The sequence below is a fragment of the Synechococcus sp. H55.8 genome, assembly GCF_047462375.1.
Taxonomy (GTDB): domain Bacteria; phylum Cyanobacteriota; class Cyanobacteriia; order Thermostichales; family Thermostichaceae; genus Thermostichus.
In genome coordinates this window covers 1-56,434 of the sequence record NZ_JANSJC010000003.1, presented here as the reverse complement: position 1 = coordinate 56,434, position 56,434 = coordinate 1, and the positions used below count along the sequence as shown (strand labels likewise).

Here is a 56,434-nt window from a genome sequence, read left to right as displayed (position 1 = left end):
GCTTTTGGCTTGCATAGCGGCGAGAGCACCGAAAAACCCAAACGGCTGTCTAGGGGCTGTTTGCGCAGTGTTGCCCGGCAACAGCGGCTCCGCCGGGACGGGGAATATGTCAAAATTCGGCAAGAACCCTCGAGTGGTCGCGATGATCCCACCGGATGGATCCCCTCTTTCTTCGGTTTCTGCCTGGCATAGCCTCCCCCTTGCCGCCGCCATCCAGAAGTTGCACACCGATCCCGATCGTGGCCTCACCGCTCAGCAAGTGATCCAGAGGCAGCGGGAATTCGGCCCCAACGAGCTGATCTCCACCTCTGGCCGCAGCGCCTGGCAGCTCTTTCTCGACCAATTCCGCAACGTTATGCTGCTGATGCTGATCGCCGTGGCGGCGATCTCAGCGACTCTGGACTTGCAGGAAGGCGAGTTCCCCAAAGATGCTCTGGCCATTCTGTTGATCGTCGGCCTCAATGGTCTGCTGGGCTACTTGCAAGAAAGCCGGGCGGAAAAAGCGCTGGCGGCCCTAAAAAAGCTGGCCTCCCCCAGCGTGCGGGTGCAGCGGGACGGGCTGTGGCAGGAGATCCCCGCCAGCCAGTTGGTGCCAGGGGATCGGGTGCTGCTGGAAGCGGGGGTGCAGATCCCAGCCGATGGGCGCTTGGCGGAAGCGGTGAACCTACAGGTGCGAGAGGCGGCCCTGACCGGAGAGGCGGTACCGGTCACCAAGCAGGCTGATTGTGTCCTCCCCGAAGACACAGAGCTGGGCGAGCGGCGCAACATGGCCTTCATGGGCACCGAGGTGCTGCAGGGGCGAGGGATCCTCTTGGTTACTGCCACCGGCATGAACACGGAGCTGGGCAAGGTGGCCAGGCTGCTGCAGACGGTAGAAAACGAGCCCACTCCCCTGCAGCGGCGCATGAGCCAGTTGGGCAATGTGCTGGTGTCGGGATCCCTGGCCTTGGTGGCGCTGGTGGTGATCGTGGGGCTGCTCCAGGCCGGGAGCATGGCGCCTTTCACCGCGCTGCTGGAAACTTCCCTCAGCATGGCCGTGGCGGTGGTGCCGGAGGGGCTGCCGGCTGTAATCACGGTTACCTTGGCCATCGGCACCCAGCGCATGGTGCGCCGCAACGCCTTGATCCGCCGCCTGCCGGCCGTAGAGACCCTGGGATCCGTCACCACCATCTGCTCCGACAAGACCGGCACCCTCACCGAAAACAAAATGGTGGTCACCGACATCCTCACCCCCGAGCGCCACTACCAGGTCAGCGGCAGCGGTTACATTCCCAAGGGATCCTTCTACTGCGGCGGCCAGCCCATCGATCCCCAGAGTGCCCCCGATTTGCAGGCCTTTCTCAGGGCGGTGGTCTTCTGCAACGATGCCCTGTTGCAAGCCAATCTCTCAGCCCAGCGCGGCGCTGCCCCCACCTGGTCGATCCTGGGGGATCCCACCGAGGCCGCCCTGCTGGTGGCTGCCGCCAAGGCCAACCTGCAGAAAGCCTCTTTGCAAGAGCAGCACCCGCGGGTGCAGGAGATCCCTTTTAGCTCGGAACGCAAGCGCATGAGCGTGGTGGTGCAAGAGGAGGGCAGCTACCGCGTCTACGTTAAGGGATCCGCCGAGCTGGTGCTGGAGCAGTGCACCTATATCCAGAAAAGCGGAACTTGGCAGATGCTCTCAGAAGCCGATCGCCAGGCCATTTTGGGCGCCAACAACCGCCTCGCCGGCCAGGGCATCCGGGTTTTGGGGGTGGCCACTCAGCAGTTGCAGCGGATCCCGGAGAACCTGGAGGAGATCGAGCGCAACCTGGTGTGGCTGGGCCTAGTGGGCATGTACGATCCCCCTCGGCCCGAAGCGCGGGAAGCGGTAGCCCGCTGCCAGCAGGCCGGGATCCGCACCCTGATGATTACCGGCGATCACCAACTCACCGCCATCGCTATTGCCCGCGAGCTGGGCATCCTCGACTCCGAGAACCAGGCCATTGATGGGCGCACCCTCTCCCGGCTGAGCTTTGAGGAGCTGATGGAGACGGTGCAGAGGGTCAACGTCTACGCCCGCGTGGCTCCCGAACACAAGCTGCGCATCGTGCAGGCCCTGCAAAAGCAAAACCAGTTTGTGGCCATGACCGGCGATGGCGTCAACGACGCCCCTGCCCTGCGCCAAGCGGATATCGGCATTGCCATGGGCATCACCGGCACCGATGTCAGCAAAGAGGCCAGCGACATGGTGCTGCTGGACGACAACTTTGCCACCATCGTGGCGGCCATTGAAGAAGGGCGGGTGGTCTACAGCAACATCCGCCGCTTCGTGAAATACATCCTGGGTAGCAACATCGGCGAGGTGTTGACCGTGGCTGCTGCACCCCTTCTGGGCCTAGAGGACGTGCCGCTGACGCCCCTACAGATCCTGTGGATGAACTTGGTAACCGACGGCTTGCCTGCTCTGGCTTTGGCAATGGAGCCGGCGGAGCCAGGGGTGATGCAGCGTCCCCCCTTCAACCCCAAAGAAAGCATCTTTGCCCAAGGGCTCGGCGCCTACATGGTGCGCATTGGCGTCGTCTTTGGCTTGGCGACGATCCTCATGATGGGGATTGTGGAAGCCTACATCGTTCACTGGCGCACGATGGTCTTCACCACCCTGTGTATTGCCCAGATGGGCCATGCGCTGGCGGTTCGCTCCAACGACAAGCTGACCATCGAGCTCAACCCCTTTTCCAACCCCTACCTGCTGGGGGCGGTGCTGACCACTTTGCTGCTGCAGTTGGCCCTGCTCTATGTGCCCTTCCTGCGCGACTTTTTCGGGACAGAAGAACTGACCCTCACTGAGCTGCTCATTTGCGTCGGCTTTAGCACAGTAGTGATGGTCTGGGTAGATCTGGAAAAACTCTACTGCCGCTGGCGCCCCCGTTAAGGCTAGCTTCCATGGTTTCCTCCTTTGCCAAAAGCTTTTTCCCAGGGCAGGGTAGGGCAGCTTTTTTCCGCAACTTAACTGAGCGATTCTGCGGAAGCCAGAAGATAAGCTGGAAGCAGCCGCCACCAGAAAAGAGCTGGGGATAGAGATAATGCTGCCGGGCTGGGCCAGCTTTATGCTTGGGGGGATTGTTTTGGTTCTCGGAGCGCTTCTAGGGCTTGGCTGGCTCCGGCGGCGGATCCCTCTCTTCAAGAGAGTTTTCAAGCTCATTTTCAAGGGATCGCTGCCAACTTCCAGCCCAGAGGCCCGTTTCCGCGCAGCGCTGGAAGCCAGCTTAGATGCCATCTATCTCTTGGAGGCGGTGCGGGATCCTTTTACCGGCGAGATTGCGGATTTTGTCTTTGTGGATGTCAACGCCAAGGGGGAGGAGCTGATTTCCCGCCGCCGGGAGGAGATCCTCGGCCAAAGGCTGTGCGAGCTGTTGCCCATCAACCGCACGGCTGGCTTTTTTGAAAAATACAAGCGGGTGGTGGAAACCCGCATCCCCCTGGAAGAGGAGTTTCCCATCTCCGGCCAGCCAGGCTTGCAGGCCAGTTGGATCCACCACCAGGTGGTGCCGGTGGGGGACGGGATCCTCATCACCAGCCGCAACATCACAGAGCAGGTCGATCGGGAGCAGGCACTGCGGGAAAGCGAGTCCCGCTACCGCGCCCTCTACGAGGCAATCCCGGATATGGTTTTGGAGATCGCTGCCGACGGTCGCATCCTCGACTGCAAGCCGCCCCGCTACTTCGCCACTCTGCGCCCCCCCGAGGACTACATTGGCCGTCGGCTCCAGGAGATTTTGCCTGCTGCGTTGAGGGAGCAATGCGAGGTTCTGGGAAGGCGGGCTCTGGCCAACCAGAGCGTCGAATACCTGGAGTACGAGATCGAGCTGCCAGGCGGGGTGCGGCAGTATCGCAGGGCCTGTATCGTTGCCCACGGCAGCGAGAAGCTCTACGTCTTGGTGCGGGACATCACAGAGCGCAAGCAGGCCGAGCTGGAGCTCAAAGCTGCCGAGGAAAGGCAAAGAGCTATTTTGGCGGCCATCCCGGATCTCATCTTTCACCTCGATAGCCAGGGCGTTTGCCTGGGAGTGAGCTGTGGGGGGGAGGTGCGGCCCTACGGCTTGCCAGAAACTTACCTGGGGCGCTCACCCCACGAACTCCTGCCCCCAGACCTGGCGGAGCGGCGGCTTGCCTATATTCGCCAAGCCCTGGCCACCCAAACCCTGCAGCGCTACGAGCAAAGCCTGGAAATCGATGGCGAGGTGCGCCACGAGGAGGTGCGCATTGCCCCTCTGAATGCGCAGGAAGTGGTGCTCATCATTCGCGACATCACGGAGCGGGTGCAGGCACAGCAAGCCCTGCAAGAGAGCGAGCAGAAGTTCCGCGCCCTGTTTGAAAATGCTGCCGTGGCCATCCTCATTCGCCATGCCGAAACGGGCGAGATCTTGGAGGCTAATCCGCGCGCCCTTGCCGCCTATGGATTTTCTAGCCTGGAGGAGCTGCGGGCCTTCGACGTTTTGGAGCAGTCCCCCTATCGCCAGGCCCTGCAGGGAAGGGGGTTCTCGCTGCAGCCTCACCTGGAGCAGGCCCGCCAGCAGGGATCTGCCCGCTTTGAGTGGCACTGGCAACGGCGGGATGGCCGGGAGTTTTGGGAAGACGTCTTCGTCCAGCCGCTGGTGCTGCGCGGGATCCCTTGCTGGGTGTTTACCGCCGTCGATATCACCGCCCGCAAGCAGGCCGAAGCAGAGCTGGAGCAATTCTTCTCGGTAGCTTTGGACTTGCTCTGCATTGCCGACGAGCAGGGGTATTTTCGCCGCCTCAACCCTGCTTGGGAGACTGTTCTGGGCCGTTCCCTCGAGGAGCTGCAGCAGCACCCCTTTTGGGAATGGGTGCACCCGGAAGATCTGCTGGCCACGCAGAAGGCGATGCAAAAGCTGCTGCAAGAAGGACGCCTGGATGGCTTAGTCAACCGCTACCGCACCCAAGACGGCAGCTACCGCTTTATCGAATGGCGCGCCTCTCTGGCGGGATCCCTGGCCTACGCCGCCGGGCGGGACATCACCCTGGCCAAGCAGACGGAAGAGCAGATGAAGGCGGCTATGGAAGCTGCCGAGGCGGCCAACCGCGCCAAGAGCGAATTCTTGGCCACCATGAGCCACGAGATCCGCACGCCCATCAACGCCATCATGGGCATGGCCAGCCTGTTGCTGGATACCCCCCTGGATCCGCAGCAGCGGGATTGGGTGCAGACCATCCGCTACGGCAGCGAGGTGCTGCTCAGCCTCATCAACGACATTTTGGATTTCTCCAAGATCGAGTCTCAGAAATTGGAGCTGGAGGAAACGCCCTTTTCCCTGCCCCAGCTCATGGAGGAGCTCTTGGATCTCATGGCCGCCCAAGCCCAGAGCAAAGATCTGGAGCTGGTGGCCTGGGTGGATCCCAGCTTGCCAGCCAGCCTGGTGGGGGATCCCAACCGCCTGCGCCAGATCCTGGCCAATCTCCTCAGCAACGCCATCAAGTTCACCCCGCAGGGAGAAGTGGTGGTAAGCGTCGAGGCCCAGGAGCAGTGGGTGAGCTTCCAGGTGCAAGACACCGGCATCGGCATCCCGCCGGAAAAGCAGGATCGCCTCTTCAAGCCTTTCAGCCAGGTGGACAGCTCCATCAGCCGCCGCTACGGCGGCACGGGCTTGGGCTTGGCCATCAGCCAGCGCCTCTGTCAACTGATGGGCGGAGAGATCTGGGTGCAAAGCCAGCCGGGCCAGGGATCCACCTTTGGTTTCCGTGTCCCGCTGCGTGTTCCGGATCCGGCCCTCTTGGCAGCCCCAGCCCTCGATGCTGCTCTAGCCGGCAAGCGGGTTTTGTTGGTGGAAGACAACGCCAGCCAACGGCAGCTCCTGGCTCGCCTGCTCCAGGCCTGGGGGATGCAGGTAACGGCCTGCAGCTCTGCAGCAGAAGCCCAAGCTCTGGCCAAGGCCCAGACTTTTGAGCTGGCCCTGGTGGATACCAGCCTGCCTGATGGCGATGGACTGGCCCTGGCCAAGGCTCTGCAGCAGGAGCAGCCCCCCCTGAGGCCTTTGCTGCTGGTGGCCCGCAGCGCGGCTTTGGCAAGTTCTGGCTCTTTTCCTGCCCTGAGCAAGCCGGTCAAGGCCTCGCAACTGCGGGCTCTGCTTTGCCAGGAAAAAGTGCCTGCCGCTACTTCCCCCTTGGAGCCCCCGCTGCCTTTGGCCAGCCGCTGCCCGTTGCACATCTTGGTAGCCGAGGACAACCCCGTCAACCAAAAAGTCATCCGCCTAATGCTGGAGCGGCTGGGCTATCAGCCGGACATCGTGGCCAACGGCCTGGAAGCTCTGCAGGCGCTGCAACTGCGCGCCTACGACCTGGTCTTGATGGATCTGCACATGCCGGAGCTGGACGGCCTGGCCGCCACCCGCCGCATCCGCAGCGAACTTCCCCCAGATCGCCAGCCACGCATCCTTGCCCTCACCGCCGATGCTTTCCTGGAAAGCCGTGCTGCTGCCGAGGCCGCCGGCGTCGACGGCTACCTGACCAAGCCCCTGCAGCCGGCTGTGCTGGAGCGCGCTTTGCAGGAAATCTCTTCTTCTTGCACGGAAGAAAAACCGGAGCCAGCCTTGGATCCCGACACCCTGGCCAGCCTACGCAGCATGCTGGGATCCCCCGAAGACTGGCAGGAGATGGTGCAAACCTACCAGCAAGACAGCCAGGCCCTGCTGGGATCCCTGCGCCAGGCTCTGGAGCGGCAAGATGCCCAAACCGTGGCCCAACTGGCCCACCGCTTCAAGGGCAGCAGCAGCACCCTGGGGGCCAAGTCGCTAGCTCAGATGTGTCAGGAGCTGGAGAACCTCTCTCGCCACCCCTCTCCCGCTTTTGTAAACTGGGATACCCTGAAGCAGGCCTTGCAACGGTTGGAAGCCGAGTACCAGCGAGTTACCCTGGAGTTATCGGCTGCCGCGTCTGGGCCTTCTCCTGTTGCCAGTACCCATGCAGAAGCTTAATGCCAAGCCTATGTCAGATTGGCGGGGAGGGAGCTTCTCTGGAGCCGAGGAAAAGCCGCTGCTGCTGATTGCCGACGATGATCCCAGCCAGCGACTTTTGGCTCGCTATGCCCTGGAGCGGGAAGGCTACCAAGTTGTAGAAGCGGACAGCGGCTTGGCTTGTCTAGAAGTCGTAAGCCGCCATCAGCCGGACATGGTGCTCCTGGATGCGGTGATGCCGGATCTGGATGGGTTTGAGTGCTGCCGCCGCCTCCACGCCCAAAACCCCGACATGCCAATTTTAATCGTCACCGCTTTAGAAGACGAAGCCTTTGTCAGTGAGGCCTTTGCCGCCGGTGCCAGCGACTACATCCCCAAGCCCATCCACTGGTCGGTTTTGAAGCGGCGGCTGCGCCACTTGCTGCAAGCCAACCAGGCCCAGCGCCGTCTGCAGCAGCTTAACCAGGAACTGGAAGCCAAGGTGCAGGAGCGCACCGCCCAACTGGCCTGCCAGGTGGCAGATCTGGAGCAGCTCAACCGCCTCAAAGACCACTTTCTGGCCACGGTCTCCCACGAGCTGCGCACGCCTTTGACCAAGATCAAGCTAGCCCTGGAACTCCTGGGCCGCACCCCCCTCAACGAGAAGCAGCGGCAATACCGGGACATTGCCCTGCAGGAGTGCGAGGCCGAAATCCAGCTCATCAACCGCCTATTGGATCTGCAGGGCCTGGAAGGGAAAGACCTGGGCTCTGCCGTTGCAGCTATTGACCTGCCCCACCTCTGGCACAGCTTGATCGAGTCGGCGCAGCAATGCACCCAGGCCCGCTCCCTCACGCTGCAGGTGGGGGATCTGCCCCCCTCCCCCTGGCGGTTTTACAGCCATCCGCAGCTCCTGACCCAGATCCTCAAAGAACTGCTGGACAATGCCTGCAAGTTTACCCAGCCAGGTGGCACGATCCGTCTAGAGGTTCAGCCAATCCCTGAAGGGGTTGAGTTTAAGATCGGCAACAGCGCTCAGATCGAGCCGGAACATCTGCCCCGCCTCTTCGAGCGCTTCTACCGCGTGCCCACTGCGGATCCCTGGGCCCAGCCAGGTAGCGGCCTGGGGTTGGCTTTGGTGAAGCAGTGGGTGGAGCATCTCAAGGGCCACGTTCGAGTCAGCAGCGAGGACGGGTGGACGTGTTTTGTACTCCGCCTACCCAGCCTAGAGTCGTCCGGCAGGATGTGATCAATGGCCGACGGCAGCGGCAGTTTCGGCGGTGGCAAAGGAAGTGCCGCAGCCACAGCTAGCCACCGCGTTGGGGTTCTTGAATTTGAAACCGCCCCCCAACAGATCCTCGGAAAAGTCGACGGTAAGGCCCTGGATCAAAGTCATGCTCAAGGGATCCACTGCCACCCGAATATCGCCAAAGTCAAAGGTATGGTCGTCAGGGTTGGCCTGGGGCTCGAAGTTCATCACGTAAGAGAGGCCAGAGCAGCCGCTGGGCTTGACCCCCAGCCGCAGGATGGGCTGGGATCCCTCCTTCTCGTACTTGCTGCGCAGGCGTTTTAGCTCTTGGATGGCGCTCTCGGTCAAGGTGATCATGGCGGGAAAGCTGACACTTACTTTTCATCCTAACAAGGGTTTTGGGCCGCCTTTTCCCTGCGCGCGGCAGGAACAGTTGATAAGCTAGGGATCCCATTCCTTCAACTTTACCGTTCTGCCCTTGTGACGGATCCCAACGCCATTCGTGTTACCTTCTTGGGCACCAGCTCCGGCATGCCCACCCGCCAGCGCAATGTCTCTGGCGTGGCGGTGCAGTTTCCGCAGCGGTCGGAATGGTGGCTGTTTGATTGTGGCGAGGGCACCCAACACCAACTGTTGCGGCTGGACGAGCTGCGCCCCAGCCAGTTGCGCCGCATTTTCATCACCCACATGCACGGGGATCACATCTACGGCCTGCCGGGGCTGTTGGCCTCCTGTGGCCTGGGCAGTACCCCCCAACACATCGACATCTACGGCCCCCCCGGCCTGGAAGAGTACCTGAAGGCGGTGCTGCGCTACAGCGAGACGCGGATCCCCTATTCCTTCCGGGTTCACACCGTAGAAACAGGTCTCATTCTTCAGGATCCAGAATATTGGGTTTTTTGCGCGCCCCTGGATCACCGGGTGCCCGCCTTCGGCTACCGCGTGGTGGAACAGGATCGGCCAGGCACTTTCGACGTGGCCAAGGCTCAGGCCGACGGGATCCCGCCCGGCCCCCTCTACGGCCAGCTCAAGGCCGGGCAATCCATCTTCTGGCAGGGCCGCCACTTCCACGGGCGAGATTATGTGGGGGATCCCATCCCAGGGCGCAAGCTCTCCTACTGCACCGACACCATCTTCTGCCGCAACGCCGTCGATCTCTCCCGTGCTGCTGACCTGGTCATCCACGAGGCCACCTACGCCGAAGCGGATCGCGAACTGGCCCAGCGCGCCAAGCACTCCACTGCCGCCATGGCCGCGCGGGTGGCCGCCGAAGCCAAGGCCCAGACCCTCATCCTCACCCACTTCAGTCCCCGCTACACCCCCGAAGCTCCCATCACCCTAGAAGACTTGCTGGCGGAAGCTCAAGCGATTTTTCCCAACACAATCCTGGCCCGGGATCGGATGACCTACGCGATCCCGCGCCGCAGCCCTGCTCCCCTGCCGGTGGGGGTCTAGACCCGCCTTGCTAGCTAGAATGATAGGACTGACAGCCTCAACCTGCGATGACGGATCCCAGACCCTATCCTGAACGGCCTCCATTTCCAGAGCGGCCCAAAACCGAGCAACTGGATCAAAACGCCAGCGAGTGGCAAGCTTTCAGCGCCTTGCCCCCGGCAACCTCCCTGCCTCCTGTACAAGCAGAGCGACCGGCTTCCCAAGCAGCCAGCTCGCCCCAGGCCGAGGAAAACCTGCCCAAACTGGCCCCCTGGGGCAAACGGATCGGGGCCTTTGCCCTGGATTTTGGGCTGGGGCTGGGGGTCTCCTACCTGGCGCAGGGCTTGGCTTCTCTGGTGGGAGCCGATGCGGGCGCCGTGGACATGACCGGCTACATCGCCTTCTTCGCCACCTGGCTGGTGAACCGCGGCTACTTCCAATCCCGCCCCGCTGGCCAAAGCCTTGGCAAATGGCTGCTGAACCTCAAAACCTTGGATCCCGAAACCGAGGCACCGCCCCACCTGGTTCGCTCCCTGGCCCGCGAGGGGGTGCTCTCCCTGTTTGTGCTCACGGAAGCCCTGCTGGTGCCCCTGGCTGCCGATGGGCTGTTTGCCCTCTTCGACAAGGAAAAACGCCAGAGCATCCACGACCGGGCCGGGCGCACCCTGGTGGTGGAATCGGAGCAGGGCTACCACCTGGATGAAAAAGCCCTGCGGTTGCTGCAGGACATCCTGGAGGGGGACGCCGCCGAGGACGTCAAGTCCGCCGCTCGCGAGCTGTTGCGCCAAGCCCAACGCAATGAGGCAGTGCGCGATCTTTCCCAGCAGATGCAGCGCCTGAGCAAGGACGTGGATCGGAACACCCGCAGCCTAAGACAACAAACCGGCAAGCAAGTCAAAAACTGGGTTGATTCCGTCAAAGAAAAGTTGGATAATTGGTGATCGCGCTTACGAGGTGAACCCATCTCCAGCCTCAACCCCTGGGGTTGGGGGTTCCCAAGTGCTTTTACTTCCTCCACCTTGGGATCCGTCATGGCCAAAGCAAAGGGTGCTCGCATCATCATTACCCTGGAGTGTACGGAGTGCCGCACCAACGTCAATAAGCGTTCTCCAGGGGTGAACCGCTACACCACCACCAAAAATCGCCGTAACACCACGGCCCGCTTGGAGCTGAAGAAATTCTGCCCCAAGTGCAACCGCCACACCGTCCATAAAGAGATCAAGTAGTTCAAGCCGCTTTACCGTTCCCCTGACCTATGGTTTACGCTCGTCGCCGCCTGTCTCCCATCAAGCCGGGAGAGCCGATCAAATACACCGATGTTGAGCTGCTCAAGAAATTTGTAACCGAGCGAGGCAAGATCCTGCCCCGCCGCATCACCGGCCTGACCGCCAAGCAGCAGCGGGAGCTGTCCGCCGCCATCAAACGGGCGCGCATCATGGGCCTACTTTACTTTGTCAATAAAGAAGGATAAGTTGCTGGTTGCTTTCTCCGGATCCCGATGAGCCTGCAGCTTTCGCCGCAATTGCAAGCTCGAATGGCCCAACCCCTTGAGATTGGCGGGGTGAAGATTTTTAGTCGCGTCTTTCAGGCGCCCCTGTCGGGAGTGACAGACAAAGTGTTTCGGGGGCTGGTACGCCGCTTTGCCCCGCAAAGCCTGGTCTACACCGAAATGGTGAACGCGACCGGCTTGCACTATGCCCGCGAGCTACCCCGCATTATGGAAGTGGGGGAGGGGGAGCAGCCCATCGGCATTCAGTTGTTCGACTGCCGACCCCACTTTTTGGCGGAAGCAGCCCGTATGGCGGTGGATGAGGGGGCGACCTTGGTAGATATCAACATGGGCTGCCCTGTGAACAAGATCACCAAAAACGGCGGCGGCTCTGCCCTGCTGCGGGAGCCGGACACGGCAGCCCGGATTGTGGAAGCGGTGGCCAAAGCCGTGCCCGTACCTGTTACAGTGAAAACTCGCCTGGGTTGGTCGGATCAGGAGATCAACATTCTGGATTTTGCCCACCGGCTGCAGGAGGCCGGAGCGCAATTGCTGACTTTGCATGGCCGGACACGGGCTCAGGGGTTCAACGGCAAAGCCCGTTGGGATTGGATTCGCCGTGTCAAAGAGCATCTGCGCATTCCGGTAATTGCCAACGGGGATATTTTCTCACCAGCGGCGGCGGTAAAGTGTCTGGAGGAAACTGGCGCCGATGGGGTGATGTGCTCCCGCGGCACCATGGGCTATCCCTTCCTGGTGGGGGAAATCGATTACTTCCTGAAAACCGGCCAAGAAAGACCAGCTCCTACCCCCCTGGAGCGGATTCAAATGGCTTTAGAACACTTGCGGGGCCTCTGGGAGTGTAAGGGGGAACGTGGCATCCGACAGGCCCGCAAGCACATGACTTGGTACATCAAAGATTTTGTGGGGGCTTCTCAATTCCGCGCCCTTCTCTGTCGCATCGAAACCTTGCAAGAAGGGGAAACCCTGCTTTTGCAAGCTATGGAGCGCTGCCAAGAAACAACCTCTCGACCGGAAGAGGCGCTTGAAACGACTGAGGGGATCGACCTTCTTCCTGAGGCGGGTTAGGCGTAGCTCCCCTCTCCTTTTGGGGGAGGGGGTAAAGCATCTCAATCTTGCTTGCAAGGCTACGACGCCTGCTGCTGGGACAGAGCTGCCACCAGTTTGTCTCCCATTTCCCGGCAACCCACTAAGGTTGTTCCCTCGGAATAGATATCTGGGGTGCGGTAACCCTGTGCCAAAACGGCCTCTACCGCCTGTTCGATGCGGTCGGCAGCTTGCGGCTGTTCCAGGGAGTAACGCAGCAGCAGAGCGCCGGAGAGCACCTGGGCAATGGGGTTGGCTTTGTCTTGTCCGGCAATATCGGGAGCCGACCCGTGTACCGGCTCGTACACCCCAGGGCCGGAGGATCCCAAGGAGGCCGAGGGCAGCATACCAATAGAGCCGGTCAGCATTGCCGCCTCGTCGGACAGGATATCGCCGAAGAGATTGCCGGTGAGGATGACGTCGAACTGCTTGGGCCAGCGCACCAACTGCATAGCAGCATTGTCGATGTAGAGGTGGGAAAGTTCCACGTCGGGGTACTCAGCCGCCATGGCATTGACCCGCTCCCGCCACAGTTGCGATACCTCCAGGACATTGGCCTTGTCCACCGAGCAGAGCTTGCGCCGCCGCTTGCGCGCCAGTTCGAAGGCCACACGAGCGATGCGATCGACCTCGGCCTCGCTGTAGACCATGGTGTTCACGCCGCGCCGGGATCCCTTGGCATCTGTGAAGATCCCTTTGGGTTGACCAAAGTAGATGCCCCCTGTTAGCTCGCGTACCACCACCAGGTCGATCCCCGCGATAACCTCCGGCTTCAGGGAAGAGGCCGCCACCAGTTGGGGGAAGACTTTCACCGGGCGCAAGTTGGCAAAGAGCCCCAGGCCGGCCCGCAAGCCCAACAAAGCCCGTTCTGGGCGTTTCTCAGGAGGCAGGGTGTCGTACTTAAAGTCGCCAACCGCTGCCAGATAGACGGCGTCGCTCTCCTGGGCCATTTTCAGGGTTTCTGGCGGCAAGGGATCCCCCGTTTCCTCATAGGCCGCCCCGCCGATCAGACCCTCCTGCCACTGAATGGAAAACCCCATCTGGGCAGCAACCGCATCCAAGACAGCCCGCCCCACCCGCATGATTTCTGGGCCAATCCCATCGCCGGCTAGGGCCGTGATCCGATAGGTTCGAGCAGTTGCGGCGCTCATGAGCAGTCAAGCTGAAGACAATGGCGTAGAAATACTACCATTTCGGCGGGCTCAGCCATCCCTTGGCACACAGGTTTGTGGAGAACTCCCCCAAAAAGCTCTCTCCAGGGATGATATAAGGTGCAGCCTGGCCACTGACCTGCTGCACCCTATAACAATAATGATGAGCAAACCCTCAAGCTAAAGCTCTAGAACAAGCCCAAGGTGACCCACTTATCCAAGGGCAAAGTGGCACCGATACCCAGGTAGAGGGTAACCAAGGTGCCGATCAAAAACACCGTCGTCGCCACCGGGCGGCGCAGCGGATTTTGGAACTTGTTGACGTTTTCGATGAAGGGCACAAACAAAAGACCGACAGGAATAGCAGACATCAGAGCAATCCCCAACAACTTGTTGGGAGCAATACGCAAAATGTGAAAAGCGGGGTAGAGATACCATTCCGGCAGAATTTCCAGCGGTGTGGCAAAGGGATCCGCCGGCTCGCCCACCCCTGCGGGATCCATGACCGCCAGGCCGACGATTAGACCGATGGTACCCAGGATCACCACCGGAAACATAAAAAGCAAATCGTTGGGCCAAGCAGGCTCACCATAGGTCATATGGCCCATGTTTTTCTTCAGCTTGGCTACAACCTTGGGGTTGTCTAGGTCAACTTTGCGGGTAATGGCCTCAGTCGCTATGACCTGCTTTGAGATAGCCATGAGAGTTCTCCTTGCAAAAATCCTGAACCAGAAGCTAAAGGGTCACCGTTTGCGGAGCCAAGAGACAAACTTTGCTCACAAAGGCCCAGAAATCCCTTGGCGGCGGATCATCAGAAAGTGCATGGTCATGAAGACCGCAGCCAGCCAGGGTAACACAAAAGTATGCAAGCTGTAGAAGCGAGTCAGAGTCGCTTGGCCGACAGCTTCGCCGCCACGGATAAGCTGCACCAACAAGTCACCCACCACCGGAATCGCACTGGGCACACCGGAGACGATCTTGACTGCCCAGTAGCCCACCTGATCCCAGGGCAGGGAGTAGCCGGTAACGCCAAAAGAAACTGTCAGCACCGCCAAGATCACACCGGTCACCCAGGTCAGCTCGCGAGGCTTCTTGAACCCTCCTGTCAGATAAACCCGGAAGGTGTGTAGGATCATCATCAACACCATCATGGAGGCGCTCCAGCGATGGATGGAGCGCAGCAGCCAGCCGAAGTTGACCTGGGTCATGATGTAGTTGACCGACTCAAAGGCCTCGGCCACCGTCGGACGGTAGTAGAAGGTCATGGCGAAGCCGGTGGCAAACTGAATAAGGAAGCACACCAGCGTCACCCCGCCAAGGCAGTAGAAGATGTTAACGTGAGGCGGAATGAATTTCCCAGTTGCGTCGTCGACGAAAGGCGTAATCTCCAGCCGCTCGTCCAACCAGTCGTAAACTTTGCTCATGATGCCTGCAGTTTTTGAAAAGTGGATCTTGAGGGCAGGGCAGGCCTGCTCCACTCAGCAATCTAACACAATTCTTTAACACCATCCTGACGCAAGGCTCAGCTTTGGGAGCCAGATCTCGATCCCGACAGGCCAGACGACTTTTCAATGCTGTGTTTTGTTCACATTTCTTAACTTTTTTAGGATAGATGGTTGTGCAGAAGCTGAGACACACAGGGCTCCATCGGAGATGGTGGGGGATCCGAGCAAGGTTGGCCTGGGGCATCCGCATTGTTCTGCTGGGGTGTTTGCTCTGGGCGAGTTTGGGCATGGATGCCTGTCCAGTTCAGGCCAGTCGCTGGGGAGAAGAGCAGCAACTGCTGGCGCAGGCCTGGGCCTATGTGGATCGAGCCTATGTAGATCCGGGGTTTAACGGGCAAAACTGGTGGCAGGTGCGGCAACGGTTTCTCTCCCGGCCCCTGAAGGATCGGCAAGAGACCTACCGCGCTATTGAGGAGATGTTGGCGACGCTGGGGGATCCTTTTACCCGCTTTCTGGACAAAGAGCACTACCTTAGCTTGCAGACCTCTACAGCCGGGGAGCTGAGCGGTGTCGGTTTGCAGATCGCCATCGACGAGCAGGGCTCGGTGCGGGTAATTGCGCCTATGGAAGGCACTCCTGCCGAGCAGGCCGGGATTCAACCTCAGGACGAGATTTTGGCCGTGGATGGGGTGCCGGTGGCAGGGCTGAGCTTAGACGAAGTGGCCGAACGGCTGCGGGGGCGCAGCGGCACGCCGGTTACTCTGAAGCTGAAGCGGCAGGATCGCGTTTGGGAGGTGGAGCTGGTGCGCCAGTCGATCACCATCAACCCCGTGCGCACCCGTTTTTTTGAGCTGCCTCAGGGAACGGTGGCCTACATTCGCCTCAGCCAGTTCAACGGCAATGCTGCCGCTCAGGTTCGTCAAGCCATTCGGGCCGCTGAAGCTCAGGGGGTGCGGGGCTACATTCTCGACTTGCGCAACAACCCAGGGGGACTCTTACAGGCGGCCATCGAGATCGCCCGCTTCTGGATCCCCAAGGGCGACATCGTGCTGGTGACGGATCGCCACGGCATTCAAGACAGCATTCCCGCCACCGGCGAGGTGCTCACAGAGGCGCCGCTGGTGGTCTTGGTGAACCAGGGCAGCGCCAGTGCCAGTGAAGTGTTGGCCGGGGCACTTCAGGACAGTGGGCGAGCCCGACTGGTGGGAACGCGCACCTTTGGCAAGGGGCTGATCCAATCCCTGCTGGAGCTGGCAGATGGCTCTGGGCTGGCGGTGACGACGGCCAAGTACCTCACCCCCAGCGGCCATAACATCCATCACCAGGGGATCCAGCCGGATGTGGTGGTGGGGGAGGGATCCGTTCCCCTAACGGCAGAAACCCTGGCCGGGCCGGAGGACATCCAGCTTCAGCGAGCCCTGGAGCTGTTGGGGCAGCCCCAGGGGATCCCGGTGGCACAAGGCCGCTAGGAGGGGATTGCGTTCCAGGTCTCCACCCCGTGGAGATCTCAATCTTTGGCATTCGGGATGGGGACTCCTGTTTGTTTTCGATTCGTTTTAGGATCGGGAGCAGAGTTGCCTGGGCCACTTCTCGGCTCCGGCGTCGATCTCTGACTTTGTCCGCTCCCGCCTGCATGAACGCCATCCAACAATTCCACCACTTTTTCAACTGCTGCATCGGGGCTTGGCGCACCGAGCGCACCTACCATTACCTAGACCGTGGCGAGGTGGAGCGCTCCCGCACCGAGTTCACCATTCGCACCCTCACCCCTGAGCTGAAGCACAAGGTGCTGGCCGACAACAACTACCCCAACCACAACGTGGATGGTTTTTTGGGCTTTCACTTGGCTTTTGAGACGGTTTCCGAAACGGGGGAGGAGGCCGGGCAAGAGCTGAACATGCTGTTTGTCCCTCGGCAAGAAACCTCCCTGGGTCTGGAGGGAGACTATCTGCGGGATCGGGCCTATGAGGAAGATCGCCCGATGGTGGCGGTTTTCCGGTTCGATCCTGGATCCCTGCAACTGGTGATGACCACCACCTACACGCGCGTGGTTGCCGTAGATACCATCACCCTACTCAATCCTCGTCTGCGCCTGCGGCAGATCCTCACCTACCGACGCCCCCCTCAAGGTCAGCCTTTGCAGGAGCTGTTGCTGGTGGGGTTTGGAGTAGAACAGAAGCTGACCTAGCCTGCGGAGCCCGAAGATGGCCCTTCCCGAAAACCTGGGATTGACCCAGCACCTGGCCCTGATCCAGTCGAAGTTCGAGCGAGGAGACTATCGGCAGGCGCTGGAACAGATAAAGCAGGCCCAAAGCCGCTACCCACAGTCGGGCAAGCTACGGCTCTGGCAGGCCCTGGCCCAAGAAGCCCTTGGCGAAACGCAGGAGGCCATCCGGTTGGCCCAAACCCTGCTGCGCAACCCGGATCCAGAAGTTGCCCAGCAGGCTCGCTATGTTTTGGGCATCTGGCAAGCTCCCCGTCTGCGGCGTCCGGCGGAGTGGTTGAGCGAAATTCCCGATCTCAGCCGGCTCGAGGAAGCTGACCCCCCGGCGTACCGCTTGGACTATGGGCAATCTCAGCGCAAGGGCTCTTCCCCCAAATCTGGCGATTCCCTTGATCCTCGCGAAGCCGCTCCCCCGTTGGATACAAAGCCGCTCACCTGGGCGTTAATCGGGATCCTCTCTGCCCTGCTGGCCGTGATGGCCTGGCTGCCCTAGATGGGGGTACATAAGACTCCCCCAAGCTTAGGTTGCGGCAGGTCGGCAAGCTGTGGAGAAAACAGCAGGGCACCTCATGGGGATCCCAGTTAAAAGCTGGCGGGAGGAACAACGACCCTCGCCGCCGCGGAGTTGAGGGGAGATACTGGAAATAGATCGATGCGGGAGCGGATCGGGGTCAAGGGTTCCGATAGGCTCCCCGGCGCGTCTCGGCGAAAAGCGGAGGTTAAGAGTGGCTACCCAAACATTGGTGATGGACGCAGTAGAACAGTTGGGCCTGCGGGTCACTCTGGGAGATATTGCCTCCAGCACGGGCCTATCTTTACACGAGGCCAAACAAGAGCTGCTGAATTTGGCCCAAAAGGCGGAGGGGCATCTGCAAGTTTCCCGGCAGGGGGAGATCGCCTACGTTTTCCCGCCTGATTTTCGCAGCATTCTCAAGCGCAAAGAGCAGCAGGATCGGCTTGCCGCCCTGCGTCGCAAGCTGTGGGGGGGCTTTCTCTATGGGCTGCGCATCTCCTTTGGCATCCTGCTGGTGGTGTCGATTGTTTTGATCGTTTTGGCCTTGATTGCTCTGCAGATGGCCAGTAGCCGCGAGGAGGACAATCGCAGCCGGTCGCGGGGGATAGGGTTTTACTACTTTCCCAACCTTTGGGTTGGCAACCCCTTCTGGGATCCCTATCCCTACTACTACAGGGACTATTCCGGTCGGGCGCGCCCCCGCCAGGAACAAGCAGAGATGAACTTTTTGGAGGCGGTGTACAGCTTCCTGTTTGGGGATGGGGATCCCAATGCCAACCTAGAGGAGGAGCGCTATGCCCTCATCGGCCAACTGATTCGCGCCAATGGAGGGGTGATCACAGCAGAGCAGGTGTTGCCCTATCTGGATGTGGAGCCGGGATCCCCGGCCCTGGAGTATGAAGACTACATGCTGCCGATTTTGCTCAAGTTCGACGGTCAGCCGGAGGTGAGCGACGACGGGGATATCGTCTACCGCTTCCCGGAGCTGCAGGTGGCCGCCTCAGAGCGCCAGCCCAAGGGGATCCCTGAAGTGTTGCAAGAGAAACCCTGGGTGTTTAGCCGGGCTACACCTGGTCAACTGACCCTGGCGGGGGGATTGGGGGTGCTCAATTTCTTTCTGGCCGCCATTCTCTACGGAGCGCGGGAAGAGGTGGCCGCCGCCGCCGGCAGCAACGCCTTTTTGGCGTTTATCTACCCGCTGATTGGATTCCTCTTCCTCTACGGCACGCTGTTTTTGGCCGTGCCTGCCGTTCGCTGGCTGGCCTTGCAAATTCGCAATCAAGGGGTGGAGCGGCGCAATCGCATCCGGCAGCTTTGGCGAGAGCAACTGAAGCGTCCCACAGAGGCGCTGCTGCGCAAACTCAACTTTGCCCGCCGCTTCCGCCGTCAGGAAGTTGTGTCCGAGTCCGACACCATTTACTCGACCGACCGAGATCTGATCGAGCAGCGGGACTACCGTCTGGACGAGCCGGCATTCCGCACGCTGCTGGAACTGGAATCAGAAGCTCAGGAGGATCGCCCCGAAACCGAACCAGTGCGCAAGCAGCGTCCCCTCTAGGACTTACAGCAACCACTCGGAGGCCCGCTCCCCCACCTTTTGCAAATCCAGAGGAATGGCCACCGCTTTGCCCATGCGAGGCCTCTGACGGGTGGCTTCGATTTCGCGGCGCACGGTTTCCCACACCCCCCAAGCCTGTAAATGGGCCATCACCTTCTCCAAGTGGGCCAGGTACTCGGCCTCGCTCAAGGGAAAAGAGGGCTGCTCCAGGTAGCGCCACATCACCAGCAACACCACCTTTTGCTGGATACGCCGCAACTGCACGTCGTAGGAGCAGCCCCACTTGTCTTGCAGCAAAGCTTGAAAGTCGGATCCCGTCATCGCACTGGCTTGAGACTGGCTTCAATGTTGCCGGGTAGGCTGAAGGCCTTGGGTTCACCGTTGCATTTCTTAACGATATTGGCCAAAGGGGTCGGTTAGGATGGTGTCGCTTGTCAACGAACGTTAAAACTTCTCAGGTCTGCATTTGCCATTATGACGGAAGCGGTTAGCAACTTTGAAGCCCCCCCCATGAGCCGGCGGGTTTTTCTGAATGCCCTGCTCAGTGGCTCGGTGGGAGTGGTGGTGGTGGGCGCCCTCTACCCAGTGGTGAAGTATTTTATTCCGCCCTCGTCCGGGGGAGGGGGTGAGGGCCTCATCGCTCAGGACGCCCTCGGCAAGCCCATCAGCGTCAGTGAACTGTTGGCCACCCATGCCGCCACGGATCGGGTGCTGGCCCAAGGCTTAAAGGGGGATCCCACCTATATCGTGATCGACAACGGGGCGGTGGCCAATTACGGCCTCAATGCTGTTTGCACCCACCTCGGCTGTGTGGTGCCCTGGAATGTGGGAGAAAACTTGTTTAAGTGCCCTTGCCACGGATCCCAGTACGCGGCCAACGGCAAGGTGATCCGGGGGCCGGCTCCCCGCTCGCTGGAGCTGGTGAGCGCCACAGTGGATGGCGACAACGTTCGCTTCAGCCCCTGGCAAGGCCCCGATTTCCGCGAGGCCTAGCTGAAGGAGCAAGGGATCCCGACAGCTCTACGGCGGCAATTGGGTTCAACTGTTAACTGAGGTTAACTGAATTCCCGGTCGTGCCAGCGGGATGGAGTCCTTTTAAAACGGTGAGTCAGGATCCCGATGGCGAGGTGAGCCGCTTGTGGTTAGGTCAGCTTCTGCCGAGCGAGGTGGGGCGAATGATCGAGATCGCTCTTCCCCAATTGTGTTCCAAAACTGTGATTGCAATCCATTCTGAGCTGGACTTATGAAGCGAATTTGCTTAGCCGTGTGTGCGCTGCTGCTGTTGCTGGGGATGGGATCCCGTCCGGCGGCAGCCTACCCTTATTACGCCCAGATGGCCTACGACAACCCCCGCGAGGCCACCGGAAAAATTGTCTGCGCCAACTGCCACCTGAACGCCATGCCCGCCCGTGCCGAAGTGCCGCAGGCGGTTACCCCTGGCCAGGTGTTCACCATCAAGGTCGGGATCCCTTATGACCTGAGCAAACAGCAGGTGCTGGGGGATGGCAGCAAAGGCGGGCTGAATGTGGGTGCTGTGGTGGTGTTGCCGGAGGGCTTCCGTTTGGCTACCGAAGAGGAGATGACCGAGGAACAGCGGCAGGAAACCGCCGAGACCTACATCACCCCCTACAGCGACGAGAAGCCCAACATCCTTCTGGTGGGCCCTTTGCCCGGCGAGCAACACCAGGAAATCGTCTTCCCGGTGGTAGCGCCTGACCCGAAAGAGGATCCCTCGGTGGCCTTCATGAAATATCGGGTCTATGTCGGCGCCAACCGCGGTCGTGGCCAGATCAACCCCGACGGCAGCCTCAGCAACAACAACGTCTTCCGCGCTCCCGCCACCGGTCGCCTGGCCAGCATTGCCACCGTCGAGTCGGATCTCAGCGACCTGCCAGCTGAGCTGGCCGCCCTAGTGCCGCCCGAATACGAGTTGCCGGGCACGCGGGTGCTCAGTTTCGAGACCGAAAACGGGATCCAAAACTTGGTAGTGCCGCCGGGGCCGGAGTTGGTGGTTAACGTGGGCGACAGCGTCCAAGAGGGGGATCCGGTCACCAACAACCCCAACGTGGGCGGCTTTGGCCAAGCAGAGCGGGATCTGGTGTTGCAAAGCCCGGATCGGGTGAAATGGCTGGTGGCCTTCCTGGCAGCGGTGGCCATCACCCAGCTCCTGCTGGTGCTCAAGAAAAAGCAAGTGGAACTCATTCAGGCGGCAGAACTTTTGGGCTAGCCCAACCGTTCCCATACTTTTTCCACCACCCCGGAACCAGCCGGGGTGCTTTTTTCTAGGGGATCCGCAGCTCTCCCACAATCACCAACACCGCTTGGCCGGCAATCTCCACACGAGGGCCGAGATCGCGGCACCACAGCTCGCCTCCCCGCGTCGAGAGCTGGCGGGCTTTGAGCTCAGCCCGGCCCAGGCGCCTCGACCAATAGGGCATCAAAAGACACTGGGCAGATCCCGTCACCGGATCCTCCACGATCCCCAACTGGGGGGCGAAAACGCGGCAGACGAAATCCGGCCCATCCTTCAGATCCTCCCCAGAGGCGGTGACGATCAAGCCGGAAACGGGGAGCGCCTGAACCTGGGCCCAATCCGGCTGCACCTGCTGCACCTGCTGGGCCGAAGCCAGCACCGCCATACCCATGCCTCCGCGGCACAGATCTACAGGTGGGATCCCCAAAGCCGCTGCCACCTGCTCTTGCGCTTCCGGCCAGGGCTGGGGAGCCTGGGCGGGAAAATCCATCGCCAGCCGCTCCCCCTGCCGCCGCACCGACAACCGGCCACTGCGGGTGGAAAAGGCCACCTCCTGAGCTTCCGGGTGCACCCCGGTCAAGAGCACATAGGCACCGGCCAAGGTGGCATGGCCACAGAGATCCACTTCCGTCGTCGGAGTAAACCAGCGCAGCCCATAGTGGGGAACAGCGCCCAGGGATCCCTGGGGCAGCAAAAAAGCCGTCTCCGACAAATTGTTCTCCGCCGCAATCGCTTGCATCAAAGCTGCCGGCAGCTCCTGGGGCAGCAAACACACCGCCGCCGGGTTGCCCCCAAAAGGCACCGCCGTAAAGGCATCTACTTGAAAAAACGGGATCCGCACCTGCTTGCTCCACCCCCCTCAGGCCATGATCCCACAACAGGCCCAGAAGTAGAGAGATCCGTACCCAACCGTACCTGCCCAAAAGCGGGATCCCGCCCACAGGGGCTATTGTCAGGCCAGAAAGTTGGCTGATAAACTAGCACTCGTAAGTCGAGAGTGCTAAAACCTCGATTTGCACAAGCTTAAGGTCTCGACTCATAAGTTAAACCCTTCAGCTTCGTGCTTTCGGATCACGGAGGAAAATTGTCATGGCTGCAGTAGCTCTGAACGTCTCTACCCTGAAGCCGCTGGGCGACCGCGTGCTGGTCAAAATTGCCCAGCAGGACGAGAAAACCGCAGGCGGCATCTTTTTGCCCGACACTGCCAAAGAAAAACCCCAAGTGGGGGAGGTGGTCGCTGTCGGCCCCGGCAAGCGCAATGACGAGGGCAAGTTGATCCCGATGGAACTGAAGGCCGGCGATAAAGTGCTCTACTCCAAGTACGCCGGCACAGAAGTGAAGCTGGGCAGCGATGAATATGTGCTGCTGGCCGAGCGGGACATTCTCGCCATTGTTCAGTAATTCATCAGTGCTTCGGTAGCAACTCAACTGCAATTCAGCAGTCGAGCCGTTGAGTCTTTGTTTCACCCTTACCGGCGTTTGTACGTCAGAGGTTAACTATGGCCAAATCGATCATTTTCAGCGAAGACGCTCGTCGCGCCCTTGAGCACGGCATGGATGTATTGGCAGAAGCAGTAGCCGTTACTCTTGGCCCCAAAGGGCGCAACGTTGTACTGGAGAAAAAATTTGGCGCGCCCCAAATCATCAACGATGGGGTAACCATCGCCAAAGAAATCGAGCTGGAAGACCACATTGAAAACACCGGCGTCTCCCTGATCCGTCAGGCGGCTTCCAAGACCAACGACACGGCTGGTGACGGCACCACCACCGCCACCGTCTTGGCCCATGCCATGGTTAAAGAAGGGCTGAAAAACGTAGCCGCCGGCGCCAACCCGATTGCCCTCAAGCGCGGCATTGACAAGGCGGTGAAGTTCCTGGTGGACAAAATTGCCGAACATGCCCGCCCAGTGGAAGACTCCAAAGCCATTGCCCAAGTAGCGTCCATTTCCGCCGGCAACGATGAGGAAGTGGGCCGCATGATTGCCGAGGCCATGGACAAAGTGGGCCGCGAAGGGGTGATCTCCCTGGAAGAAGGCAAGTCCATGACCACCGAGCTGGAAGTGACGGAGGGGATGCGCTTTGACAAAGGCTACATCTCTCCCTACTTCGTCACCGACACGGAGCGGATGGAGGCGGTTCTGGAAAACCCCTACATCCTGATTACCGATAAGAAAATCACCCTGGTGCAAGACCTGGTGCCGGTTCTGGAGCAAGTGGCCCGCGCCGGTCGTCCGCTGCTGATCATCGCCGAAGACATCGAGAAAGAAGCCCTGGCCACCCTGGTGGTAAACAAGCTGCGGGGCGTGCTGAGCGTGGTAGCGGTGAAAGCGCCTGGCTTTGGGGATCGCCGCAAGGCCATGCTGGAAGACATCGCCATCCTCACCGGCGGTGAGGTCATCAGCGAAGAACGCGGCCTGAAGCTGGAGAACGCCCGTCTCGACTCCTTCGGCTCGGCCCGTCGCGTCACGGTAACCAAAGACCACACCACCATCGTGGCGGAAGGCAACGAAGCGGCCGTCAAAGCCCGCTGCGAGCAAATCCGTCGCCAAATTGAAGAAACCGATTCCACCTACGACAAAGAAAAACTGCAGGAGCGCCTGGCCAAGCTCTCCGGCGGTGTGGCGGTGATCAAAGTGGGCGCGGCCACCGAAACCGAGATGAAGGATCGCAAGCTGCGCCTGGAGGACGCCATCAACGCCACCAAAGCGGCGGTGGAAGAAGGGATCGTCCCGGGCGGCGGCACTACCCTGGCGCACCTGATGCCGGTGGTCACCGAGTGGGCGCAGGCCAACCTGTCCGGCGATGAGCTGGTGGGGGCCAACCTGGTTGCCCGCGCGCTGGGCGCTCCGCTGCGCCGCATTGCCGAGAATGCTGGTCAGAACGGCTCGATCGTGCTGGAGCGGGTGAAAGAGAAACCCTTCACGGTGGGTTACGATGCCCAGAACGACGCCTATGTGGACATGTTTGAAGCGGGTATCGTTGACCCGGCCAAAGTGACCCGTTCTGCTCTGCAAAACGCTGCCTCGATTGCCAGCATGGTGCTCACCACCGAAGCGATCGTGGTGGACAAGCCCGAGCCCAAAACCAACACGCCGGCCAGCAGCGGCAGCGGCATGGGTGACTACGACTACTAATCCTCTGGCGAGGGCAGGGTGAGGTTTCTCCACTCATCAGAAAACCTACTGCCTCGCCGGTTCGTAGTCCACTGCCCTGAATAGGATAGATCTTTCGGGATCCCCCTTAGCGGGATCCCTTCTTAGGTTTTGAGGTGGATGTTAGAGGACGGTTCCAAATTGGATAGAGGCCGTGCGAGGGCGCTACTGGCAGTCGAACAGCGAGGGAACCCTACTCCCCTCTCCCTGAGGGAGAGGGGCTGGGGGTGAGGGATCCTCCCTGAGGGAGAGGGGCTGGGGGTGAGGGAATCCTCGATCGAGCGTGTGGAAAAGGGGAAAGCGGTATGGCTCGGTTAATCTGTATTGGCCTAGACCTGGCCTGGTCAAACCGCAACCCCTCTGGGGTGGCGACGTTGCAGGTCGAAATGGGGGATGCCAAAGTCCAGAACCTGACGGGCCGCCTGCTGGACAGTCGCATCCTGCAAACCGACCCGGAAATTGTGGACTACATCCAAGCCCAAGCCGGAGGGGATCCCTGCCTGGTGGCGGTGGACGCCCCCTTGCGCGTCCCCAACCTCAGCGGCCAGCGGCGGGCCGAAGCCGAGCTGAACCAGCTGTTTCGCGCCTACGCCGCCGGCGCCCACCCCGCCAACCGCCGGCTCTTAGAAAAAAACGGCCAAGTGCGAGGGGAAGCCCTGGTGCAAGCCCTCTCCCGCCATGGCTTTCGGGAGCAGGCCAGCATCGAGCGGGGATCCTTGGCCCGCCAGATCACCGAAGTCTTCCCCCACAGCGCCATGGTGAGCCTCTTCGGCCTCCGCCGCACCCTGAAATACAAGGCCCGCCCTCGACGCAGTTGGCCGGAACGGGAACAAGCTTGGCAACTTTACCGGCAGCACCTGCGCTCCCTGACCAACGCCGACCCTGCCCTGCGCGGCCACGAAACCCTGCTCCAGGTGGAGGTGGGATCCCTTAGGGGCCGCCAACTCAAAAACTACGAAGACCAAATCGATGCCCTGATGTGCGCCTACATCGCCCTCTACGGCTTTCGCTGGGGATCCGAGCGCTGCCACAGCTTCGGCAGCCTGCAAGAAGGACACATCTTCACGCCCCTGCCCATCTCAAAGGGCTGATAGGCCGCCGAACCCCTGAACAAGAGAGCAAAAGCCGACAGCTCAGGGCCGTTCCACCAAACGGGTTGAGCCGGATTGGGCAGCGACCCATCCCCCCGGAGCCCCATCTCGCTCGACGCGCAACCAGACGGGCACCTGTCCTTCGCCGGCTTGCACTTCTACCACCCGCAGCAGAGCTTGGCGGGGGGCTGTCCCGACAATGGCTCCCCTCAGGCTGGGCTGCTGGCGGATGTTGATGCCATCGTTGGAGATCACCCGCACCTGTTGGACTCCTTGCCACTCGGCCAGAGGGCCGGTGGGCTCAGGTTCAGGAGTGGGCTCTGCCTGATCAGGACGGCTGAGGGCAACCGGCGGCTGCTCAACTTGCACCTGGGGCTGCTCCAGCGGTGGCGCCGGCGGTGGCGTGAACAGGCCCCGCAGCATTTGCCAGATGATCAGCAGGGAGAGGATGCCGACACCAACCACCCCGGCCAAACGAATGCCGGCGGGAAGGGCAGGGCGCTCACTCCGGCCACGGCGGGATCCCAGGCGGCTGCGGCGGTAACGTTCCCCATCCTGCAAACCTGGGTTCTGAGCAGGGAGCCCCTCAAAGGACTCCGTCCCGCTGGCGGGATCCGCAAGGGCAGAGACACCCGGCCTAGGGGTGCCCCGGTAAGAGGGCAAATCCGAGAGGCGCGGGGGTTCGGGCATGGTTCCTCCCCCTTGCAAGGGGGAGGGTGGGCGAGGCCATTCTTGAGTCTGCTCAAGCAGTCGCGGGCCACCCACCATAGCCGGCAAATGAGGGGGGGGATAGGGGGCTCGCGGAGATAGCATCCCTGCCGGCGGGTCTTCGCGGCTGGGCATCTCGTCCAGGTAGGCTTGGACTTGGGGGTTGTCGAAGTAGGCTTGCAAAGTCGCTTGGGCAGTTTCCAGGCCACGAAACTCTGGGAACACCTCCTCTTGAAACCACCTTTCTGTGAAGCGGCACAGACCCGGCAGATGGTCGGGGGAGCCGGCGGAGTGTTCTTCGATAAACTGCAAGGCCTCTGCTTCTTGGGTGGAGCGCAGATGTTCGAGCGCCTCTTCGGTTTGTCCCAGCAAGAGACTGCAGATGGCCTGCTCCAGATGCACATCCTGTCGTTGCGCCAAGCGAACCAGGTAACCGCGGGCACGCCGCACCAGGGCCGGACGATTTTCCAGATACCCTGCTGCCAGCAATACCTGCACGGCCAAGTAGGCGGCCACCATCGAGGGACGCTCAGCCTCCCGCTCAAACAACTCCTGCTGTTCTTTGAGGGTGAGGTGGCGACGTACCCGCTGGATGAAGCGCAGGAAATCCTCGGTGCTGAGGCCAGAGCCATCTTGACCCATCCCCTCGATGCCGCCCCGTTCGTCCAGCATGGCTTTGAGGAGAGCCAGTCCCTGCTGTCGCTCCCCGTTCGCATCGGCAGCCTCTTGGCCAGTTCGGGAGAAAACATTGGCCTCGTGGCTGAGGAGTTGCAAAATGCGGTAAGGGCGCAGCTTGCCCAGATCAAGGCGGAACTCTGCTTGCATCTGCGGAAAGGCCTGGTACTCCTCCAGCTCGGCCAGGCCCGCCTGCAAAGAACGCGCCGCCTCTTCGTAGGATCCCTGCTGCCAGGCTTCCCGGCCCAGCTCCAAACGGGCGATGGCCCGCGCCAAAATGGCATCGGAACGGGCAGGGTGGCCCTGCTCCAACATCTGTTGAGCCAAATCCAAAGCCGCTTGGTAGTCTCCGGCTTCGCAATACAAACACAGCACGCCTGGCAAGAGGGTCTCTTCCACCGTCAGGGTGGGATCCGCCGGCATGAGGTGTTCGTCGTAGTTTCGTCGCGCCTCTGGGTTAAGCAACACCGAGGCTGCCTCTTGGATAAGCTGAGCGCGAGCTGCCACGGCCTGCGGCGAAAACCCCAGCAGCCAAGAGCGCTCGCCCGGTTTGGGATCGAGCCGCTCCCGGTAGGCCTGCTCGATCTGATGCTCGTCCGCCCGTGGCGACAGCATCAAAACTCGGTAGTAGTCGAGGGGCACTCGCACCGTCATGGCTGTTGTCGGCTCTCCTAATCGCGTCGGATCCCTGAACCCGCCTCGACTTAACTGTAGTCTTTTCCTCAGCAAAAGGGATCCCCTCTTGCTTAGAACCTACCAGTCCCAGCTCCCCGGCTCCCCCTTGAAGGGGCCTACGACCTTGGAGGTAATCCAGCCGCCGTAGAAATCTCCCGGCTGGGGCCGAACTCGCTCTCCATCCACCCGGCACTCCTGCACGCGGCCCGCATAAAAAGCAAGGTAGTCGCGGATGGGCCAAAACTCTGGGCTGGGATCCGAATAGCTCCAGGCGGCATCCACGGCCACTTGGGAGCCGACCTGGATCGTCCAGTAGCGGGCAGTTCCTTTGAACTCGCAGAAGGAGGTGCGGGCGCTGGGGCGGAGATACTCCAGCCGCACGTCGCTGGGGGGAATGTAGTAGGTGGGCGGGTGGCTGGTTTCCAGGATACGGTAGCAGCGGCAGCTGTGGGCGATGAGCTCGCCGTTGAAGAGAACTTCCACCCGCTCGGCGGTGGGCTCCAAGCGGGGCGGGCGCGGGTAGTCCCAGACGGATTCTTGTCCGGGCCGGGGCGGGATGGGCTGGGGGCGCATGGGCAGTCTCCAAAGCAGGATCTGACAGCACCTAAAGCAGACGGCTGGCCTCTACCAGTTTGGCGTACTGCACCAGCAGCAGAGACTGTTGCTCCGGCAACACCTGAATCACCCCCTGCTGCTGCAGACGGCCCAGCACCGCCGCCGCTGCCTCTCGGCTGACCTGGCTGATATCGGCCAAATCCTGGAGGGGAGGGTAAACAATGCGCATTCCCTGGGCGGTCTTCTCGCCAAAGGCCTCTGCCAGTTGCACCAGCGCATGTACCACCCGCAGCGGGGGGCTTTGTCGATCCAGATCGGCCTGCAAATTGGCCAGGCGTAGGCGGCGGGAGAGGCTGCGGGCTAGCTGGTAACACAGGTGCGGCTCCTGCAGCATCAGCGCCTTGAAGGTGGCCGCCGGGATCCCGACAGCCCGCACCGGGGTCAGGGCCAGCACATCCCGCGAGCGGGGGGCCTCGTCCAGTACCGCCATTTCCCCCACCCAAGCGCCCGGCCCGAGCAAAGCTAGGGTTTGGGCGCTGCTTTGTATCCCTTCTGTTGTGCCGATCCGCACAGGCCGCCGCACTTTGGCCCAGCCAGAGAGGATCAGATAAACCACACTGCCCCAGGCATCCTGCATCAAGAGCGCTTGTCCTGCCGCAATATCCCGCAGCTTCACCTGGGATCCCAGCCATTGCAAGGACGCTGCCGAGAGTTGGGCCAGCGTCGGCACCACCTTGAGCTCGGAGAGGAGGGCAGCAGAGACATCAGGAGTCATGCCGGAGGGAGGTTGACCGTACCGCAAGCCCACTGTAGCCCAGCCGCCGGCTCAAGGGCTATCCTGCAAAGGGTTCTCGCACCGCCCTGCCCCCTTGAGCCAAGATCGGGAGAGGGAACCTAACTTCCCCCGTTGCGTCAGGAAACAGAGGTTCTGCTTGGGAGGGGATCCCTCCGTCGTTCAATAACCTATGGATGCCTATGGATGCTGCCCTCAGCGACATCACTGGCCAGCGCTGGTCGGTCTCGGTGAAGAACGTGCCTGCGCGGCCCGAAAAGCTCGCTGATGGGGATCTGGTGCTGCTCTGTCAGCAGGGATCCCAGCCCCACCGCGAGGCCTTTGCTGAGCTGATGCGTCGTCACCAGGCCCATGTGGACAAGGTGCTCTACCACCTCGCCCCGGACTGGCCCGACCGGCACGACCTGGCCCAGGAAGTCTGGATCCGGGCCTACCGCCACCTAAAGCGGCTGCAGGAGCCGGCGAAATTTCGCAGTTGGTTGGGGCGGATTGCCACCAACCTGTTCTATGACGAGCTGCGCAGGCGCAAGCGGCAGCAGCAGCCTCTTTCTTTGGATGCGCCGATTGCAATGCGAGACAGTGAGATGGAATGGGAGCTGCCCAGCGAGAGCCCCAGCCCCCATGAGCACCTCACCACCTGCGAGTTTTACGAGCAGTTGCACCAGGCCGTCCGCGACCTGCCTCAGGTTTTTCGCCAGACAATCCTGCTGCGGGAAATTCAGGGGATGGCCTACGAGGAAATTGCCGAGATCACAGGCGTGTCTTTGGGCACCGTTAAGTCTCGCATTGCCCGCGCCCGCGCCCGCTTACAATCCACCCTAAAACCCTACCTCAACGGTGAATGACCATGGTTCGCGGCAACCGCAACCCCGATCCCAGGGATTCCCAGCAGGAGATGCCGCTGGTGGAGGAGCGCTTTGAACAGTTGAGCGCCTACCTGGATGGGGAGTTGTCCTCTCAAGAAGCGCGGCAGGTGGAAGACTGGCTGGCCAGCGATCCCCAAGCGCGGCAACTGTACAGCCAACTGGCAGCCTTGCAGGCCGGTTTGGCCAATCTCAAGGCCCCAACTTTGGATCCCATCCAGACAGAGCTGCTGATCAGCCACGTGTTCGAGGAGCTGGACCAAAGGCCGGCGCTCGATCTGGGCTGGCGGTGGCGCAGGGGCACCCCTTGGGGACGGGTGGCAGCCGCTGTGGTGGCCTTGGCGGGAGCCGGCTGGGCGGGATGGCGTTGGTCGCATCCTCAGCCCTTGGTATCGCTAGAAAATCCGCCGGTGCGGGTGGCCATCGTGCCTGCCTCTGCTCGCGTTGCCCAGCACTACCTGTTCGAGCTGGGGCAAAAGCAAGATGCCTACTCGATTTTGTTTGAGACAACGCCCAACCGTGGACTCCGTCCTGTCAGCGCGATCGGAGCCGAGACGGGCCGGGAATGACCTGAGCAGGCTTGAGAAAGACTGAGGAGTAGAGGGTGGAAAAAGCCGTTCGCAGAGCTTGCGGTCTGGCGGTTTGCCTTTGGCTATGCAGTCTGGGATCCCTGCCGGCCCAGGCTGACCCCAGTGGCAGCCATTTTGCAGCGCCGCAGGACTCACGTCCCTATCCCAATGCCCTGGAGCCCACCAACCTGCCCTCACCGGGATCCCGTCTCACTCCCACCCCCGCCCAAAACCAACCGACCTCTCCCGGGATAGAGCTATCGCCTTTTCCCGATTTCCCCCTCCTTAAGGAGTTGGATCCACCCTCACCAACCTTGGCCGACTTGGGCATCCATTGGGATCACCTGGCCCTGCTGCCGGATCCCGAGCTGGCAGAAGCAATGGATAGGGAGTTCAACCGCCGCCTGGCCCGCCTGAACCGGCAGATTGCCAACCAACAAGAGCGCCTCTACCGCCTGTTGCAAGACTGGGACTCTGACGAGGCCGATATCCGTCAAATTCAGTCCCAACTGAGCCAGTTGCGCACAGAACGGGATCGCCTGGCGCTGGAGCACCTGTTGCTGCTGCGGCAGTTGCAGGAGAACTTTGCCCTGCCTCTACCGGGCCGCTCTGCCGCCAGCTCTCCCTGAGGTGGGAGCAGGTTATGATCGGCAGAGGGCAACCACTGACGGAGCTGAGCAATGGCCCAAGTGCCCAGCAACCCAGAGATCGAGCAATTGGCCGCTGCCATTGGCGAGGAAGTTTACATCGATGTGGCCCGGTGGCACCTCTACCTGCGGGATGCCCACCTGCACACCCTCTTGGCAGAACAACTGGCCCCCCAGGTGATGGCAGGCAAGGTGGATGAGAATGCCGTTACAGAGATCCTGCAAGGGATCCCGGTGAAAGTGGGGGGCGGGCGCAAAGAGCTGCCCCTGGCGGATCTGCTGCCCATGCAAAGCCTGCTGAACTTACTGGATGTGCTGGAGGAGTTCAGCCGCAAATGGGCTCAGTAGAGGGGGAGAAAGCATTGCAGCATCAGCTCAATCGGTTCAAGCAGTCTAGGCGATCGCCGCCTCCAGCCGGCACCTGGCTCAGGGCCGCTGGTTTTGTCCTGCTGCTGGGGCTGTTGTCGGCCTGTCAGGGAACCGAGTGGGGAGAACGGCTGCAACGAGCGGTGCGACCGGTGAGCCTGCCTACCTTCCCCTCTGGAGACCAACCGGAGACGCCCACGCCTCTGCCGGGATCCCGCTCCTCCTCTACCTCTGTCCCCTCTGCTCCTGCGACTCCCCCTGCTTCCTTCACGCCTCCGCCCAGCCAGGTCAGCAGCCGCTTTGCGGATCTGGAGCCCGGATCCCTGGTGGCCCGTGCTGTCTCTGATTTGGATCGGCTGGGGGTCTTTGCCGATGTTGTTGGCAGTGAGTTTCAGCCGCAGCGCAGCGTTCGTCGCGGCGAATTTGCCCGCTGGTTGGTGCTGGCCAACAACGCCATTCACGCCGACCAGCCCAGCCGCCAAATCCGTTTGGGATCCGCCAGCGAGCGCCCCCTCTTTTTGGATGTGCCGGAGGAGGATCCCAACTTTCGCTACATCCAGGCCCTGGGAGCTGCCGGCATCGTTAGCGGCGATACCAACCGCGAGTTTCGCCCCAACAGCCTGCTGTCGCGGGCAGAGCTGATCCGCATGAAGGCACCTCTGGATTTGCCTCCCGGCCAAATCAAGGGATCCCGATTAGAGCTGGAGGAGCGTTGGGGCTTTACCGATGCGGCGCAGATCCCTGAGGAGGCGGTTGCCCCCCTGGTGGCGGATCGCGGCCTGGAGAATGCTTCCACCGTGTTGCGCACCTTCGGCCCCATCCGCACCTTTAACCCCTTTGAGCCGGTCAGCCGCGGGGAAGCGGCAATTGCCCTGTCGGCCTTTGGAGAGCGGACGGCTCAAGAAGCTGCCTTGCCAACCGCAACTCCCGCAGCCAAGCCCCTCGATCTTGAGCCTTCTCCCCCTGCTGCCGAACCAGACCCGACCCCTTCCCCCGCTCCCACCCCTGAGGGCGAACCCTCTCCCGGCGCTGCTAGCAACCCTGAGCCATCCCCACCACTCAGGATCCCAGCAGTTGCTCCAGGGGCAGGGGAAATCGTTACGCCGCGCCAGCCTCAACCCTGAATTAGAGGGATCCCAAGCTGCGGGAGCAGAGAGGTCTAAAGCGCTGGCGCTCATTGCAAAGATCCAACCGCTCAAGGGGGAGCCAGGATCCCCGCGACTCTTGTTGTAGAAGGCGGGAAAGGATCTGTTGCCGCTCTCTACGTCGTTATTGCTACGCAACGCTGTCGCGAACGCGCTACTATCCCCAACTCCCCTCTCCCCTTGGGAGAGGGGCTTGGGGTGAGGGTCGAGCGGCGCGGAGCGCTTGGGAAGTGTCTCGCTCTAGTTTGCAATTAAATAAAATGGGAGAAGCCAGGAAAATCGACAGGGATCCCGTCTGTGTCTGCGACTGTTCCCGAAATTCGCTCTGAAGAGCTGCTGCGCTACACCGTGATTGGGTCGCGGCGGCCCAGCGTCTACTTTTGGGCGGTGGCGCTGACAGGGGGTGGGCTGGGCTTTACCCTGGCCGGTCTTTCCAGCTATTTCCACCGCAACTTGCTTCCCTTTTCCGATCCCGCCAGCCTGGTGTTCATTCCCCAGGGCATTGCCATGCTCTTTTACGGTGTGCTCGGATCCCTGGCGGGGCTGTATCAATGGCTGAGCCTGTACTGGAACCTGGGAGGCGGCTACAACGAGTTCGACCGCCGCACCCAGAAGATAACCCTGGTGCGGCAGGGCTTTCCGGGCAAAAACCGCGAGGTGCGGCTGGAATACGACTTTGCCGAGGTGCAAAGCCTGCGGGTCGAGCTGCGAGAAGGCCTCAACCCCCGCCGAGTTATCTACTTGCGGGTGAAAGGACGCGGCGACATCCCCCTCACCGGCGTTGGCCAGCCCCCTCCCCTGGCCGAGATCGAAAACCAAGCAGCCGAGATCGCCCGCTTTCTCAATGTCAGCCTAGAAGGTATTTGAGGGGGGATCCCAGCAGTCGACTCAGCAAGCAAAACCTCCCTCTCCCTAAGGGAGAGGGGCTGGGGGTGAGGGAGCTCTAGTAGCTAGGCAAAGCTGCAGAGCCCGCAACTGTCAGAGAAGGGCTGGTCGCCTCTGGAGCAAAAGCCTGGGCTGTCGGGAACCCCAAAAACGGGCTTTGCTCCACCGCCTGGGTGGAGAGAGTAAAGAGCGGATTGGAGAGGATCCCGGCAAAGATCGTGGCCACCAGCGTCAGCACCATGCCCACCCGCAAAGCCGGCATGCCTTCGGCCTGCCAGTTGGTCTCAGGGTAGTTTTGCACCGAAAGCGACATCTCCTGCGGCTCTTTTACCACCATGGTTTTCACCACCCGCACGTAGTAGTAGATGGAGATGACGCTGGTCACCAAGCCCACCAGCACCAGCGTGTAAGCCCCTGCCTGCCAGCCGGCCCAGAAAAGATAGAGCTTGCCGAAAAAGCCCGCCAGCGGCGGCAACCCGCCCAGAGAGAGCAGACAAATGCTCAGGCAAAGGGTGAGGAAGGGATCCTTCTGATAGAGGCCGCTGTACTCGTTGATTTCGTCGGTGCCGGTCTTGAGGCTGAACAGGGTGACGCAGAGAAAGGCTCCCAGGTTCATGGCCAAATAGACCATCAGGTAAAAAATCAAGCTGGCATAGCCCGCTTCGGTGCCCGCCACCAACCCAATCAAGACAAAACCCGCCTGCCCAATGGAAGAATAGGCCAGCAGGCGCTTGAGGCGGGTTTGGGCGATGGCCACCACGTTCCCCAGCACCATGGTCAAAATGGCCAGCACCGAGAGCACCGCCCGCCACTCTTCCGTCATGGCCGGGAAGACGGTAGCCAAAAAGCGAATGGCCAGGGCAAAACCTGCCGCTTTGGATCCCACCGACAAAAAGGCCACCACCGGCGTCGGGGATCCCTCATAAACATCAGGAGTCCACTGGTGAAAAGGCACCGCCGCCAGCTTAAAGCCAATGCCGCCCAGGCAGAACACCAAGGCAAGGATCCCCACCAGGCCGGCATTGGCCAGGTAGGGCGCGATGGCCGCCAATTGGGTCTGCCCCCCCGACAGGCCGTAGAGCAGCGACATGCCGTAGAGGAAGATGGCCGTGCTGCTGGCCCCCGTCAAAAGGTACTTCAGGGCTGCCTCGGAAGAACGCGGATCCCGCTTGGTGTAGCCGGCCATCAGGTAGCTGGCGATGCCCAGCGTTTCCAAGGAGACGAACACCATGATTAAATCCGTCGCCCCGGCGAGGAACATGCCCCCCAAGGTGGCGGTGAGGAGCAACACATAAAACTCGCCAGTGGGTGTCCCCGCCTGGGCGATGTAGCGCTCCGCCATCATCACCGTCAGAGCTGCCGTTGCCACCACCAGGCCCCGGAAGAGAATGCTAATTGGATCCGCCGCAAAGCTGCCCAAGAAGCTCTCCAATTGGGGCTGCTGCCATTGCAACACCAAGGTCACCAAGGCTCCGATCAAGCCGAAGATGGAGAGGATCGGAAGATTTTTGCGCGCCGCCGACCCACCCACCAGATCCACCACCAAGACGATCAACAGCGTGAGGGTAACTACCACTTCCGGCCAGATAGCACCAGCCTGCAGGTTTCCGGTTGGGGCGAAGACATCCATAGGAGAAGACTATGAAGAGAGGTTAACGGGATCCAAAGCCAGCATACCGCGATTTCTGGGCTCTCTTCTCTCTTCAGGCATGGCTTCTCCCAATTATCTCAATCAAGACTCTCAATGCTCAGGCCACTCTTGATCACAGCCCCGCTAGAGCTTGGCGCTAGAGGTGAGCACCAGTTTTAGGCGGGCGTGGATGAGATCCAAGTCCGCCAGCCCCAGGTCGATCTCGCCGTCGATGACAATGCCGGTGTGGATCAGCCGATCCAACAACTCCAGCAGGGATCCCTCGCCGTGGGGTTGGCCGGGGTAGTAGTCCCCCTGACGGGGCAGAAGCGTGCCCAGATCTCCCAAGTCCAGGTTGAGATCCGCTGGGTCGATCTCCAGCAGGGCGCAGAGTTGCCGAATTTGCTGGCGCAGGGCTTGCAGGCTGCTGCCGGCCCGCTCAATTTGCTCTGCAGAGAGGCGATTGGCTTCCATCTGGCGTACCACCTGAGCTTCCATCAACTGCCGCAGCAGCTCCACCAAGGTCAGCACCAGCGAGGCCAAACCGGCTTCCGGGCGTTTCCGGCCAGGGGTGAAGTCTTCCGGGCTGGCCGGGCTGACAGCAAGGCGAGGGGAAGGAACAGGCAGGGCCAACCACTGCTCAAAGGGCTGGCAAAACTGTTCTAGGCTGAGCAAATGGAGACGGGGATCCCGAACGGACTCTTCCCGCTCCTCCGGCAGGTTGTAGCCCCAGTCGGCCAAAAACAAGAGCACCTGCTCCAGTTCCAGTACGCTCTGCACCTGGCGCAGCGTCTGCAGGCGATCCTCGACAAACCAGAGTTCCTCAGGCGCTACCTGGGTCGCTGCTAGCAGCCGCTGTAAGGTGGTGGCCTTGGGGGCCTGCACCTCCTTGCCCAGAATACGGTGGCGCGGCAGTTGGATCCCTTCGCGGAGCAAAAGCTGCTGGATAAACCGCCCCTCTTTGGTGCTGAGAATGGCCAGGCGCGGCTCTCCGGCAGCCTGGATCTGGCGCATCCAGGCCGTCACCCCTGGATAAAAGCGGTGCAGCCCCAGCCAGCCCTGCAGATCTTCTTCGATCCAGCGATCCCGCACCTTATCCAGGGCTTGGGCCAAAGCCCGCTCGGAAACCCCCCCCTGCTGCAACAACTGCTGACGCCAGCCCGGCCAGTCTTGGCGCAAGTCCTCTTCGGGGATCCCTTGCTGCAGCCCCCACAGCAGCAGAGGCATCTCCCAGCCGGTCTCGATTAGGGGTCGCAGGCGGTCGAAGGCAGGGCGCAATGGCTCCAACTGGGCAGGGGCCAAACCCCACACCTGACTACAAACTCGACAGGAAGAAGCAAAGTACTCCGCCCGTCCGTCGCAGAGCACACCATCAAAATCCAGAACTAGAATGCGGGGGGACATTCGCCGGGGCCTAGCGAACTCCATAACTGAGTCCCCCATAGAGCAAGTTGCAAAAATGGGGCCAGAGGCCAAGTTAATTTAACCAAACTGTTTCGCCGGATTGGCCCAACCTAGTTCGATTCCGAGATACGAACAGACTTGATCGCGACCGGATTCAGCGGGCGATCCTGAGGGCCTGTGGGCGCCGTGGCAATTTTATCCAACACGTCCTCCCCCTCGATCAGTTGGCCGAAGATCGTGTAGTTGGGCGGCAGCGGGTAGTCGGCATGCATGATGAAGAACTGGCTGCCATTGGTGTTGGGGCCGGCGTTGGCCATGGCCAAGGTTCCTCGCGTGTAGGGGCGCTGCACCGGCTCATCGGGAAAGCGGTAGCCTGGCCCGCCTCGCCCCGTGCCAGTGGGATCCCCGCCCTGAATCATGAAGCCCCGAATGACCCGGTGAAAGATGACGCCGTCGTAGAAGTGATCATTGGCCAAGAAGACAAAGTTGTTGACGGCAAGGGGAGCTTCCTGTGGGAACAGCTCCAAAACCATCGTGCCGGCGGTGGTCTCCAGCGTGGCTGTATAGGACTTGGCCGGGTCGATCACCATTGGCGGGGGACTGTTGTAGGTTTTCACGGTTTTGCCCAACTGTTGTGCCAGGAGCAAATCGTAAGAAGAATGCGGGCGGGCCAGAGCGGGAAGAAAGCCAGATCCCACCCAAAGCAGCACCGCCAGCACAGCTAGCTTCAACAGGTGGGCAACCCCTGAGGGCACGCGCATCTCTCTTGCCAGAAAGCTCCGCCCCTATCCTATCAGGATTTGTCCAGGCCCGCCCTTCGCTCGACAGGGATCAAGGCTTGGCTCGTCGCACCAGCCAGTAGCTGACGGAGAGAGCTAGCGTCGCTGCTGCCAGCCCAATGAGATCCAGGCCCCCCAGCTTCTCAAAATCGAAAATAATGATCTTGCGCGCCACCGCGATCAAAGAAGTCACAATCACCAGCTCTACCTGCACCACCTGCTTTTGCAAGTAGGCGGTAATGTTCTCCAGAATCTCCAGCGCGATCAGGATATTCAAAAAAAGGCCGAAGATCTCGATCAAAGTGGTGGAGAAAAAGCCAGTCGGCTCCTGCAGCAGATCGGCCACCAGGAAGCGGGCCAAATCCACCACGGCCACCCCAATCAGCCCGATCATCAAGATGGAAAGCAGCTTCGAGATCAGACTTTCTAGGCGGGTAATGGCCCGCAGAAAGGGATCCTCCTCTTCCGTTTCGTGAGGATTGTGCAAGAGCCACTTGAGAAACCGCATGCCACCCCCCTTTGACGACCCCATTATCTGCCCCAGACGTCTAGGAGGATCGGGATCCCTTGGAGCGATGGTTGCGACACCGCTCAGAACAGTATTTCACCTCCGGCCAACAGTCGGCCCACTTCTTGCGCCAGGTGAAGGGCCTGCCGCAGGTGAGACAGATTTTGCTCGGCAAATCCGACTTCTTCCGGTGGCGGGGCATGGCGCGCTGGAAACAACAACCCTTGGATAACTTAACCAGATAACTGCCCTGTGTTCTGCAACTGCAAGGCTTGCGGCCGGGAACGGTTGTGCAGGGCAGCTTGGATCAATCCCAAAAAGAGGGGATGGGGGCGGTTGGGGCGGGAGCGAAACTCGGGATGGAACTGGGTGGCAATGAAGAAAGGGTGGCTGGGCAGCTCGATGATTTCCACCAGGCGGTTATCGGGCGAGACGCCGCTGATGACGTAGCCGGAATCCAGCAATAGGCTGCGGTAGGCGTTGTTGAACTCGTAGCGATGGCGGTGGCGCTCGTAGATGATGGCCTCGCCGTAGAGCTTGGCCGCCAGGGTGTTGGGCAAAATGCGGCAGGGATAGAGGCCCAGGCGCAGGGTTCCGCCCAGATCCTCTACATCTTTCTGCTCCGGCAGCAGGCTGATGACGGGGTGGGGGGTGTCGGGATCGAACTCGTAGCTGTTGGCCCGCTCCAGATGGGCAATGTGGCATCCCCAGTCGATCACCGCACACTGCATGCCTAGACACAGGCCTAGGAAGGGGATGCCCCGCTCGCGCACATGGCGGATGGTGGCCACCTTGCCCTCGATGCCCCGGCTGCCAAACCCCCCCGGCACCACCACGCCGTCCACACCGGCCAGCAGGGCTTCTGGCCCCCGCTCCTCAACTTCTTCAGAAGAGATCCAGCGCAAGGTAACGCCGGCATTGAGGGCCAGGCCTGCATGGCGCAGGGCTTCCGCCACTGAGAGGTAGGCATCGGTGAGGCGCACGTATTTGCCGACAATGGCAATTTCTACCCGCTCTTGAGGGTGGTGCAGCCGCTGCACCAAGAGCTCCCACTCGCGCAGATCCGGCTGCTGCGGATCCAGGGTGAGGATCTGCAAAACCCGCTGCGCCAACCCTTCCTGCTCCAGCACCAAAGGCACATCGTAGATGCTGGGGGCATCCTGGGCCTGGATGACACATTCCACCGGCACGTCGCAAAACTCGGAGATCTTCTCCTTGAGGCCGCGGGGCAGGGGCTGCTCACAGCGGCACACCAACACGTCCGGCTGAATCCCGATCGAGCGCAGCTCCTTGACCGAGTGCTGGGTGGGCTTGGTTTTCATCTCCCCCGCCGCCCTGATGAGAGGCACCAGGGTCACGTGCACGTAGGCCACATTGGCACGGCCCACATCTTTGCGAAATTGGCGGATGGCCTCCAAAAAGGGCAGCGACTCGATGTCCCCCACCGTGCCCCCCACCTCCACCAGCACCACGTCGGGGTTGGTCTCGCGGGCCACCCGCCGGATGCGCTCTTTGATCTCCTGCGTAACATGCGGGATCACCTGCACTGTGCTGCCCTGGTAGTCGCCCCGCCGCTCCTTGTAGATCACCGCCTGGTAAATGGCGCCGGTGGTGACGTTGTTGAGCTTGGACATGTTGGTGTCGGTGAAGCGCTCGTAGTGGCCCAAGTCCAGATCCGTCTCGGCGCCGTCGTCGGTGACGAACACTTCCCCGTGTTGGTAGGGGCTCATGGTGCCGGGATCCACATTGATGTAGGGATCCAGCTTTAAAATCGACACAGTGTAGTTGCGGGACTTGAGCAGACGGCCCAGGCTGGCCGCCACAATGCCTTTGCCGATGCTGGAGACGACTCCGCCGGTGACGAAGACAAACTTGGTCATACCCCGGATCCCTTGCCCTCTTCTGAATTATGCCAGGGATGGCGGGGATCCCATTAGCGCAGAGAACGGATGGGGCCGTTGTAGAGGATGGTGGTCTGGAAGGTGCGCCGATCCACCCGCACCTGGGTTTCGATGCTGGGCCGAGTAAAGCCGGGCTCGCCGCCGCGGAAGGTGAAGATCCAGGCATCTGCAAACTCTTCAAACGGCGCGTCGATGGCCGCCCCGTGCATGGAAGCTTCGGCGCGGTAGCGCTGCAAGCCCCCGTTGGCAATTTCAGCCGCTTGGCGGGCCAGGTTTTTGGCCCGGTTGAGATCGCGGAAGTAGCGGCTCACCTCTTCAAAACTGCCCCTGGGCAGCGGTCTCCGGGATCCAGGGGGGGCTGGTCGGGGTTGGGGATCCGGCACGATCGGCAGGGTGGGAATATCCTGGCTGGGGGGCAGCGGCTCCACCGGGATAGGAGTTCGGGAAGTTTCTGGGAAAAGAGGGGTGATCCCCTGTGCCTGGGCAGACAATAGGGATCCCCAGAGAGCTCCGGCCAAGCAGAGAGGGAAAATGAACTTCATGGGCAATTCCTGGCAAAGTTTTTGATCTAGCTGGAATTACTCTACTGAGTCTCTCTCCTCAAAAGCAGAGGGAAAAGCCTGCCCTCTGCTGCCAAGGACGGTCAAGGGCGGGGGCTGTCTGCGCACCCTCTCCCGGAGGTTGCTAGCATCCTTGAACAGGCTCCTTTGAAGAAGGGCTGCCCGCAAGAGCTGCTATGGAGTTCCTCGCAGTTGCGGCAAGTTAGGAGGGTGTCAACCACGTGAGGATGAAGATGGCCACCACAGATGCAATGACCCACGCGACAGACAGACCAAGGGATCCGGCTGAGCTCCCTCAGGAGGGATCCCTGCTGCTCCACGTGGGCGGCATGAGCTGTGCCGGCTGTGTTCGGGCCGTCGAGCAAGTCTTGCTCGAGCAGGTGGGGGTGGTCAAAGCCAGCGTTAACCTAGTTACCGAATCGGCCCTTGTGGAATTTGCCCCTGGCAGCCGGCCTGACCCCGAGCATCTGGCCCGCATCTTGACAGAGGCGGGGTTTCCCAGCTCCTGCGCTGCCGATTCTCCCCAAGATCGAGCTCCTTCCCCAGATGGATGGGATCATGCCTTGGATGCGCCCGCTGATCCCATCGCGCGGCAGCGGCGGCAAACCCAAGCCCAGATTCGCCAGGCCCTCACCGCCGCTTTTTTACTGCTCATCTCTGCTGCCGGCCACCTGGATCTGTTCGCCCGCCTGGGCTTGCCCGTCCTCAACGACGTCTGGCTGCACTGGGGGTTGGCGACGTTGACCTTCGTCGGCCCGGCCCGCAACCTTGTCCTGGACGGCTGGCGGGCGGCGCGGCGGCTGGCCCCCAACATGAACACCCTAGTCGCCCTGGGATCCGGATCCGCCTACCTGGCCAGTTTGGTGGGGTTGTTGGCCCCGCAGGTGGGCTGGGAGTGCTTTTTCGACGAGCCGGTGATGCTGCTCAGCTTCATCCTGCTGGGGCGGGCCCTGGAGCAGCAGAGCCGTCTGCGGGCCGCCGGCAGCTTGCAAGCTTTGGTGAGCCTGCGCCCCAACTTGGCTCGCCGAGTGCCACCCCAAGAGACTGCGGGATCCCTGACCTCAGAGGGAGAGTGGTGCCCCCTCGAACAAGTGCAGGTGGGGGACTGGCTGCAGGTGCGGGCTGGCGAACAAATCCCCGTGGATGGAGAAGTGATTGCTGGCCAGGCCACGGTGGACGAGGGCATGCTCACCGGCGAATCCCTACCTGTATTCAAACAGCCAGGGGATGCGATCGTGGCCGGGACGGTCAACCAATCGGGATTGCTGCTGTGCCGGGCTACGCGCACCGGCAAAGACACCACCCTGGCCCAGATCATCCGCCTGGTGGAAGAAGCCCAAGCCCGCAAGGCCCCCATCCAGAGCCTGGCCGACCGGGTGGCCGGTTACTTCACCTACGGCGTGGTGGCACTGGCTCTTCTCACCTTTGCCTTCTGGTACTGGATCGGGATCCCGCTCTGGGGAAGCGAGATCCTGATGGGGGTTGGTCTCCACTCCTCTCTGCACCTAGGGGATCACCCCCCCCATCCTACCCCTCTGCTCCTCAGCCTTAAGCTGGCCATCTCGGTGCTGGTGGTGGCCTGCCCCTGCGCGCTGGGATTGGCCACGCCCGTAGCCATTTTGGTGGGCACCGGACTGGGCGCGGAGCGGGGACTGCTCATCCGCGGCGGCGACATCCTGGAGAAAACCCACCGCCTGCAAACAGTTGTCTTCGACAAAACCGGCACCCTCACCCAGGGGGATCCGCACCTAACGGATTGCCTTGCCCTCGACCCTGCCCTGGATCCGGCTCGGCTGCTGCAACTGGCGGCCACAGTAGAAAGCGGCACCCGCCATCCTCTGGCCCAAGCCATTTTGGGGGCCGCCCGCGAGCGGGGACTGGCCTTGCTTTCTGCCGACGAGTTTCACACCCAGCCGGGAGTGGGGGCCTCGGCGCGGGTGGAAGGGCAAGAGGTCCTCTTGGCCTCCCTAGAGGGGCTTGCCGCCCTGGGGATCCCGCTTTCTCCTGAAGCGCAGGCCCAAGCCAAGGCGCTGCTGCAAGCCGTCAAAACGGTGGTGGGCGTGGCCCTGAACAGATCCCTGGTGGGGCTGTTGGCGGTGCAGGATCCCTTGCGGCCCGATGCCCAGGCAACCCTGCAACAGCTCCAGAAAATGGGCCTGCAGGTGGTCTTACTGACTGGGGATCGGGCCGAGGTGGCCCAGCAGGTGGCCCAAGCTCTACAGGTGCCAGGGATCCGCGTCATTGCCGAGGTGCAGCCGGCAGATAAAGCCCAGGTTATCCGAGATCTGCAGGCCCAGGGCCAGAGAGTTGCCATGGTGGGCGATGGCATCAACGACGCTCCCGCCTTGGCCCAAGCCGATGTGGGCATGGCCCTGCACTCTGCCACCGCTGCCGCCCTAGAGACTGCCGATATCATCCTCATGCGCAACCGCCTCTGGGACGTCGTGGAAGCCATCCGCCTTAGCCGCGCCACCTTCCGCAAAATCCAGCAAAACCTCCTCTGGGCCTTCGCCTACAACCTGGTCGGGATCCCGGTGGCCGCCGGCGCGCTTCTGCCCGGATTCGGCCTCGGCCTCAGCCCCGCTCTAGCAGGCGGCCTCATGGCCTTTAGCTCCCTCAGTGTAGTCCTCAATTCGCTCCTTCTCAAGCGAACTTTTGTATTCAGTGGATCCTCTGATGGTCAGAGTTAAAAAGTGTTAAAAACTACAAATATCTCAACTGCTACCTGTTGCTGTTTCCGAAGTTTTGCTGGATTTCTGCCACAACTTCCGCTCCATTGAGGCCGAGAGAGTGGGGACTCTGGTTAAGTTTGATTGAAAAGATGAATTGGCTGTAACTTTTGAGCATCTAAGTGTAGAATTGAGCTCAAACTTGCCCGCAGTGGTCCTACTTTGTACCTTGCTTAGCAAGGGAAAAACCGAGAAAATACTGAAAAGGCGGGATCCAATCGGTGGAGGGAGCGCGGAAACATGGCAATGCTCGGAGATCTTCAGGAATTTTCCCTAGCCGACCTGTTGCATTTGATGGAAAAAGGAAAGAAAACGGGCCAACTGTCAGTTTGGGCACCTACTGGCATTTATCGAGTTTGGCTGTATCAGGGGCGAGTGGTGGCGGCTTTGTCTCCCCAAGAAGAGCACCGGTTGGAGCGCTTGCTGGTGCGCTTAAACCTGGTCAGCGAGCAGGTGGTGGCGGAGTTGGCCTTCCTCTGCAGCTTGCAGGAGCCTCTAGGCCTTTGCCTGCAGCGGCAAGGGTTGATCTCGCCAGCAGCTCTGGCCAAGCTCTTCCGCCATCAACTGCAAGTGGGGCTCTACAGCCTCTTTGCCCTAGAAGCTGGCCAGTTTAGCTTTTTGCCCAACGTGCCCCTGCCCTACCGCGAGATGACCGGCCTAAGCAAAGGGGCCAGCGCCGTGGTTCTAGAAGCGCTGCAGCAGCTTCGGTTGGATCAGCACCCGGAAGAAAACCTGCCGCAGCCGGACAGCTACTTCTGGCGCACCAGCACCGAGCTGCCCTTGTACAAACTCTCGCCGCTGGAGTGGGCAATCCTAGAGCAGATTTCCCCCGCTCGTAACCTGGTTGAGTTGGCTCAATCCCTGAAGGCAGATCTCTTGGAAGTGCGCTATGCCTGTGCCCGCTTGGCCAAGTTGGGGTTGCTCAGCCCCTGCGACAGCTCGGCGGCTTCACCCCAGCCTGCGCTCGCGGCGGCTTCTAAGCTTCTCCCCAACCCTCGGGAAGAGAAGGAGCTGGTTAAGCCTTCTTTGGTCAGCCGCCTCTCCACCCTCCTCAAAACCATTCGCGAAAAATAAGCCGGCAGGGTAAAATCTTATGGCATTTCCCCACGCTGGCTTTACGAAGTTAATTTAGGTAAAGATGAGCTGAATGGTTGTAACGGATCTAGATCAGAGCGACACAATAGTGATAGGAATTGATGCCAAAATCCTACGCAGCTCAATGCCTAGACCCTATCTCTCCAATGAAATCGTTCGTCAGTAAAATTGCTGCCAGGTTGAGTACTTGAGCGAAGATGGCTTTGCCGTCGCTACACGGTTGTTGTCTGGGAATCAGCGAATGAGAATGGTGGTGTCTTTGAGGATCCCTGAAAGCGCCAATACTCAACTTAAGGGAGGCTAAAGAATTGCTATGGCCATCGTTGGAGACCTCCAGGAATTTTCTTTGCCCGATCTGTTGCAACTGATCGAAAGGGGCAGCAAGACAGGGCAACTTTCCATCTGGGCCCCAAACGGCATCTACAAAATCTGGTTTTATCAAGGTCGGGTGATTGCGGCTCTGCCCCCCGAAGAGGAGCATCGCTTGGAGAGTTTGTTGGCCCGTTCCGGCCTGGTCAGCGAGCGGGTGGTGGAAAAGCTGGCTTCTTTCTGTGGACTGGAAGAGCCGCTGGGGCGGTGTTTGCAGCGGCAAGGGTTGATCTCACCGGCAGCTTTGGCCAAGCTCTTCCGCCACCAACTGCAGGTGGGTCTCTACAGCTTGTTTGCTCTGGAAGCGGGCCACTTCAGCTTCCTACCTAACTCACCTATGCCCTATCGGGAGATGACTGGCCTGAGCAAGGGGGCCAGTGCTGTGGTTCTAGAAGGGCTACAGCAGCTTAAGCTCGATCAGCTTCCTGAGGAGAACCTGCCGCAGCCGGACAGCTATTTCTGGCGCACCAGCACTGAGCTGCCCTTGTACAAGCTCTCTGCCTTGGAGTGGGGGATCCTGGAGCAGGTTTCGCCTTCGCGCCGGCTGACTGACTTGGCCCGGCTGCTGGGGGCAGATCTTCTGGAAGTTCGCTATGCCTGCGCCCGCCTGGCCAAGCTGGGGCTCATCAGCCCCTGTGACAGACCAACGGCCATTGTTCCCTCTTCGCCTCTGGTTTTCTCAGATAAGTCGGCAGCGGTGGCAGACAGTTTGGAATTGGAAGCTGCGAAAGAAAAGCTGGGCACTAAGTCTTTCCAGGAAGGAGGCGACCGGGTCAAGCCCTCACTGGTTGCGCGACTGGCTACTTTACTGAAGGGAGTCCGTGATAAGTGAGAGGGTTTTGTGGCAGTATCTTCTGCAGCGGGCAGGATCATCAGTAACCGTAAAGTGGGCGGGAAGATGATAAAAAGACTTGAAAGCGGGGAGAGAAAGGATGGCTAATTTATCCTCTTTGCAGGCAATTCTCCAGAACTACGTTTCCAGCACGCCAGAAATTCAAGGAGCGGCTGTGGTCACTCCTGATGGACTACCCTTGGCATCCACATTGCCCATAGGCATGGACGAGGAAAGAACCTCGGCCATGTCTGCTGCCATGCTTTCTTTGGGGGAGCGGATTGGGAAAGAGTTGGGTCGTGGGACCATAGAGAGAATCTTTGTGCAGGGAGAAAAAGGATACGGAGTTTTAACCAGTTGCGGCCCCGATGCTGTCTTGCTGACGATTGCCAGCGCTGAGGTAAAGCAGGGCTTGCTGTTTTTGGAGATGAAGCGTGTGGCAGCAAGCATTGCGGAAGCCATGAAGTAGAGAGGCTAAGTGGGGAAGCTAAGTTTGATTTTGACTTGATTTTGAGGGAACTATGGCTATCAAACCTCTGGAGCTGCTGCAAGTCCTGATGTCGCGCACCCAATTTACAGATGAAGATAAGAGGATTTTGCAGCAGAGTGCCGACTGGGGCAGCAGCATCGCCGCAGAAATGTCGGATGCCTTTTACGGCTATTTGGATCGCGATGCCGAGATGGCGGCTGTCATTGCCAAGCATAACCGGCAGCGGCTGGGCCAGACTTTTGCCGACTGGTTTAAGGAAATGTTCACAGGCATGGATAACTGGGGCCCCCAGTATGCCGAGCGCCGCTGGAAAATCGGCCTAGTTCATGTGCGGGTTGGCATCGGCCCTCAACACGTGGTGCCGGCTATGGCTACGGTTGTGCAGGAGGTGAGCCGCCGGCTGGTCAAAGAGGGCAAGCCCGAGCAGCTGCGGATGAGTCTAAGCAAAGTTTGTATGATCGACCTTTCCTTTATTGAGCAAGCCTATCTTGAGGTGGCCTATAACGCTGTTCAGCAAGAAACGGGCATGAGCGAGGCTTTGTTTAAACGCCTGATCGCTACCAGCTTAGCTTCCTCTTAAATATTCATTAAGCTTGTACAGGCGGGTCTGCGCTGGGGGCTTACGACTGAGGCTAACTATGGACAATATTCTCCGCATTGTTGTAACCGGGCCGGTGGGGGCTGGAAAGTCCACTTTTATCCGCACCATTAGCGAGATCGAAGTGGTCGACACGGATCGCAAGGCCACCGATGAGGTGGCAGAACTTAAGAAGAGCACAACGGTCAGCATGGACTTTGGCCGCCTGAGAATTGGCGAAGAGGGAGAAGAGATGTGGCTGCATCTCTACGGCACCCCCGGCCAGGCCCGTTTTAGCTTTATGTGGGATATTTTGATCAAGCGCGCCCATGGGTACATCCTTTTGGTGCCCGCCCACTTGCCCGGACAGTTTCGCAATGCCCAGGCCATCCAAGCTTTTATGAAGGCGAGGACAAATGTCCCCTCGGTTATCGGGATCACCCATGTCGATCACCCCAATGCCTGGGATCCAGAAGATATTTTGTTGCTTTTGAACCCTCAAGATGGCTCAATTCCCTACGCCACGTTGAATGCCCAAGAGCCGGCTTCTGTTGCCAACACACTGCTTCTGCTGGTCGAGCAACTGATGGCTCAGGTGGTTGTCTGAGGGGATCCCTGCTGTGCTGCTTCTCGATTGCTCTCCCCTGACCCTTTCTTCAGAGGAAGCGCGGGAGAAACTCTTGTATCTCCTTGCTCAACTGGCTTACCGGGAGGGATCTTTTACTCTCACGTCTGGGCAACAGAGCCCCTACTACATCAACTGCAAGCCGGTCACCCTTCATCCCCAGGGTGCCTACCTGGTGGGATCCCTGCTCCATCGGCTGTTGCCTCCCGAAACCGAAGCTGTGGCCGGGATGACGCTGGGGGCGGATCCGCTGGTGACGGCGGTGAGCCTGGCTTCTCTGCACGCTGAGCCTGCCAACCTACCTGCCCTGATCGTGCGCAAAGAGCCCAAAGGTCACGGCACCCAGGCCTGGATTGAGGGGCCGGAGTTGCCGGCGGGCAGCCGGGTGTGGATCTTGGAAGATGTGGTGACCACCGGCGGCTCGGCCTTGAAGGCTGTCGAGCGGGTGCGGGCAGCAGGTTATCAGGCGGAAGGGATCCTGGCGCTGGTGGATCGGCTGGAAGGGGCAGAAGACCGCTGCCGCGAGATGGGGATCCCGTTTCGTCGCCTGTTTACCCTGGAAGAGGTGCGGGCTTTGTCCTTTGCCGGGGAATCGAAAGGCCGGCTGGCCCGCTAAGGTGGTATGGAGTGTCTGGAGAGAGGGGGATGCTGCCGCCTGCCTACTCAGCTCTGCCCAGCCGCAAGTTGCCGAGCCTGCCGGATCAGGCGCGGGTGGCCGTCTACGTGGTCATGAACATCGAGCACTTCACCTTCGGCAGGCTGGGCACGGCCATTCAACCCCATCTCACCAGCTCTCCTGAGATCGCCAACTACGGCTGGCGGGACTACGGCAATCGGGTGGGCATTTGGCGCTTGTTTGAGCTGTTTGCCGAGCTGGGGATCCCGGTAACTGCCGCCCTGAACGCGGAAATGGTAGAGCTTTACCCCCCCATCATCGAAGGGATCCGCCACTACGGCTGGTCGGTGCTGGCCCATGGCTGGAACAACTCCACCGGCCACAGCGGCCTGGCCCGCGCAGCCGAACAAGAGCTGATCGAGCGCAGCTTGTCCCTGTTGGAGCAGGTTTCGGGCTCCCGGCCTTGGGGCTGGCTGACGCCGGGGTTTTCCGTTAGCGAGAACACCTTTGACTTGCTCAAGGCTGCCGGGATCCGCTACACCACCGACTGGGTGAACGACGATCAACCCTATTGGTTCCCGACTGCCGCCGGCCCCCTCTTGGGGATCCCCTATACGCTAGAGGCCAATGACATCAGCCTCTGTCTCAGCGCCCGCCTGCCGGCAGAAACCTTTGCCCAAGCGCTCATCGACCAGTTCGACCGCCTCTGGCAGGATGGGGAACGCTCCCCCCGCATCATGGCCATTGGCCTGCACCCCTTCATCGTCGGGCAGCCTCTGCGCATGGGATCCCTGAAAAAAGCGCTGCAGCACATCCAATCCCGTCCCCACACTTGGCTCACCACCGGCGATGGCCTCTACAACTGGTATGCCCAAGCCTGCCCTGCACCTGAGATGGCCTGACGGGATCCCGGCACCTTTGCAACTTGGTTGGGACTTTGTCTCCTCTGGAGCTGTCCATCGGGCTGCAAAAGTGACACGATAGGCGGTGAAACCACTCAGGGCAAAAAGGCTTAGCCATGCGCATGGGCAGACTCAGCGGGATCCTCTTGCACCCCACCTCGCTACCGGGATCCTTTGGCATTGGCGATCTGGGGCCGGCTGCTTACCGGTTTGTGGATTTTCTGGTGGAGAGCGGCCAGCGCCTCTGGCAGGTGCTGCCTCTGGGGCCCACCGGCTGGGGCAACTCCCCCTACATGAGCTTTTCTGCCATTGCCGGCAACCCGCTGCTGATTAGCCCAGAGCTGCTGGTCAAAGCCGGTTGGCTGGAACCCAACGGCTGGCAGGATCTGCCCCAATGGCCGGCCATCCAGGCGGGGAATGGCGAGCGGGTGGACTACGAAGCCGTGATCCCCTTCAAGCTGGGCTTGTTGCGCCGCGCCTGGGCCACTTTCAAAGACAAGGCCACCGCCGCCGACTGGGAAGCCTTTCAAGCCTACTGTGCTGCCGAGGCCGACTGGCTGCCGGACTACGCTCTGTTCATGGCCCTCAAAGAGGTGTATGGTGACCAGGAGTGGACCCAATGGGATCCGGCCCTGGCACAACGGGATCCCCTGGCCTTGCAAGAGGCCCGCGACCGCTATGCCGATGCCATTACCCAACAGATGTTTTGGCAATACCTATTTGCCCAACAGTGGGGATCCCTGCGGGAGTATGCCCATCGGCATCAGGTGCGGCTGATCGGCGACTTGCCCATCTACGTTGCCCCCAACAGTGCCGATGTGTGGGCCAACCGCGAGCTGTTTCACCTGGATGAGCAGGGACGGCCCCTGCAGGTAGCCGGCGTGCCCCCCGACTATTTCAGCCCCACTGGGCAGCGCTGGGGTAACCCTCTCTACAACTGGGAGGTGCTCAAGGCTCGCGGCTACGACTGGTGGATCCGGCGCATCCAGGCCATTCTCAAGCAGGTGGATTGCGTCCGCATCGACCACTTCCGCGGCTTCGAGAGCTACTGGGCCATCCCTGGCGAGGCGGAAACAGCAGTAGAAGGCGAGTGGCAGAAAGGGCCGGGGGCCGACTTCTTTCAGGCGTTGGCCGACCGGCTGGGGGAAATTCCGGTCATTGCCGAAGACCTGGGGGACATCACACCGGAAGTGTTGCAACTGCGGGATCAATTTGGCTTGCCCGGCATGAAAGTGCTGCTCTTTGCCTTTGGCTCGGGGCCCGATAACCCCTATTTGCCCCATAGCTATGAGCGCAACTTCGTCGTCTATACCGGCACCCACGACAACAACACCGTGGTGGGCTGGTTTCATGACCCAGAACGCCCGGAGTGGGAAAAACAAAATCTGTTGCGCTACCTGGGCTGCCAGGGATCTGACGGCATCCACTGGGATCTGATTCGCCTGGCCCTGGCTTCCGTGGCCGACCTGGCCATCATTCCCCTGCAGGATGTGATGGGCCTGGGGGCAGAGGCGCGCATGAACTTCCCCGGCAGGGCCGAGAACAACTGGGCCTGGCGCTACCGCGAGGAGATGCTGCGGCCGGAGCTGGCCCAGCGGCTGGCGGAGCTGAGCGTCACCTACGGGCGCATCTCCCCGCAAGACTTGGAGCAGCGGCGGGCAGCCTTGGCCCAAGAGCGGGCAACAGGGTCTTCTCAAACTACCCCCAACTTTTCCTGAGCTGCTGAAAAATCCTGGGTATCTCCCATCAGCAGTTCCAGACGCTCTTCAGTGGCCTCTTTGGGCGCGAGTTCGCCCACAAGGCGGCCCTTACGAATCACCAATAAATGAAATAAAGCGCTGATTCATCATGTTGCTTCCCAGCCGAATAGAGCGGGGCTGTGGCTCCTGATAGCTGCTATTGTCTGCAGGGCTCCTTCATCTGGTCTGACCAGCCCACAAACGACTAATGATGCAACATCCAGGGTCGCCCACAAGATTGGAGTCGATACCTTCGGGAGTTTGAGTCAGAGTTTGAGTGCTGTTCCCGCCTGATCAACTTAGGTTCTCTTTCACCCTTTGGAGCTGGCAAGGAACTAGAAAGTTGAATCATGGGAACCGAAATAAGACGCTTACCCTCTTGCTTACAAGTGGGGCAGTACGCTGGATCCCGGTATTGAGACAGAGGTCGCCATAACTCAAACTCACCACAGCTTTGACACTTAAACTCATACAGGGGCATCTTCTTACTCCAACACTTGAGAAAGATATCAAGATGGCTCGAAACATCTAAGAACAGCTAAGGATTTACCTGGGTAGGATATCTATCTCGAAGATTTGTGTAGGAACGGCCACCGTACAGCAAGCATTAGGAATATCGACGATCCCGCTCACCCTGCCCTCCACGGGTGCAGAACTGAGCAGGAGATAAGCTTGTTCTCCCGTAAAGCCAAACTTTTTCAGATATTCGATGGCATTTAAGCAGGCACGTCGGTAAGCAATGTGAACATCCATATAATGTTGCTTACCTGTAAACTCGTCCACAGAAATGCCCTCAAAGACAAGATATTCTGAGTAACGCGGCTCTACAGGGCCAGGCTTAAAGATGGGATTAACCAATCCGTACTTCTCAACGCCACCCTTAATTAGATCAACATGGAGATCGATATAGCCTGACATTTCAATGGCGCCACAAAAAGAGATCTCTCCGTCCCCTTGTGAGAAGTGAATATCTCCCATCGACAGCTTGGCACCCTCCACGTAAACCGGAAAGTAGATCCGTGTTCCCTTAGACAAGTTTTTGATATCGCAGTTACCGCCGTGCTCCCGTGGGGGCACCGTCCGGGCCGCTTCGGCAGCAACCCGCTCATACTCTGACTTGGGCAGGGTTCCCAAAATCGCGTTCTTGGGATTGGGCAAGGCGGCCAGCACAGGCTGATTACCAGATAGGCCCGCGCCGTAAGTGCGCAAATCAGGAGCCGAAGCAACCAGCTCAGCCTCCCGCTTGTTCCAAGTTGCCAGCAACTTGTGGGATGGAGCGCAGCCGATGAGGCCAGGGTGGATAATGCCGGCAAAGCGCACATGAGGAATGTGTCTGGAAGTGGTGTAAATACCCTGAAAATCCCAGATGGCCTTGGCCGCATTGGGAAAATGATCGGTGAGGAATCCTCCGCCATTTTCTTTGGCAAAAATACCTGTAAACCCCCACTCGTCTCCCGGCAGTGGCCCAATGTCCAGCAGATCGACGATCAGGATATCTCCAGGCTGGGCGCCGTTAACCCAAATAGGCCCACTTAAAACATGAACAACACTTAGGTCAACCTGCTCAATGTCGGAAGGATCATCGTTGTTCTTAATTTGTCCATCCGTCCAGTCTTTACACTCAATTCGGAAGACTTCGCCGGGGTTCACAGAAACCACCGCAGGGATGTCAGGATGCCAGCGGTTGTGACCTGGCAGATCCTGTTGATCCATCGGCTTGGTCAGGTCAACTTTAAACAGCGTTTTGGGCATCGGATCTATCCTTGAGCCGTCGCTCTGGAGTCAGGCTGCAGATGCCTAAAAGTGTATCTCCGATGAAGGAAGCAATACTGTAGTAAGGGCTACAGTTGATAGTGCTGTTGTCTACAATCGTATGGGCAGGAGAACGGCTTAGATCGACAGGCTGTTTCACCTCGGTTCAAAGTAACTATAGTCATTGCAAACGGTTATGAAACAGCTTGCTGGTTGATCTCTAGCTCCCCTCTCCCCTTGCGGGAGAGGGGTCGGGGGTACCAACACCCCCTGCCGGCAAAGGCGAACGCGTCAGCGGCGCGGAGCGCTTGGGACGGCAGCGAAGAGTCTTAACCTTGTTTGAAACGACTATGGACATTTCAACCAGATTCAAACGAGAAGCTGCTGCTGGAACAGGTAGCCTAACCGCCGCTAGTCCAGCGCTCGCGCCTGGGCCAGGAACTCCGCCACCGTCAGGGATCCCAGGTCTTGGCCGTGGCGCTGGCGCACGCTCACTGTGCCGGTTGCCTGTTCTTGTTCTCCCACAATGAGCATGAAGGGGATCCTGGCCTTCTCGGCGTTGCGGATCTTTTTGGGCAGGCGGTCGCTGTCGGCATCGATGTGGACGCGGATCCCCTGTTCCCGCAGGTGATCCCGCACCTGGGTGGCATAGCCCAGGTATTGGTCGGAAACGGGCAAAATGCGCACCTGTTCCGGTGCCAGCCAGAAAGGAAAATCCCCGGCATATTCCTCGATGAGGATCCCAATGAGCCGCTCCAGCGAGCCAAAGGGAGCGCGGTGGATCATCACCGGCCGCTGCCGGGATCCGTCTTCGGCTACATAGTACAAATCAAAGCGCTGCGGGTTTTGATAATCCACCTGCACCGTGCCCAACTGCCACTCCCGATCCAGCGCGTCGCGGAAAATAAAGTCCAGCTTTGGCCCGTAGAAAGCCGCCTCCCCAATCCCTTCAAAATGCGGCATTGATAGCTTCTCCACCGCTCGCCGAATGGCATTTTCGGCCATGTCCCACTCTTCCGGGGATCCCAGGTATTTATCGGATTTGGGATCGCGGAAGCTGAGGCGGGCGCGAAAATCCTTGAGTCTGAGCTTCTCGAAAACAACCAGAATGAGATCGACAACCTTGAGAAACTCTTCTTCCAACTGATCGGTGCGGACAAACAAATGGGCGTCGTCCACTGTGAAGCCGCGAACGCGAGTTAACCCTCCCAGCTCTCCCGATTGTTCGTAGCGATAGACGGTGCCGAATTCGGCATAGCGCAGCGGCAAATCGCGGTAGGAGCGCAGCTCCGATTTATAGATTTGGATGTGAAAAGGGCAGTTCATCGGCTTCATGACAAAGCCCTGCTCCGCCGCCCGCGCTTCTTCGCTTTCCGCCATCAGGGGAAACATGTCTTCTCGATACTTTTGCCAGTGGCCGGAGATCTTGAACAGATCCACGCGGGCGATGTGGGGCGTCACCACCGGCAGATAGCCCCGCTTGAGCTGCTCCTGCTTGAGAAAATCCTCCAGCACCCAGCGCAGGGTAGTTCCTTTGGGGGTCCAAAGGGGCAGGCCCGGCCCCACCTCGTCGGAAAAGATGAAAAGGCCCAGCTCCTTGCCCAGCTTGCGGTGATCCCGCCGTTTGGCCTCTTCCAGCCGCCGCTTGTATTCCTTCAGCTCCTCCGGCGTCTCCCAGGCGGTGCCGTAGATGCGTTGAAGCTGGGGCTTGGTCTCGTCCCCCCGCCAATAGGCGCCGGCCACGCTGAGCAGGTCAAAAGCTTTGGGGTTGATCTCCTTAGTGTTTTCCACGTGGGGGCCGGCACAGAGATCCCACCACTCGTCCCCCAGATGATAAATGGTGATCGGCTCGCCTTCGGGGATGCTGTCCAGGATCTCCAACTTGTAAGGCTCGCCGAGGGCTTCAATGCGGCGCCTGGCTTCTTCCCGGCTCACCTCCTCGCGGATCACCGGCAAGCCTTTCTTGATGATCGCCTGCATCTCTTTTTTGATGCGCTCCAGATCTTCCGGGGTGAAGGGCTGGGGATGGTCAAAGTCGTAGTAGAAGCCGTAGTCGGTCGTCGGGCCGATGGTGACCTGGGCCTTGGGAAACAGCTTTTGCACCGCCATCGCCAAAACGTGGGAAGTGGTGTGGCGGATGCGCTCCAGCTTGGGAGATTCGTGGGTACGCAGCAGCTTGAGAGGGCTGTTGGCCTGCTGAGGCGACGCGGCTGGTTGAGACATCGGAACCCGCTTAACGACAAAAAAACGACTATCCGTGTCCCTATCTTAGGCTGAGCCCAGGGCAGACGGGATCCCAGGCAGGGGGAATTGCCCCCTCGAACCTCAGCCCACAACCCGGCCAGGAAAAAGGGGGGAAAGCACACAGTATTCTAGAAGTGTGGCAACCCCTTCGATTCATGGTCTCTTCGCTCGCCAACCTTGCCGAACGCTCTGCCGCCGCCTCTGAAGCGAAACCGGTCTCCTCTTCTGAATCTGGAGTTGCTCCGGTTATCGCCGCCATCGATGTGGGCAGCAACTCCCTGCACATGGTGGTGGTGCGCATCAACCCCCACATCCCCAGCTTCACCATCATCTCCCGCGAAAAAGCCACCGTCCGCCTGGGAGAGTTTTGCAGCCAGACAGGCGCCCTGACGCCTGCCGCCATGGAACGGGCGCGGGTGGCTCTGGAGCGGTTTTGCCGCCTTGCTGAAAGCTTTCAGGTGCAAGATATTGTTGCGGTGGCCACCAGTGCCGTGCGCGAAGCCCCCAATGGGCCGGAGTTTTTGAAGCGGATCGAGCGGGAGCTGGGCCTGCGGGTAGAGCTGATCTCAGGCCAGGAGGAAGCCCGCCGCATCTACCTGGGCGTGCTCTCGGCCATGGAGTTCCACAACCGGCTGCACGCGGTGGTGGATATCGGTGGCGGCTCCACCGAGCTGATTCTGGGCAACGGCCAAGAGCCGGAGTTCCTGCGCAGCATCAAGGTGGGAGCGGTGCGCCTGACCCAAGCGTTTTTGCGCCACGACCCACCCACCCCTGCCGAGCTGCAGGCCCTGCGACAACACATCCGCGGCATGCTGGAAGCTCCCATCGAGCAGATGAGGCGCATCGTTGCTGCTTCCCAACAGCCGGGATCCCTGACCTTGGTGGGCACCTCCGGCACCATCGAGTGCCTGGCCCAGTTGGATGCCCGCCGCCGGTTGGGTGCTCCCCCCACTCGCCTGCAGGGGTATGAGTTCAGCCTGGAAGCCCTGCGGGGCTATGTCAAAGAGCTGCGCTCTCTCACGGTAGCCGAGCGGCAAAAGCTGCCCGGTCTGGGAGAAAGACGCGGGGAGATCATCCTGGCCGGGGCGGTCATCTTGGAGGAGGTGATGAGCCTGCTGGGGGTGGAGCGGATCCAGTTTTGCGAGCGGGCGCTGCGGGAAGGGCTGATCGTAGATTGGATGATCGGCCAGGGGCTCATTGAAGATCGGCTGCGCTACCACAGCTCGGTGCGGCGGCGCAGCGTCCTCAAGTTGGCGGAAAAATATCAGGTGGAGATCCCCTATGCCGAGCGGGTGGCGGAGTTTGCCCTCAGCCTTTTCGATCAAACCCGCGGCATCCTGCACTCCTGGGGATCCCGGGAGCGGGCTCTTCTCTGGGCGGCCGCCATGCTGCACAACTGCGGCCACTTCATCAGCCATGCCGCCCACCACAAGCACTCCTACTATCTGATCCGCCACGGGGAGCTGTTGGGCTTTAACGAAGAAGAGGTGGAGGTGATCGCCAACCTGGCCCGCTACCACCGCAAGTCGCCCCCCAAGAAGAAGCACGAGAACTTCCAGCGCCTCAGCGACGAGCGGGATCGCCAAGTGGTGTTGGAACTTAGCCCCTTGTTGCGCATGGCCTGTGCTCTGGATCGCCGCCGCCTGCAGGCCATCCAAGGGCTCCACTGCCGCTTTCAGCTTCTGGGAGAAGGCCCCCGCCAGATGGAGCTGATTTTGGATCCCAGGCATCCCAACGACGACTGTGCCCTGGAGCTGTGGAGCTTGAACGAGAAGAAAAAGGCCTTCGAGCAACAGTTCAAGCTGCAGGTGATTCCCAAATTATCCACCCAGCTTCAGCGCAGCGCGGATCCCTTTGAGGCAGCCGTCTAGCCAAGGGGCATATAGTCGTTTCAAACAAGACGAAGACACTTTGCCGCTGGCCCTCACCCCCAGCCCCTCTCCCAGAGGGAGAGGGGAGTTAGAGCGGCGCGTTCGCGACAGCATTGCGTAGTAATGACGACGCAGAGAAATGTTTTATTACCATTTGAGATGGCTATAACTACCAGGCTGCCGGTGATCGCCAATAGCTGGGCAATCGGATCGTATGCCTTTAACGTAAGGTGCGGAATTCCCCACCGTCTATACAGTGGGGATGGATAGCACCCTCTGACTGATTCTGGATGTATTGCTTCACAATTTCTAGGGAGCAAATCATGCCAAAGCCTAGCCCTTCCCAATACA

The 56,434-nt window shown here is 60.4% G+C and carries 52 protein-coding genes; 33 read left to right on the top strand and 19 right to left on the bottom strand.

The genetic code is table 11. The features are described 5' to 3' along the window. Positions 1–142 precede the first annotated feature (142 nt). The 3 genes from NW862_RS02140 to NW862_RS02130 all read left to right on the top strand — a co-directional run bounded on the left by NW862_RS02140 (position 143) and on the right by NW862_RS02130 (position 8,160). On the top strand, positions 143–2,893 hold the full coding sequence (locus NW862_RS02140) for a cation-translocating P-type ATPase (RefSeq protein WP_414426888.1): 2,751 nt from the start codon (positions 143–145) through the stop codon (positions 2,891–2,893). 151 nt (positions 2,894–3,044) lie between these two features. After that, positions 3,045–6,953: a PAS domain S-box protein gene (locus NW862_RS02135; protein ID WP_414426872.1), complete on the top strand. Its 3,909-nt coding sequence runs from the start codon at positions 3,045–3,047 to the stop codon at positions 6,951–6,953. Positions 6,954–6,963: 10 nt separating this feature from the next. Beyond that, complete coding sequence (locus NW862_RS02130; protein ID WP_414426871.1) at positions 6,964–8,160, top strand: response regulator; 1,197 nt, start codon at positions 6,964–6,966, stop codon at positions 8,158–8,160. On the opposite strand, the gene NW862_RS02125 is transcribed toward NW862_RS02130, so the two are convergent. Next, a complete protein-coding gene (locus NW862_RS02125; RefSeq protein ID WP_414333417.1) occupies positions 8,161–8,517 on the bottom strand; it encodes a HesB/IscA family protein in 357 nt (118 codons plus the stop codon). 141 nt (positions 8,518–8,658) lie between these two features. Between NW862_RS02125 and rnz the strand changes: the two genes are divergently transcribed. From rnz to dusB, 5 genes are all read left to right on the top strand, one after another. Further along, positions 8,659–9,615 (top strand): ribonuclease Z, encoded by a 957-nt coding sequence (gene rnz, locus NW862_RS02120; RefSeq protein WP_414348666.1) that lies wholly within the window; start codon positions 8,659–8,661, stop codon positions 9,613–9,615. 47 nt (positions 9,616–9,662) lie between these two features. Further along, positions 9,663–10,535: an RDD family protein gene (locus NW862_RS02115; RefSeq protein ID WP_414333415.1), complete on the top strand. Its 873-nt coding sequence runs from the start codon at positions 9,663–9,665 to the stop codon at positions 10,533–10,535. A 90-nt stretch (positions 10,536–10,625) separates the two neighbouring features. Continuing rightward, positions 10,626–10,820 carry a 50S ribosomal protein L33 gene (gene rpmG, locus NW862_RS02110; protein ID WP_011430486.1) on the top strand — a complete coding sequence of 65 codons (195 nt, stop codon included), beginning with the start codon at positions 10,626–10,628 and terminating at the stop codon, positions 10,818–10,820. Between the two features lie 29 nt (positions 10,821–10,849). Continuing rightward, positions 10,850–11,065: a 30S ribosomal protein S18 gene (rpsR, locus tag NW862_RS02105; RefSeq protein WP_414333413.1), complete on the top strand. Its 216-nt coding sequence runs from the start codon at positions 10,850–10,852 to the stop codon at positions 11,063–11,065. Between the two features lie 27 nt (positions 11,066–11,092). Next, entirely contained in the window at positions 11,093–12,172 is a 1,080-nt protein-coding gene (gene dusB / locus NW862_RS02100) for a tRNA dihydrouridine synthase DusB (RefSeq protein ID WP_414348651.1), read from the top strand. Positions 12,173–12,231: 59 nt separating this feature from the next. Here the strand turns inward: dusB and leuB are convergent, their stop codons facing one another. From leuB to petB, 3 genes are all read right to left on the bottom strand, one after another. Next, positions 12,232–13,341: a 3-isopropylmalate dehydrogenase gene (gene leuB / locus NW862_RS02095; protein ID WP_414333409.1), complete on the bottom strand. Its 1,110-nt coding sequence runs from the start codon at positions 13,339–13,341 to the stop codon at positions 12,232–12,234. Positions 13,342–13,529: 188 nt separating this feature from the next. Then, complete coding sequence (gene petD / locus NW862_RS02090) at positions 13,530–14,042, bottom strand: cytochrome b6-f complex subunit IV (RefSeq protein WP_414333407.1); 513 nt, start codon at positions 14,040–14,042, stop codon at positions 13,530–13,532. A 75-nt stretch (positions 14,043–14,117) separates the two neighbouring features. Beyond that, positions 14,118–14,765, bottom strand: a complete 648-nt coding sequence (gene petB / locus NW862_RS02085) for a cytochrome b6 (RefSeq protein WP_414333405.1) — start codon at positions 14,763–14,765, stop codon at positions 14,118–14,120. Positions 14,766–14,953: 188 nt separating this feature from the next. Between petB and NW862_RS02080 the strand changes: the two genes are divergently transcribed. The 4 genes from NW862_RS02080 to NW862_RS02065 all read left to right on the top strand — a co-directional run bounded on the left by NW862_RS02080 (position 14,954) and on the right by NW862_RS02065 (position 19,082). After that, positions 14,954–16,255, top strand: a complete 1,302-nt coding sequence (locus tag NW862_RS02080; protein WP_414333403.1) for a S41 family peptidase — start codon at positions 14,954–14,956, stop codon at positions 16,253–16,255. 164 nt (positions 16,256–16,419) lie between these two features. Beyond that, positions 16,420–16,974, top strand: coding sequence for a phycobiliprotein lyase (locus tag NW862_RS02075; RefSeq protein WP_414333401.1), 555 nt, complete (start codon positions 16,420–16,422; stop codon positions 16,972–16,974). A gap of 16 nt (positions 16,975–16,990) precedes the next feature. Then, positions 16,991–17,503, top strand: a complete 513-nt coding sequence (locus NW862_RS02070) for a tetratricopeptide repeat protein (protein WP_414333399.1) — start codon at positions 16,991–16,993, stop codon at positions 17,501–17,503. A 232-nt stretch (positions 17,504–17,735) separates the two neighbouring features. Beyond that, positions 17,736–19,082 (top strand): hypothetical protein, encoded by a 1,347-nt coding sequence (locus NW862_RS02065; protein WP_414333397.1) that lies wholly within the window; start codon positions 17,736–17,738, stop codon positions 19,080–19,082. Between the two features lie 3 nt (positions 19,083–19,085). Here the strand turns inward: NW862_RS02065 and NW862_RS02060 are convergent, their stop codons facing one another. Continuing rightward, positions 19,086–19,403, bottom strand: a complete 318-nt coding sequence (locus NW862_RS02060; RefSeq protein ID WP_414333396.1) for a DUF3067 family protein — start codon at positions 19,401–19,403, stop codon at positions 19,086–19,088. A 153-nt stretch (positions 19,404–19,556) separates the two neighbouring features. Between NW862_RS02060 and NW862_RS02055 the strand changes: the two genes are divergently transcribed. Together NW862_RS02055 and NW862_RS02050 are read left to right on the top strand one after the other, a co-directional pair. Beyond that, complete coding sequence (locus NW862_RS02055) at positions 19,557–20,075, top strand: cytochrome b6-f complex iron-sulfur subunit (protein ID WP_414333394.1); 519 nt, start codon at positions 19,557–19,559, stop codon at positions 20,073–20,075. Between the two features lie 250 nt (positions 20,076–20,325). Then, positions 20,326–21,309: an apocytochrome f gene (locus NW862_RS02050; RefSeq protein WP_414333392.1), complete on the top strand. Its 984-nt coding sequence runs from the start codon at positions 20,326–20,328 to the stop codon at positions 21,307–21,309. A gap of 55 nt (positions 21,310–21,364) precedes the next feature. On the opposite strand, the gene NW862_RS02045 is transcribed toward NW862_RS02050, so the two are convergent. Next, a complete protein-coding gene (locus NW862_RS02045) occupies positions 21,365–22,177 on the bottom strand; it encodes a PhzF family phenazine biosynthesis protein (protein ID WP_414426870.1) in 813 nt (270 codons plus the stop codon). A 248-nt stretch (positions 22,178–22,425) separates the two neighbouring features. Between NW862_RS02045 and groES the strand changes: the two genes are divergently transcribed. From groES to NW862_RS02030, 3 genes are all read left to right on the top strand, one after another. Beyond that, entirely contained in the window at positions 22,426–22,737 is a 312-nt protein-coding gene (gene groES, locus NW862_RS02040) for a co-chaperone GroES (protein ID WP_011433225.1), read from the top strand. 98 nt (positions 22,738–22,835) lie between these two features. Further along, complete coding sequence (groL, locus tag NW862_RS02035) at positions 22,836–24,470, top strand: chaperonin GroEL (protein ID WP_414333388.1); 1,635 nt, start codon at positions 22,836–22,838, stop codon at positions 24,468–24,470. A 323-nt stretch (positions 24,471–24,793) separates the two neighbouring features. After that, a complete protein-coding gene (locus NW862_RS02030) occupies positions 24,794–25,579 on the top strand; it encodes a DUF429 domain-containing protein (RefSeq protein WP_414333386.1) in 786 nt (261 codons plus the stop codon). A gap of 42 nt (positions 25,580–25,621) precedes the next feature. On the opposite strand, the gene NW862_RS02025 is transcribed toward NW862_RS02030, so the two are convergent. The 3 genes from NW862_RS02025 to NW862_RS02015 form a co-directional block, all read right to left on the bottom strand. Further along, a complete protein-coding gene (locus tag NW862_RS02025) occupies positions 25,622–27,616 on the bottom strand; it encodes an SH3 domain-containing protein (RefSeq protein WP_414333384.1) in 1,995 nt (664 codons plus the stop codon). A gap of 99 nt (positions 27,617–27,715) precedes the next feature. Then, positions 27,716–28,210 carry a DUF427 domain-containing protein gene (locus NW862_RS02020; protein WP_414333382.1) on the bottom strand — a complete coding sequence of 165 codons (495 nt, stop codon included), beginning with the start codon at positions 28,208–28,210 and terminating at the stop codon, positions 27,716–27,718. A 31-nt stretch (positions 28,211–28,241) separates the two neighbouring features. Then, positions 28,242–28,967 carry a Crp/Fnr family transcriptional regulator gene (locus NW862_RS02015; protein WP_414333380.1) on the bottom strand — a complete coding sequence of 242 codons (726 nt, stop codon included), beginning with the start codon at positions 28,965–28,967 and terminating at the stop codon, positions 28,242–28,244. Between the two features lie 200 nt (positions 28,968–29,167). Between NW862_RS02015 and NW862_RS02010 the strand changes: the two genes are divergently transcribed. The 6 genes from NW862_RS02010 (at position 29,168) to NW862_RS01985 (ending at position 33,442) form a co-directional block, all read left to right on the top strand. Next, positions 29,168–29,830 carry a sigma-70 family RNA polymerase sigma factor gene (locus NW862_RS02010; protein ID WP_414333379.1) on the top strand — a complete coding sequence of 221 codons (663 nt, stop codon included), beginning with the start codon at positions 29,168–29,170 and terminating at the stop codon, positions 29,828–29,830. A gap of 2 nt (positions 29,831–29,832) precedes the next feature. After that, entirely contained in the window at positions 29,833–30,417 is a 585-nt protein-coding gene (locus tag NW862_RS02005; protein WP_414333378.1) for an anti-sigma factor family protein, read from the top strand. Between the two features lie 35 nt (positions 30,418–30,452). Beyond that, the gene (locus tag NW862_RS02000) at positions 30,453–31,046 is read left to right on the top strand and encodes a hypothetical protein (protein WP_414333377.1); all 594 of its coding nucleotides are present in this window, start codon (positions 30,453–30,455) and stop codon (positions 31,044–31,046) included. A gap of 51 nt (positions 31,047–31,097) precedes the next feature. Further along, a complete protein-coding gene (locus NW862_RS01995) occupies positions 31,098–31,412 on the top strand; it encodes a DUF3181 family protein (protein WP_414333375.1) in 315 nt (104 codons plus the stop codon). Then, the gene (locus NW862_RS01990; protein WP_414336636.1) at positions 31,400–32,554 is read left to right on the top strand and encodes an S-layer homology domain-containing protein; all 1,155 of its coding nucleotides are present in this window, start codon (positions 31,400–31,402) and stop codon (positions 32,552–32,554) included. The genes NW862_RS01995 and NW862_RS01990 overlap by 13 nt, the downstream gene beginning before the upstream one ends. A gap of 318 nt (positions 32,555–32,872) precedes the next feature. Beyond that, the gene (locus NW862_RS01985; RefSeq protein WP_414426869.1) at positions 32,873–33,442 is read left to right on the top strand and encodes a photosystem I assembly protein Ycf4; all 570 of its coding nucleotides are present in this window, start codon (positions 32,873–32,875) and stop codon (positions 33,440–33,442) included. Positions 33,443–33,518: 76 nt separating this feature from the next. On the opposite strand, the gene NW862_RS01980 is transcribed toward NW862_RS01985, so the two are convergent. The 7 genes from NW862_RS01980 to NW862_RS01950 all read right to left on the bottom strand — a co-directional run bounded on the left by NW862_RS01980 (position 33,519) and on the right by NW862_RS01950 (position 40,224). Continuing rightward, a complete protein-coding gene (locus tag NW862_RS01980; protein ID WP_414347701.1) occupies positions 33,519–35,090 on the bottom strand; it encodes an NAD(P)H-quinone oxidoreductase subunit N in 1,572 nt (523 codons plus the stop codon). Between the two features lie 144 nt (positions 35,091–35,234). Further along, on the bottom strand, positions 35,235–36,494 hold the full coding sequence (gene gvpJ, locus NW862_RS01975; protein ID WP_414426868.1) for a gas vesicle protein GvpJ: 1,260 nt from the start codon (positions 36,492–36,494) through the stop codon (positions 35,235–35,237). A 110-nt stretch (positions 36,495–36,604) separates the two neighbouring features. Further along, entirely contained in the window at positions 36,605–37,084 is a 480-nt protein-coding gene (locus NW862_RS01970) for a peptidylprolyl isomerase (protein ID WP_414347736.1), read from the bottom strand. Between the two features lie 241 nt (positions 37,085–37,325). Beyond that, positions 37,326–37,781: a phosphate-starvation-inducible PsiE family protein gene (locus NW862_RS01965; protein WP_414334740.1), complete on the bottom strand. Its 456-nt coding sequence runs from the start codon at positions 37,779–37,781 to the stop codon at positions 37,326–37,328. A gap of 40 nt (positions 37,782–37,821) precedes the next feature. Further along, positions 37,822–37,983, bottom strand: coding sequence for a DUF2256 domain-containing protein (locus NW862_RS01960; RefSeq protein ID WP_414334739.1), 162 nt, complete (start codon positions 37,981–37,983; stop codon positions 37,822–37,824). A 31-nt stretch (positions 37,984–38,014) separates the two neighbouring features. Beyond that, the gene (locus NW862_RS01955) at positions 38,015–39,661 is read right to left on the bottom strand and encodes a CTP synthase (protein ID WP_414367826.1); all 1,647 of its coding nucleotides are present in this window, start codon (positions 39,659–39,661) and stop codon (positions 38,015–38,017) included. Between the two features lie 53 nt (positions 39,662–39,714). Then, a complete protein-coding gene (locus NW862_RS01950) occupies positions 39,715–40,224 on the bottom strand; it encodes a hypothetical protein (protein ID WP_414347710.1) in 510 nt (169 codons plus the stop codon). A gap of 251 nt (positions 40,225–40,475) precedes the next feature. On the opposite strand from NW862_RS01950, the gene NW862_RS01945 reads away from it, so the two are divergent. The 9 genes from NW862_RS01945 (at position 40,476) to malQ (ending at position 50,195) form a co-directional block, all read left to right on the top strand. Continuing rightward, positions 40,476–42,932 carry a heavy metal translocating P-type ATPase gene (locus NW862_RS01945; protein WP_414426867.1) on the top strand — a complete coding sequence of 819 codons (2,457 nt, stop codon included), beginning with the start codon at positions 40,476–40,478 and terminating at the stop codon, positions 42,930–42,932. Positions 42,933–43,211: 279 nt separating this feature from the next. Then, the gene (locus NW862_RS01940; protein ID WP_414426866.1) at positions 43,212–44,045 is read left to right on the top strand and encodes a DUF4388 domain-containing protein; all 834 of its coding nucleotides are present in this window, start codon (positions 43,212–43,214) and stop codon (positions 44,043–44,045) included. Between the two features lie 334 nt (positions 44,046–44,379). After that, a complete protein-coding gene (locus NW862_RS01935; protein WP_414334734.1) occupies positions 44,380–45,267 on the top strand; it encodes a DUF4388 domain-containing protein in 888 nt (295 codons plus the stop codon). Positions 45,268–45,367: 100 nt separating this feature from the next. After that, positions 45,368–45,736: a roadblock/LC7 domain-containing protein gene (locus NW862_RS01930; protein ID WP_414347720.1), complete on the top strand. Its 369-nt coding sequence runs from the start codon at positions 45,368–45,370 to the stop codon at positions 45,734–45,736. Between the two features lie 52 nt (positions 45,737–45,788). Next, positions 45,789–46,337 (top strand): protoglobin domain-containing protein, encoded by a 549-nt coding sequence (locus tag NW862_RS01925; protein ID WP_414334732.1) that lies wholly within the window; start codon positions 45,789–45,791, stop codon positions 46,335–46,337. Positions 46,338–46,395: 58 nt separating this feature from the next. After that, positions 46,396–46,941, top strand: a complete 546-nt coding sequence (locus NW862_RS01920; protein WP_414347722.1) for a GTP-binding protein — start codon at positions 46,396–46,398, stop codon at positions 46,939–46,941. Between the two features lie 13 nt (positions 46,942–46,954). Beyond that, entirely contained in the window at positions 46,955–47,575 is a 621-nt protein-coding gene (gene pyrE, locus NW862_RS01915) for an orotate phosphoribosyltransferase (protein WP_414334730.1), read from the top strand. A gap of 29 nt (positions 47,576–47,604) precedes the next feature. Beyond that, positions 47,605–48,477, top strand: a complete 873-nt coding sequence (locus tag NW862_RS01910; protein ID WP_414334729.1) for a polysaccharide deacetylase family protein — start codon at positions 47,605–47,607, stop codon at positions 48,475–48,477. A gap of 116 nt (positions 48,478–48,593) precedes the next feature. Continuing rightward, complete coding sequence (gene malQ / locus NW862_RS01905) at positions 48,594–50,195, top strand: 4-alpha-glucanotransferase (protein WP_414426865.1); 1,602 nt, start codon at positions 48,594–48,596, stop codon at positions 50,193–50,195. A 226-nt stretch (positions 50,196–50,421) separates the two neighbouring features. Here malQ and NW862_RS01900 read toward each other — a convergent pair whose 3' ends face one another. The 3 genes from NW862_RS01900 to thrS all read right to left on the bottom strand — a co-directional run bounded on the left by NW862_RS01900 (position 50,422) and on the right by thrS (position 54,191). Beyond that, complete coding sequence (locus NW862_RS01900) at positions 50,422–50,697, bottom strand: FmdB family zinc ribbon protein (protein ID WP_414334727.1); 276 nt, start codon at positions 50,695–50,697, stop codon at positions 50,422–50,424. Between the two features lie 65 nt (positions 50,698–50,762). Then, on the bottom strand, positions 50,763–51,968 hold the full coding sequence (gene fmdA, locus NW862_RS01895) for a formamidase (protein ID WP_414334726.1): 1,206 nt from the start codon (positions 51,966–51,968) through the stop codon (positions 50,763–50,765). Positions 51,969–52,379: 411 nt separating this feature from the next. Further along, positions 52,380–54,191, bottom strand: coding sequence for a threonine--tRNA ligase (gene thrS, locus NW862_RS01890; RefSeq protein ID WP_414336063.1), 1,812 nt, complete (start codon positions 54,189–54,191; stop codon positions 52,380–52,382). Between the two features lie 176 nt (positions 54,192–54,367). Here thrS and NW862_RS01885 point away from each other — a divergent pair, with 176 nt between their 5' ends. Then, positions 54,368–56,083 carry an HD domain-containing protein gene (locus tag NW862_RS01885; RefSeq protein WP_414347731.1) on the top strand — a complete coding sequence of 572 codons (1,716 nt, stop codon included), beginning with the start codon at positions 54,368–54,370 and terminating at the stop codon, positions 56,081–56,083. The last annotated feature ends 351 nt before the right edge of the window (positions 56,084–56,434 follow it).

Coding starts and splice junctions, on each gene's coding strand:
- NW862_RS01900 (WP_414334727.1), bottom strand. CDS start 50,697: ATGCCCCTGTATGAGTTTAAGTGTCAAAGCTGTGGTGAGTTTGAGTTA.
- NW862_RS01980 (WP_414347701.1), bottom strand. CDS start 35,090: ATGGATGTCTTCGCCCCAACCGGAAACCTGCAGGCTGGTGCTATCTGG.
- NW862_RS02075 (WP_414333401.1), top strand. CDS start 16,420: ATGAACGCCATCCAACAATTCCACCACTTTTTCAACTGCTGCATCGGG.
- NW862_RS01920 (WP_414347722.1), top strand. CDS start 46,396: ATGGACAATATTCTCCGCATTGTTGTAACCGGGCCGGTGGGGGCTGGA.
- NW862_RS02080 (WP_414333403.1), top strand. CDS start 14,954: ATGGTTGTGCAGAAGCTGAGACACACAGGGCTCCATCGGAGATGGTGG.
- NW862_RS01995 (WP_414333375.1), top strand. CDS start 31,098: ATGGCCCAAGTGCCCAGCAACCCAGAGATCGAGCAATTGGCCGCTGCC.
- NW862_RS01960 (WP_414334739.1), bottom strand. CDS start 37,983: ATGCCCCGCCACCGGAAGAAGTCGGATTTGCCGAGCAAAATCTGTCTC.
- fmdA (WP_414334726.1), bottom strand. CDS start 51,968: ATGCCCAAAACGCTGTTTAAAGTTGACCTGACCAAGCCGATGGATCAA.
- leuB (WP_414333409.1), bottom strand. CDS start 13,341: ATGAGCGCCGCAACTGCTCGAACCTATCGGATCACGGCCCTAGCCGGC.
- NW862_RS02005 (WP_414333378.1), top strand. CDS start 29,833: ATGGTTCGCGGCAACCGCAACCCCGATCCCAGGGATTCCCAGCAGGAG.
- NW862_RS02060 (WP_414333396.1), bottom strand. CDS start 19,403: ATGACGGGATCCGACTTTCAAGCTTTGCTGCAAGACAAGTGGGGCTGC.
- NW862_RS01935 (WP_414334734.1), top strand. CDS start 44,380: ATGGCCATCGTTGGAGACCTCCAGGAATTTTCTTTGCCCGATCTGTTG.
- petD (WP_414333407.1), bottom strand. CDS start 14,042: ATGGCTATCTCAAAGCAGGTCATAGCGACTGAGGCCATTACCCGCAAA.
- NW862_RS01910 (WP_414334729.1), top strand. CDS start 47,605: ATGCTGCCGCCTGCCTACTCAGCTCTGCCCAGCCGCAAGTTGCCGAGC.
- rpsR (WP_414333413.1), top strand. CDS start 10,850: ATGGTTTACGCTCGTCGCCGCCTGTCTCCCATCAAGCCGGGAGAGCCG.
- NW862_RS02020 (WP_414333382.1), bottom strand. CDS start 28,210: ATGCGCCCCCAGCCCATCCCGCCCCGGCCCGGACAAGAATCCGTCTGG.
- NW862_RS02070 (WP_414333399.1), top strand. CDS start 16,991: ATGGCCCTTCCCGAAAACCTGGGATTGACCCAGCACCTGGCCCTGATC.
- NW862_RS02125 (WP_414333417.1), bottom strand. CDS start 8,517: ATGATCACCTTGACCGAGAGCGCCATCCAAGAGCTAAAACGCCTGCGC.
- NW862_RS02010 (WP_414333379.1), top strand. CDS start 29,168: ATGGATGCTGCCCTCAGCGACATCACTGGCCAGCGCTGGTCGGTCTCG.
- malQ (WP_414426865.1), top strand. CDS start 48,594: ATGCGCATGGGCAGACTCAGCGGGATCCTCTTGCACCCCACCTCGCTA.
- dusB (WP_414348651.1), top strand. CDS start 11,093: ATGAGCCTGCAGCTTTCGCCGCAATTGCAAGCTCGAATGGCCCAACCC.
- NW862_RS02135 (WP_414426872.1), top strand. CDS start 3,045: ATGCTGCCGGGCTGGGCCAGCTTTATGCTTGGGGGGATTGTTTTGGTT.
- NW862_RS01945 (WP_414426867.1), top strand. CDS start 40,476: ATGGCCACCACAGATGCAATGACCCACGCGACAGACAGACCAAGGGAT.
- NW862_RS01970 (WP_414347736.1), bottom strand. CDS start 37,084: ATGGTGATCGACCCGGCCAAGTCCTATACAGCCACGCTGGAGACCACC.
- groES (WP_011433225.1), top strand. CDS start 22,426: ATGGCTGCAGTAGCTCTGAACGTCTCTACCCTGAAGCCGCTGGGCGAC.
- NW862_RS01990 (WP_414336636.1), top strand. CDS start 31,400: ATGGGCTCAGTAGAGGGGGAGAAAGCATTGCAGCATCAGCTCAATCGG.
- thrS (WP_414336063.1), bottom strand. CDS start 54,191: ATGTCTCAACCAGCCGCGTCGCCTCAGCAGGCCAACAGCCCTCTCAAG.
- NW862_RS01930 (WP_414347720.1), top strand. CDS start 45,368: ATGGCTAATTTATCCTCTTTGCAGGCAATTCTCCAGAACTACGTTTCC.
- NW862_RS02030 (WP_414333386.1), top strand. CDS start 24,794: ATGGCTCGGTTAATCTGTATTGGCCTAGACCTGGCCTGGTCAAACCGC.
- NW862_RS02055 (WP_414333394.1), top strand. CDS start 19,557: ATGACGGAAGCGGTTAGCAACTTTGAAGCCCCCCCCATGAGCCGGCGG.
- rpmG (WP_011430486.1), top strand. CDS start 10,626: ATGGCCAAAGCAAAGGGTGCTCGCATCATCATTACCCTGGAGTGTACG.
- petB (WP_414333405.1), bottom strand. CDS start 14,765: ATGAGCAAAGTTTACGACTGGTTGGACGAGCGGCTGGAGATTACGCCT.
- groL (WP_414333388.1), top strand. CDS start 22,836: ATGGCCAAATCGATCATTTTCAGCGAAGACGCTCGTCGCGCCCTTGAG.
- NW862_RS01950 (WP_414347710.1), bottom strand. CDS start 40,224: ATGAAGTTCATTTTCCCTCTCTGCTTGGCCGGAGCTCTCTGGGGATCC.
- gvpJ (WP_414426868.1), bottom strand. CDS start 36,494: ATGTCCCCCCGCATTCTAGTTCTGGATTTTGATGGTGTGCTCTGCGAC.
- NW862_RS02025 (WP_414333384.1), bottom strand. CDS start 27,616: ATGACGGTGCGAGTGCCCCTCGACTACTACCGAGTTTTGATGCTGTCG.
- NW862_RS02115 (WP_414333415.1), top strand. CDS start 9,663: ATGACGGATCCCAGACCCTATCCTGAACGGCCTCCATTTCCAGAGCGG.
- NW862_RS01955 (WP_414367826.1), bottom strand. CDS start 39,661: ATGACCAAGTTTGTCTTCGTCACCGGCGGAGTCGTCTCCAGCATCGGC.
- NW862_RS02050 (WP_414333392.1), top strand. CDS start 20,326: ATGAAGCGAATTTGCTTAGCCGTGTGTGCGCTGCTGCTGTTGCTGGGG.
- NW862_RS01940 (WP_414426866.1), top strand. CDS start 43,212: ATGGCAATGCTCGGAGATCTTCAGGAATTTTCCCTAGCCGACCTGTTG.
- NW862_RS02130 (WP_414426871.1), top strand. CDS start 6,964: ATGTCAGATTGGCGGGGAGGGAGCTTCTCTGGAGCCGAGGAAAAGCCG.
- NW862_RS01925 (WP_414334732.1), top strand. CDS start 45,789: ATGGCTATCAAACCTCTGGAGCTGCTGCAAGTCCTGATGTCGCGCACC.
- NW862_RS02140 (WP_414426888.1), top strand. CDS start 143: ATGATCCCACCGGATGGATCCCCTCTTTCTTCGGTTTCTGCCTGGCAT.
- NW862_RS01885 (WP_414347731.1), top strand. CDS start 54,368: ATGGTCTCTTCGCTCGCCAACCTTGCCGAACGCTCTGCCGCCGCCTCT.
- NW862_RS01965 (WP_414334740.1), bottom strand. CDS start 37,781: ATGCGGTTTCTCAAGTGGCTCTTGCACAATCCTCACGAAACGGAAGAG.
- NW862_RS02015 (WP_414333380.1), bottom strand. CDS start 28,967: ATGACTCCTGATGTCTCTGCTGCCCTCCTCTCCGAGCTCAAGGTGGTG.